Origin of the sequence: Algoriphagus sp. UBA3586 (assembly GCF_002376385.1) — a bacterium.
In the GTDB taxonomy this organism is placed as follows: domain Bacteria; phylum Bacteroidota; class Bacteroidia; order Cytophagales; family Cyclobacteriaceae; genus Algoriphagus; species Algoriphagus ornithinivorans.
Genome location: NZ_DFMT01000049.1, coordinates 1 through 57,671, shown reverse-complemented (window position 1 = coordinate 57,671; position 57,671 = coordinate 1). Strand labels below are relative to the sequence as shown.

Genomic DNA, 57,671 nt, shown 5'->3' with positions numbered 1-57,671 from the left:
TGTATTGGAAATCAAAAACTATAGGGATCAGCCTATCAAAAGCTCTTGATTATTTCTCTACAATTTTCTTTAAATCCGCGGGGGAATAATTAACGGATTTCAAAGTTTTTCTGTCCCCTTCTCTAAAGACCAAAAACAGATCTCCTTCTTTTTCATAAAAACAGTCGGTTCCTTTCAGCTTATAATGTGCCACTGTGGCCTTAGCTTCTTCTTCTGTGACACAAGCTTTGCTCATGTTTGATCTTTGTACCTCGTCGAAAAGCTCTTTGAATTTTTCCCCTAGTCCAAATTCAAGAACAGCTCCTGAAAGCACGTATTGCAGATCGCAAAGGGCATCCGCAATTTCTACCAAATCCTTGTCCGCAATGGCTTGTTCTAACTCTTTCAACTCCTCTGCAAGCAAAGAAACTCTCAATTTGCAGCGGGTTTCAGAAGGAATTGTAGGTTCTGGTAATACAGGGTGCTTAAAAGTTTGATGGAATAAAGCAACCGAAGTAAGGGATTTTGGATCTTGCATAGGTATTAATCTAGTTGGAATCCGAAATAAAGAAAAAAGACCGGAAAACCCGGCCTTTTAAAACTTTAAGATCTAATAATGTGCTTAGTTTCTCTTTTTTAATGTCACGGCACTGTCAATGTTGCTCATGATTCTGGAGTAAAGCAAGGTATTACCATCGACTCCGTTTGGACCGATTTCAATTTTGCCATCTGCATTTCCATCTACTGCCAAGGAAAAGTCAACACCTGCAAATAGCTTAGTCATGTCGAAATCCAAAACCATTTCGCTTTGGCCTTCTACTTCTACACCGCTGCTAGCTTCTGCCATTGCACGGATTGTTTTTTCGGTTTCAGACCATACAATAGCCTCTGTGTTGTTCACTTGACCTTTAATCCACATTGATTTGTTGAATTTTGGGTCTGAAGAGGCAACGGTGGTGTTTTTCTTCAGCTTAAATTCTGCTTCTGCATAGTTTCCTTCAGGAGTTTCACCTTCAGCAACCAAAGCTGCTCTACTATCACCATTGGCAATAATGGTCAGTGATTTCGTTTGTGCAGCGGAAGTCTGTAGGCTAGAGTTCACATTTGTTTTTAAAGTAATGTTACCCAGATTAATTCCTGCTTGAATGTCTGCTTTTGCAGCATACCTCAATTCCATGTCTGCAGTGGCCACAGTGAATTCTGTGGAAGAGAATCCATTGACGATTACTCTGGAATTGCTGCTACCGGAAGAACCTTCGCTGGCAGTCGCAAAAAGCCTTGCATTGGAATTCCCTTCAGAAGGCATTTGGTCTTCGTTTTCTGAACAAGAACTCAAAATAATTCCGGCTGAAAATGCAATCATTGCGGCGTTTACAAAATTTTTGATCATGGTAATTTTATTTTGGTTTACTTCTATTTGATCCAATTGAGATGCCAACCGGATATCCAGAAAAAAATACGAAGAGCAAAACGTAACTGGATTAGCTAAGAAATGGGCACAAAAAAACGTCGAACTGAATAGTCCGACGTCTTATATTTATTTAATTTTCTGAATTAAATGGCCGCATTATAGCGCTCAGCCACTGTTTTCCAGTTAATTATATTCCAAAAAGCGGAGACGTAATCTGCCCTTCTGTTTTGATAGTTCAGATAATAAGCATGCTCCCAGACATCCAGACCTAGTAAAGGAATTCCTTTAAAATCTGAAATGTCCATTAAAGGATTGTCTTGGTTAGGTGTAGAACCTACGGACAATTTGTTGTCCTCTCCCACCACCAACCATGCCCAACCTGAACCAAATCTAGTCTTAGCAGCAGCTTCAAATTGCTCAACAAATGCCTCGAAACTTCCAAAAGAAGAATTGATAGCCTCTGCCAAATCCCCTTCTGGTCTTTCGGCAGCATCCGGAGTCATGATTTGCCAGAATAGTTCATGATTGTAATGGCCGCCACCATTATTTCTCATTTTCGTGCTGTAATTGGAAATCTTAGCTAATACATCCTCCAAGGGTTTGTTGGTGTCTACATTTTCCTCTCCAACTGCCTCACCCAGGTTTTTTGCATATCCGGCTGCATGTTTGGTGAAATGGATTTCCATAGTCATCGCATCAATATGAGGCTCCAATGCTCCAAAATCGAATCTTAGCGGAGTTTGCGTAAAGCTGGTTGCTAAAATTGCCTGTGCATCACCTTTGGCCTCATTGGAGCAAGCACTTAAGATTCCCGAACCAACCAAACCTACAGCAAGGCCTGCTTTGGAACTGTTCGATAAAAACTTTCGTCGGGATATAGGGTTTTCTGTGAGTTTCATAAATAAATAACTGATTTCTAGTTTCAATGTTAAAAGATACCTGAAACTAACCATTCTTAAGCAGAATTGAAATTGCTAATCAGACATTAAGTCCGATTTTCTGACAAGTTGGTTATGTTTGCATCCAAAGTTTTGCTTGGTTAGGTTTTTGACTTTCTAAAAGTTAAGATGAATAAGATGGTTTTCTATAAATATCAGGGCACTGGAAATGATTTTGTGATGATCGATGATCGGGAGAATAAATTCGATGATCAAAATCTCGACTTGGTTTCCAGAATCTGTGACAGAAAGTTTGGAATAGGTGCTGATGGATTGATTTTAATCCGAAATCATAGAGACTATGATTTTGAAATGATCTATTTCAATGCCGACGGCTCCATGAGTATGTGTGGAAACGGTGCCCGTTGTGCAGTTGCCTTTGCTGGCTTTTTAGGCATCATTGAAGACAAAACGCATTTTTTGGCTATCGACGGCCCTCATGAGGCAGTTTTGAACCAAGATGTGGTGGAGTTGAAAATGGGCAATGTGAAAGGAATTACTGCTAAAAACGGAGATTGCTTTGTAAATACAGGTTCACCACATCATATAAGAGTGGTTGAAGATGTTCATAACTACCCTGTTTTTGAGGAAGGCAAAAAAATACGATATAGAGAAGATTATGCTCCTGGTGGAACCAATGTCAATTTTATAGAGGCTTTGGGCAAAGACGAGATTTTTGTCAGAACCTACGAGAGAGGAGTTGAAAATGAGACCCTATCCTGCGGGACAGGTGTGACAGCAGCGGCCATTGCTTTTGAGCAGGAAAAATCTGATGCTGAGGTGAAAATCAAAACCTTAGGAGGAAATCTTTCCGTACGATTTCACAGAAATGAAGATGGATGCCTGGATAACGTTTGGTTGATTGGACCAGCCAAACAGGTTTTTTCCGGAAAAATGGAACTTTCAAATTAAGAAAGGCACACAAAGGCCTCTCTAGTTTAATTATCAATTGTAATAAAAAGGGCTTAATTTTAAAGCCTGATTTCAGAATCACATACGACAAACATGTTAGATTTTATAGCAAAAGGATTAGCCAAAGTTTTTGGAACCAAATCCGACCGAGATATCAAAGAATTACTTCCGAAGGTTAAAGAAATAAATGACATTTTTTCTGGTCTTCAGAAACTGAGTGATGAGGAGCTTCGTGCCCAAACTGCTCAGATCAAAGAAACCATCAATAGCCATTTACAGGAACTGGATGATAAGATTGCTGGCTTCAGAGCAGAAATTGAAGCCCTGCCTATCGACGCTATCCACCAGAAGGATAATCTTTTTACCCAAATCGAACAGGTAGAAAAAGAGCGGGATGAATCTTTAGAAGAGGTTTTGGAAAAAGTCATGCCTCAAGCTTTTGCAATTGTCAAAGAGACGGCAAGAAGATTTAAAGAAAATGGGCAATTGACCGTGACGGCCACTCTTAAGGATAAGGAACTGGCGGCTACTAAGAAAAACGTGGAGATTGACGGTGATAAGGCCATTTGGCACAACAGCTGGCTTGCTGCAGGAAATGAGGTAGTTTGGGACATGGTGCACTATGACGTGCAGCTGATCGGAGGTATGGTTTTGCACAAAGGTAAAATCGCCGAGATGGCGACGGGTGAAGGAAAAACTTTGGTTTCAACATTACCAGCATACCTCAATGCTTTGGCCGGAAGAGGAGTTCATATTGTTACAGTAAATGATTACCTGGCAAAACGTGACTCGGAGTGGAATGCACCGCTTTTTGAATTCCATGGCCTTTCTGTAGACTGTATTGATAAATATCAGCCTAATTCAGCAGGCAGAAAGAAAGCTTATGGTTGCGATATCGTTTATGGTACCAACAACGAATTTGGCTTTGATTACTTGCGTGACAATATGGCTAGAGACTCTGATGATTTGGTGCAAGGAAAGCATCATTTTGCCATGGTCGATGAGGTTGACTCCGTGTTAATTGATGATGCACGTACTCCATTGATTATTTCAGGACCTGTTCCAAGAGGTGATGTACACGAGTTTGATCAAATGAAACCAAGGGTATCAACCCTGGTTGATGAGCAGAGAAAGTTGGTTCAGGGATTTTTGACAACTGCCAAGAAGTTGATTGCAGAAGGTAATGAAAAAGAAGGGGGACTAGCATTGTTCAGAGCATATCGAGGTATGCCGAAATATAAGCCTTTGATCAAATACCTTTCTGAGCCGGGAATTCGCGTGGTTTTACAGAAAACCGAAAATTATTATCTCCAGGATAATAAGCGAAATATGCCTGAGGCAGACGAACCGCTTTTGTTTACAATTGATGAAAAAAGCAATGTGGTCGATCTGACTGATCGTGGAATCGAAACCATGACTACCAAAAATGAAGACCCTAGCTTCTTCATCATGCCGGATATCGGAGTGGTGATTGCGGATCTTGAAAAGGATGAAAGCATTGATGAAAAAGAAAAGCTTGTAAGGAAAGAAGAGGCGATCAAGGACTACGGGGTAAAAGCTCAACGTATTCATACTGTCAATCAGCTTTTGAAGGCTTATTGTATGTTTGAGCGTGATACGGAGTACATCATAGTGGATGGCAAGGTGAAGATTGTAGACGAGCAAACCGGTCGTGTGATGGAAGGCAGAAGATATTCTGACGGCTTACACCAGGCGATTGAGGCGAAAGAAAATGTGAAAGTAGAAGACGCTACTCAGACCTACGCAACTATTACTCTTCAGAATTACTTCAGAATGTATCACAAGTTGGCCGGTATGACCGGTACGGCAGAGACTGAAGCTGGAGAATTCTGGGAAATCTATAAGTTGGATGTGGTGGTAATTCCAACCAACAAACCTATTCAAAGAGACGACCGAGAGGATAAAGTTTATAAAACGGTAAGAGAGAAATTCAATGCTGTTGTAGACGAGATCAATGAATTGGTTGCCCAAGGTAGACCAGTCTTGGTGGGTACCACTTCAGTTGAAATTTCTGAGGTGTTGAGCAGAATGCTTACTCTGAAAAAAATCCCACATCAGGTATTGAATGCCAAACAACATGCGAAAGAAGCTGATGTAGTTGCTGAAGCAGGAAAAGCAGGTACGGTTACTATCGCTACTAACATGGCGGGTCGTGGTACAGATATCAAGTTGAGTCCAGAATCAAAAAAGGCAGGCGGTTTGGCCATTATTGGTACTGAGCGTCATGAATCCAGACGTGTGGACCGACAGTTGAGAGGTCGTGCAGGTCGTCAAGGAGATGTGGGTTCATCCCAGTTCTTTGTTTCCCTGGAAGATTCCTTGATGAGACTTTTCGGATCTGACAGAATTGCAAAACTCATGGATAGAATGGGATTGGAAGAAGGAGAGGTAATTCAGCACTCTATGATTACCAAGTCCATTGAGAGAGCTCAGAGAAAAGTGGAGGAAAATAACTTCGGTACTCGTAAGCGTCTATTGGAATACGATGACGTGATGAATTCCCAGCGGGAAGTGGTGTACAAGAGAAGAAGAAATGCCCTCAAAGGAGAGCGTTTGGAACTCGATATTTTAAATATTCTTTACGATGTCTGTGAAAGCATTGTGGAGATGGGCAAGTCCACAGAAGACTTGGAAAATCTTCGCATGAATATTTTCACCTCTTTGGGTCTTGACTACCAAATCTCTGAAAATGACCTCAAGTCCAAAGATGCTTCTATTCTGACTCAGGAGCTGTATGAGGCTGCTTTTGAAAGTTACCAAAAGAAAAACCAACAGATCATTACTACTGCTCTTCCGATTTTAAGAAGGGTGCAAGAAGAAAGAGGTGCTACTGTGAAGGATATCATGGTTCCTATTTCTGACGGCATTAAGCAAATCGGAGTGGTCGTGAATTTGGAAAAAATGCTCAGCTCGGAAGGAAATGAGTTGATCAGATCTTTGGAGAAAAATGTCACTTTGGCCATCATCGATCAAAACTGGAAAGAACATCTACGGGATATGGATGATTTAAAGCAGTCCGTTCAGAATGCCGTATATGAACAAAAAGATCCATTGTTGATTTATAAGTTTGAGGCATTTGAGATGTTCAAGCGATTTATCGGCAAATTGAATGAAGATATGGTTTCATTCCTGACTAGAGCTGATTTGCCAAAGCAAGATCCTTCTCAAGTTCAGCAAGCACAGGCTCAAAGAGCACCTGAACCACAAGTTCAAGCTTCCAAAGCTGAGGTTTCAAGCTCCTTGAACCCTGGTGCAAATAGAGCCGCGGCGGCAGCTGCTTCTGCAGGAAGACAGGCCCCTCAAGCTGTGGCTCCAAGAAAGTCTGAAAAGACTTATGGAAGAAATGATCGCGTGACTGTTCAATACACGAACGGAACCCTCAAAGAGGATGTCAAGTATAAAAGTGTGGAACAGGATGTGCAGGAAGGAAAATGTGTAATCATCGATAATTAATCCTTATGAGAGTTGTCTGGTTATTAGTGCTTTTGATTGTTGCTGCTTCTTGCAAAACATCTAGCTCTGCAGTAGATAGCGCATCTTCTTATGAAAATTACTTTGAAGATTTGAGCTCATCGCTGCCTTCCTATCCTAACTTTGAGGAAAGGAAAGAAGCACAAAAAGCACCCGAACCAGCCACTTCTCCTCAGGCGATTGACAATCAACTTGAGCAAATCGCCAAGCAGCAGTATGACAAGAATAAATCCGAACCGTATTTCAATGGATATAAGGTGTTGGTTTATTCAGGCTTGGATAGAGATTTAGCATTTAAAACCCAGGAGAAAATTAGCATGCTTTTCCCTGATGTTAAGCCAGCCATTCAATATGAGCAGCCCCGGTACTTGGTGAAAGTTGGAAAATATGCCTACAAGGTGGAAGCATTGAAGACTTACCATCTGATCAAAACTGAATTCCCATCGGCACGGATTATTCAAGATCGAATCTTGAGGAAAGAATTTACTGTGCCAAGCCAAAGCAATGATGTTGAAGGACAAAATTAAATCGCTTGCCAAAGCGTATAAAGAAGAAGTAATTCAAAATAGACGTCATCTCCATTCCCATCCGGAATTATCCTATCAAGAGTACGAGACTGCAAAATTTGTTAAGTCTAAACTGGAAGAGATAGGAATCGAGAGCTTGGAGCAAAAAGCGACAACTGGATGGACTGCCTTGATCAAAGGAAAAAACCCGGATAAAAAAGTAATAGCGCTTCGTGCAGATATGGATGCCTTGCCTATTATTGAGGCTAACGAAGTTCCTTATAAGTCCCAAAATCCAGGGGTAATGCATGCTTGTGGGCATGATGCACATACAGCATCATTGTTAGGTGCTGCCAAAATCCTTAACGAGGTAAAGGACCAATTTGAAGGTACCATCAAGCTTATTTTTCAACCGGGAGAGGAAGTTGCCCCAGGCGGTGCATCTTACATGATCAAAGATGGAGCCTTAAATAATCCACGTCCCAATGGTATAATTGGTCAACATGTGATGCCTTTCATTCCAGCAGGAAAAGTTGGGTTTCGTCAAGGCATCTATATGGCCTCTGCAGATGAGCTTTATGTCACTGTGAAAGGTAAAGGAGGACATGGAGCTATGCCGGAAACGCTAATCGATCCGGTATTGATTGCTTCCCATATGATTGTTGCTTTGCAACAAGTGATCAGCAGAGCTGCAAGCCCTAAAATCCCTTCGGTACTTTCATTTGGTAGAGTGGAAGCTTTAGGAGCTACTAATGTGATTCCAAATGAGGTGAAAATTCAAGGCACTTTTCGAACCCTGAATGAAGAATGGAGAGCGAAGGCTCATCAAAAAATGCTTCAAATCGCAAAAGGAATCGTTGAAGGCATGGGTGGAGAAGTTGACTTCGAAATCAGAAAAGGCTACCCATTTTTGCAAAATGACCCAGAATTAACCGCTAGAGCAACAGATGCGGCCAAGGAATATCTGGGTGAAGAAAATGTCATAGATTTGGATATCTGGATGGCAGCTGAGGATTTTGCCTATTATTCTCAGGAAATTGACGGTTGCTTTTACCGCCTTGGAACCCGAAATGAAGACAAGGGAATAGTTTCGGGTGTTCACACGCCTACCTTTGATATAGAGGAAGATGCTTTGGAAATTGGTGCCGGATTGATGGCCTGGTTGGCTGTGGCAGAACTCCAAAAAGCTTAATACTGAGTTGACATTTTAATCATTTAGCAAAGCTAAGTTTGAATATAGAATTCAGTTTCTAAAGATTTCATTGAAGCAAAAAGACAAATACTCATAAAAGAATGAAAAGATTCAGAATAGCAGGTATTATCCTGCTTTTTTCCTTAGTATCTACCCAAAGCTTTGCCTGGGGTCAGTTGGGACATTATTTGATTGGCCTAATGGCCCAAAGGCAGATGAAAGAATCCACCGTGAAAAGGGTGGAAAAAATTATTTACCCAATGTCCATAGCTCGCAGTGGTACTTGGATGGATGAAATCAGGTCAGATAGCACTTTTAATTATGCCACTACCTGGCATTATTTAACCAGCAAAAACGGAGAATATGATCCTGCTCATCAGGAAAAAGGCGGAGATGCTTACGAGGCCATTCAGCGCTTGAAAAATGAATTGAAAGCAGGTGGATTAACTCCGCAGCAAGAAGCAGAAAAGTTAAAAATGTTAATTCATATGGTGGAAGATATCCATCAGCCACTTCATGTTGGAACTGGAGAAGATCGTGGAGGAAATGATGTGAAAATTGAATTTTTTGGAAACCCTACCAACCTACATGCACTTTGGGACAGTGGAATGATTGAAAGACAGGGAATGAGTTACTCTGAAATTGCCAATGAACTTTACAGAAGAATCACTCCTGAATTGCAAAGACATTATCAGTCTGCAAGCATGCAGGACTGGTTGAAGGAAGCGGTAAGCTTAAGACCTATGGTGTATGATTTGCCGGAAAATAAAAGAATCAGCTATAGCTATATGTATCAATATTATCACGTAGCTGAAGAAAGGATGGTCGCTGCAAGTGTGAGATTAGCGCAGATTTTAGAAGAGATATATGGCTGATCAAAAGTCTGATTAAAGCTTTTAGCCTTTGATCCTTAGGAGTCAAAGGCATTTTTTTTATATTGAAATACTATTTAATAGTTTTTATGCGAATAATTTTTCTATTTCTTCTATCCTTTATTTCTATTGACTCTTTCAGCCAAAATAAAGAACTGAAAAAAGAGTTAGGAAGGATTTATTCAAACCTGGATTCTGCTGATAATTATTTAAAGGAAGCCCAGCGTAAATTAAAGTCTAAAGCTGACTCTGGAATTTACTTTTATTTTGTAGCGGAGAAATTTAACCTTCAAGGAAAAAACATGGAGGCTAAGCGTGCTTTTTCAAAGAGTATAGAGTTTATAGACCCATCGCTGAATCCCGAATTAATTTCCCTAGCATATATCAGACTGACTAGAATAGATCAGGCAGCGGGCCAATTTGATCTAGCCTTGAATCATGCGCAGGATGGAATTGACTTTTCACTGGTTTCCGCTGATTCCAATAATTTGGCTTATCACCTTTTGGATATTGCAGTAATTCATCATGATATGGAGGATTATTCCAAGGGTGTTGAATATGGAAAAAGAGCCATTGAAATTTTAGATCAATATTCTAAAGCAAACCCAATTTACCGAGCATTCGCGCTGAATAGTATAGCGATCAACTTTGACGATTGGAGCAAACCAGATAGTGCCTTATTCTACCACTTCAAAATAATTGAGGATATGGAGAATTTGGACAGCATGCGTGTCATTTTCACTTTCAATAATATTGGTAACACTCTTATTAAACAGGAAAGGTACGATGAAGCCAAAAAGTGGATAGAAATTGCCTTGAAACTCAATCAGAAAGATGGGTATCCTGCCTACGGATTAGCTACCAATTACACCAATTTGGCCAACATCGCTTATAATTTAAGGGATTATAGTGGAGCTCGCTCCTTGATGGACAGTGCAGCTTACTATGTGGCTCTAAGTGGCTCGACTGAGAAGAAAAGAGACTACCTTTTTGAAGAATATAGATTTCATAAGGCGAAAGGAGACTTGCCCAAGGCCATGGGCTTTTTGGAACAATACAGTGCCCTAAAAGACACCATCTTTCAGGAAGAAAGGCTGATGGCAATGAGTGAGATGGAAGCTCGGTACGAAGTAGAGCAAAAAGAAAGGGCTTTAGCTGAATCAAGAGCTGCTTTGGCAGAAAATGAACTATTAGTCGAAAATAGGAATAATCAACTTTTGATGCTTTTGGTGTTTTTATTACTGTCTTTGGGGATAGGCTTTTTTATCTACTATAGGCAAAAGACAAAAAATCGTCACCTCAGACAGGAAGCAAAATTGCAAGCCATCTATGCAGAGCAGGAAACCCAAAAAAGACTGAAGACACAAAGGGATGAAATTGCTTTGGATCTACATGATAATATCGGTTCCCAGTTGACCTTTATCGTGTCTTCTTTAAATAACTTGAAATTTGTCGAATTGTCAAAAGAGAAAATGGCTCAAAAAATTGATCAGATTTCAGGGTTTACAGTGGAGACAGTCAATGAGTTGAGAGATACTATCTGGGCCATGAACAAGGACAGTATGACCATTGAAGACCTGAGAGGCCGTGTTTCAAATTTGATAGCCAAGGCCAAGGAGTCTTGTCCTGACACAGACTTTGAATTAATTATAGACGAAAATGTGGATGCGGGTCATCGATTAAATTCTTTGGAAGGCGTAAATTTTTATAGAATAATTCAGGAAGCATTGAATAATTCGATTAAGTATGCTCAAGCGAGCAAGGTGCAGATTCAAATTATTCAAGGCATGGATAAGGTCCGCCTTGTGGTCAAAGATAATGGGTCTGGAATCAGTGAGACCAACCCTTTCGGCAATGGACTTGGCACCATGAAGACAAGAGCAAGCAGAATCGGTAGATCTATGAAAGTAAATACTGCCCCTGATAAGGGCACAGAAATAATGATTGATTAATTCATCAATTATGGCCATTAGAATTGCAATAGCTGAGGATAATTCATTTTTGCTGAAGGCGATTTTGGAAAAATTATCCTTTTATCCGGATCTTGAGGTGAAGTTTCATGCTTCAGATGGAGAAGAGTTTTTAGAAAAATTGGAGAAAAACTCCAATATCCACCTTGTGTTGATGGACATTGAAATGCCTAAAAAAAATGGTATTGAAACGGTGGAGGTCCTCTCTCAAAAGTATCCCCAAATCAAGACTATAATGTTGACGGTTTTCGACAACGACGAAAACATTTTTAGGGCAATCCAGGCAGGTGCAAATGGATATTTTCTCAAAGAAGTGAATCCACCGGAACTCTATCAGGGAATAATCGACACCTTAGATGGAGGGGCAGCGATGACTCCATCCATTGCTCTGAAAACTTTGAAATTGTTGAGAAATCCTCCTCAGTTTGACGATAAAAATATAGAGGTCAAGCTGACAGCCCGGGAAACAGAAATCTTAGAGCAAACTGCTAAAGGGTTGAATTATAATCAGATTGGGGAAAATCTTTTTATTTCTCCGAAAACGGTTAGAAAACATCTGGAGAATATTTACAGCAAACTGCAGGTTCATAATAAAATGGAAGCAGTTCAAAAAGCGCTGAAAAACCGAATTATAGAAGGCTGATTAAAGCGTCCGAATTCTCCATTCTTTTGGATAGTAATTATTGCTTCGCCCGCCCAGGTTTTTGATCCAGCCTAAAGGCAGATCTTGATAACAAATCAGGACCCAGCCCAAGGGAATCTCATTTATCTCCAAATCTTTTTTCCTCAAAAAATCCAGCGCTTGAGCCAAATTGACATTGAGCAAATTGAAGCCATTTTTGGGTAATGTGGATAAAGCCCACTCGGCAGATGGGATCCAGTCGTTTTTCTGTTTTTTTCCTAATTCAACCCCGAAATACCGGATGCTTAAATGCTGGCTAATTTTTTCAAAATAGGCCTTCCAAGTAGATTCAATTCTAAAATAGGAGTCATTTAGCTGATAGTATTGTCCTGAAGGTTGAAAACCTAATTCCTCATCCAAAGCCTGAGATTCTTTTGGACTGACTTCTTTCAGAAAAGGATGCTTGAAATCCTTAATTTTTCCCGGAGAAAGAGAAAAAGCATCTCCTGGCCTCTTGAAAACTGTAATAAAAAAGCCCTCTCCTTCCACTAAATGCGGGAAAAAACGATAGCCGTAAAAAGTCCCTTCTTCGGTTTTTACTTGGCTTTCCCGAATATTCCATGTTTCATTGAGAGGAATTCTAACCGGTTCATAGGAAAATTCAGAAATCATAAACCGAATCATCTCCTCATTTTCCGCTTCATTAAAGGTGCAGGTACTATAAATCAAATAGCCATCAGCCGCAGTGAGTGCACCGGCTTTGTCCATGATTCTTTTTTGCCTAGATGAGCAAAGTTGCACATGATCCGGGGACCACTCTGTTCTAGCCTGTGGATCTTTTCGAAACATGCCTTCTCCGGAGCAAGGGGCATCCACCAAAACGAGATCAAAGAATCCCTCCAGAGGCTCAAAGTGCTCGGGATCATTATTGCTAACCACCGTATTTCCCAAACCCCATTTGATGATATTCTCTTTTAGAATTTGGGAACGGCTTTGTATTACTTCGTTGGCCACCAAAAGGCCTTCATGACCTAGGTAGGTGCTTAATAAGGTTGACTTTCCCCCCGGGGCTGCCGCCAAGTCCAGGTAGATTCCTTTCGGTATCTGTAGGCTTTGTAAAATATGTTCAATAAACATAGAAGATGCTTCCTGAACATAATAAGCCCCAGCATGAAAACTCGGGTCTAAAGTAAAGGAAGGGCGCTCTTCCAAAAAATATCCTTGCTTAGACCAGGGAACAGGCGAAGCTTGATATTGAAGCTTGAATTTTTTGAATGGGTTGAGGCGAATAGAACTTCTACTATCTTGATCAATAGCCTTTTCGAAAACGTCATATTCTTCGTTTCCGATTAACTCTCTCATTTGAGTTTGAAATGCAGCAGGAAGTTGAAGTTTATCCATATAATTCAGGCCTTAAAGATAGGCAAATGATTTTACTCTGATTTGGAATCAAGCTTTCCTCAATGCCCCAAAATATCTGTAAATTCAGGAAAAAACGGATATGCAAGTCTTAATCTCCATAATAATCAGCTTGATAGCAGTTGAGCACTTATTTTTCTTTTGGATGGAGTCTATTGCTTGGGAAAGTTTTGGCCGAAAGGTTTTCGGAGGATCTAAGGAGTTCTTCAAAACCAACAAGTCTCTTGCCGCAAATCAAGGTTTATATAATGGCTTTGTTGCTACTGGCCTTATTTGGTCCTTTTTTCTGGTAAATGAGCTGTCGATTTCTGTTCGAATATTCTTTCTGGGATTTATCGTAGTTGCAGGAATTTTCGGGGCATACACCGTTTCTAAAAAAATCTTTTGGTTTCAGGCCTTTCCTGCTTTCATTGCATTTATTCTGATTCTCAGCTTTTCATAAACCTATAGCCTAACTATGAAACTATATAAATTAGCATCAGCAACCCTTTTAGAAGTAGATCAATCGTATTTGCTCGGCCCAGAATTAGACTGGGATCATTTATTGGGTAGAGAAAATTTAAAATCTCTGTTGAGTAATGAGTCCAAAAACTGGGAAAGTATCTCCTCCTCCAAAGCAGAGGAGTTATTAAGTGAGGAAATCTTGGCTCCAATGGGGAACCAGGAAGTTTGGGCTGCAGGTGTCACCTATTACCGAAGCCGAACTGCAAGAATGGAAGAGTCTCAAGATTCAGGTGGGGCTGATTTTTATGATAAAGTGTATGCAGCCGATAGGCCAGAACTTTTTTTTAAAGCAACCGCATCTAGAGTTTCTAATCCCGGCTCTGCCGTGAATATCAGAAAGGACTCCTCTTGGGATGTTCCCGAACCAGAATTGACTTTACTTTTATCACCTTCCGGAAAAATCCAGGGCTTTACAATCGGAAATGATATGAGCAGTCGGAGTATAGAAGGTGAAAATCCACTGTATCTACCCCAAGCTAAAGTTTATCAAGGTTGTGCTTCCATAGGTCCATGTATTTGGATTGGAAATCAGTTGGAAAAGGAAACTGAAATTAAATTGGAAATAAAAAGAGGAGGAAAAACCCAGTTTGAAGGAAAAACCAATTTGACACAATTAAAACGGAAACCACAGGAATTGGCCGATTGGTTATTCAGAGCAAATACATTTCCTATTGGTTGCTTTTTGATGACAGGTACAGGAATTGTTCCTGATAATTTTACGCTGGAGGAAGGAGATCAGGTCTTGATAAGTATTGAACCTATGGGTGTGTTAGTCAATTCTGTGAAAAAGATCTAATGACTGTATCAGATTAGAGCTTAAAAGCGTAATGACTTCATAACTAGTGTTATCATGAATAAATTCTGCTGTTTTCTCCTTACTTCATTGTTGGCCCTTTCTTCTTGCACTGAAGCGATTAATCCTGACAAGTCTGATTGGGAAGAATGGGCGCTAACAGAATCTTTTTGCAACTTTTGCCTCAACCCTGGAGACGTAAAGACTTATGATCAGACGGATACTACCTATGTTTACCGATTTAAGAAAGACAGTTCTTTTGTTAAAAACATTGGTGATTATGTGCTTTCCGGTAAGTTTAAGATCGAAGAGAATAATGACAATTTATTTTTGTTGTTGAATTATGACGAAGAGTCCGTGCTTTTGAGCCGTGACAATCCTAGTAATAGGCAACTGATCCACACCTGTTTTTCAGGTCAAGAGTATTTTTCCTGGGATTCTGATGGAAGGTTATTGGGTTCATGGGGAGCATGTGATGGACCTACATTGATATTTGAAAAGACGAGCGATACTAAAAGCATATTTTTTTAACTTGCCGATATGAGTCAGTTTTTTCAGAAAAAATTACGTTTGCCCAATTATCCACAAGGCTATCATTTAATTACTGAAAAAATAGAGGCTGCCATTCCTGAAATTGAACAATTTCAAGTCGGTTTTTTGCAGGTTTTTATCCAGCATACTTCAGCTGCCCTGACTATCAATGAAAACGCTGATCCTACTGTCAGAAAAGACTTCCAAACCTTTGTAAATGAATTGATTCCGGAAACTTATCCACGGTTTATCCACACTTATGAAGGTCCGGATGATATGCCTGCTCACATTAAAGCCAGTTTTTTCGATTCCAGCCTTCAAATTCCGATTTCTGGTGGAAAACTATCCTTAGGAATTTGGCAGGGAATATATATATGTGAATTTAGGCGAAATGCAGGCCCCAGAAACTTGGTGCTAACTGCCTTTGGTACCCGCTGAAAAACGATAAGCATCACATCTTACCATTTGTAAAATTCTCAGAGTCAAAGCTTCAAACAATTCTAATTTTGTGGCATCGACTAAACCATGAGAATAAGCCAAACTATCATTTTGTTTGGGTCCTTGCTGCTATGCTCTGCTGCATATTCTCAGCAAGCTCCCAATGCCTTCGCTTTCAAAACCAGTGAACCCATTGTTTTGGATGGAATCCTAGATGAAGAAATCTGGGGTCCTGAGGGTTGGAACTCTAATTTTACCCAATATTTTCCTTCTGATACCAGTCAAGCTCAAGCGCAAAGCAGAGTGAAGATCGCATTTGATGATCAAAATATATACATAGCCGCGGTCATGGAAAATACAGGACCTCGCAAATATGTTTCTACCTCTTTGAGGAGGGACTATAGAGGAGAGCAAAACGATGGGATCAGCTTTGTATTTGATACGTTCAATGATAAAACCAATGCCTTCCAATTTGGCGTCAATCCTTACGGGGTTCAAAGAGAAGCTCTTTTGGCAAATGGTGGAGCTAGAGGTGACGATCTAAATTTGGCTTGGGATAACAAATGGTATGCGAAGGCAACAATTTTTGAGAATCATTGGCAAGTGGAGGCAATCATTCCTCTCTCCACGTTGAGATTTCAGGATGGTGCCCAAAATTGGAATGTCAACTTTTACCGAATTGACAGTCACTTGGGAGAAAGAAGTACATGGGCCCCTATTCCGAGAAACTTCTCTATTATATCCACAGCTTTTAGCAGAAAGCTGATTTTTGAAGAACCACTTCGCAAGAAATCTGCGAATGTTTCTATTATACCTTATGTAGCCGGAAGAACTTCTAAAAATTATCTGGAAGGAACGTCAGAAAATATGACTCCAGCGGTGGGCGGTGATGCGAAAATTGGGATCGGCCCTGCGTTGAATTTAGACCTTACTTTTAATCCGGATTTCTCTCAAGTGGAAGTGGACCAGCAGGTCACTAACTTAGATAGATTTGAAATATTTTTCCCGGAAAGAAGGCAGTTTTTCCTCGAAAATGGTGACTTGTTTGCCAGCTTCGGACATCCATTGGCAAGGCCTTTCTTTTCCAGAAGAATTGGAGTGGATAGAGATGAGAATACTGGACAAAATGTCCAGAATAAAATTATTTACGGAGCCAGATTGAGTGGTAAAATCACAGATGATTGGCGGGTAGGCTTGATGAATATGCAAACCGCCAATGATGAGCAGGCAGGAATTAATGGTAAAAATTTCAGCGTACTTGCATTGCAAAAAAAGGTGTTCAATCGCTCAAACATAGGCTTAATCGTAGTTGATAGAGAGTCTTTGGCTGCAGAAAATGAACAAGGTCTTTTTAATCCCGATGATTATAATCGTCTAGTGGGCTTGGAATACAATTTGGCATCAGCCGATAACAGATGGACAGGAAAGGCCTTTTATCATAGGACATTTGAAAAGGGAGTAAGTGATGAAACCGGAACTTTCAATGCCTACATCTTATATAATGACTTACATTGGAACTGGAGCTTTAGCTATTTGGATATAGGTGAAAATTATAATCCAGAAGTGGGGTTTACTCCGAGAACAGATTATAAGCGACTGAACCCAGATCTTTCTTACAGCTTCTTCCCGAAGAGTAAATATATCAATCGTCATGGACCTAAAATTGATTTTGAATATCTGTGGAATGATGGATTGGGGATGACTGATAGAGATATAGAGCTGAGTTATGAAATTAGATTTCAGTCTCTTGCGCAGCTGACTTTTTCCAACACCTATAGCTATGTCTATCTTTTCAGTCCATTTGATCCTACTCGAACAGGTGGAGAAAGACTTGCTGCAGGTACTGATTACAGTACCCAGAGATTTGGGATTGATTTTAGAAGTAACCCGAGATTGCCTTTTAATTTCTCTCTTCGAAGTGAGTTTGGAGAATATTTTACAGGAAATATTGCTTCCATTCGAAGTGAGATGGCCATCAGAATGGGCTATACAGCAAATATCTCCATGAATTTCTCTTACAATCAGATCCGACTGCCAGAACCTCAAAACGATGCGAATTTGCTTCTAGTGGGTCCAAGAATCGATCTGACATTTAGCAAAAACCTATTCTGGACAACCTTTATTCAGTACAACAACCAGATAGACAACCTGAATATCAATACCAGGTTGCAGTGGAGATATGCACCTGTTTCCGATTTCTTTGTGGTGTACACAGACAATTATTTTCCGGGTGATTTCATCCCTAAGCAAAGAAGTTTGGTGTTGAAGTTGAATTATTGGTTGAATATGTAAAGCATAAGGAAGCTTTTTTTCTAGAAAGCTTCCACCCTCACCTTTTCCCCAGTCATCAAAATTCTACGATATCCGTTTTGAGTATCGCTGCTGACTTCCTTGCCTAAGACTTTTACTTGTTCATAACTCTCAGGAATCTCAATTGAAAGCCCCCACTTTTTCTGGCTCTGATTGACCTCTATGATCAGATTCTTTCCTTTTTTCTCATAGGTTACAGTGATCTCATTTTCACCAACCTTTACTCGCTCAATTTTGGCTTCTTCCCAATCACTTGGCATCTGAGGACGGATGTGGATAACTTTATTTCCAGCATATGGCTTTATCCCAAAAAACTGGGTGACAATCGGAATCGCATAGCTATACAAGTTCCAAGCTTGGGTAAACATTCCATAGTCGGGAGAAACCTCGTAGATTGATCCGGGTAAGGCAAATCCAAAACTTCTTGTCATTCTTTTTAGATAATCTAAAGCCTGGTCTGGATTCCCATAATTGTTTTCTCCAATTGCAGACACCCCTGTTGGCAATGTCATCACCGCACCGGTATAGGAGAATACTTTGCTCCCCGTAAAAGAACCTTCTTCCAGCTCAGCACTTTCATCTCTATCTATGCCAGTCACAAAAACTCCAAAGGGATTGGTATATTTTCTTCCTGTTTTTAAGGCGATTTGGGCTTTTTCAGGATCGGCCACTCCGACCTCCATTGGAGTATTGACGACCCAATTATGATACAATACAAATCCCTGTTTTTGATCCTTTGGTAATGTGGATAACTTTGATTTAGTAGCTTTTAATTCTTCCACAGCCCAAGGCTTATTCAAAGTATCTGCCCGAATAATGGCTCCATCAATCAGGTGTATGGCCTCATCTGCAGTTCCTATAAAATCGGCATAGCTTCCAAACTCGGGCACCCAAAATTCGGCGTTGATTTTTTCAGCCAGCGCATCTGCAGTTTGTTGATAACTTTCAGAAAGGGCTTTTTTTCCTAAAATTTCAGCTATTTGAGCAGCATCTGCAAAAGCTTTGTAGCTGTAAGCCGCTACATCTATCATTTCAGATTCCAGCCCGTGGATTTCCATCATGCCATAGCCATCCGCTAGGAGATTTCCATCTGAATCATTTTCCTCCAAAAGCCATGTAAGCCCTTTTTCAACTGATGGAAAGTATTTTTCCAAAAACTCTCTATCGCCTGTCCATCGGTAAACCTCCCAAATAGTGGATGCCCACTGAGGCGTTTCATTAATATTTCCCGGATTGAATACCACTCCATTCGTGGAGGCTTCATGGATAATCCTTCCATTGCCATTGGTTTTTTCAGACAAATTGTGGATAAGTTCTAGAGTGGAATAAACCAATTCTTTTCTGCCCGTAGCAAGTAATCCCTGTATGGTGTATTCGCTGTCTACGCCAAAAAACCAAGGATAATCCTGCAATCCTGCACCAAAACCTCTGCCTATTTCAGGAACGTCACGCACGAGCCAGTCTGTGTTATATTTTACCCACTCGAAAGCTTCTTGTAATTCCTGATCTGGAACTTGAATCTGTGCTGTTGATTTCAAAAGTTGATATCGCTCTTTTTTACTAAACCAATCAGCAGCCAGGTTTTCCTGAATTTCTGCCAAGGTGGAAAAAGCTTGGAGTTGACTATTGGTGGAGCCGGCTATAAAAACAGGGAAAATTATAGCACCATCAGCAGGGATACTCAACTCTGTACTAAATGTGGAGGCGAGTCCTTTTCCTTTAGATTCAAATTCACAGCTATTGGCAACAGGACTGACTTGGAATTTAGGATCTGTCTTCCAGGAAACATACCAGTCATTTCCCAAGTCTTTGGCCCAGAAGGTTTGACTCATTTCATCAAAATTGACCTGATCTTCTTGATCGATCATCCCGCTTCTCTCGCCGAGCCAAACTGGCATCAAATCAACTTTTGCGCTCCAATTAAAAGAGATGGACTTTTCGGACTTATCCACATTTTTAATTCTATATAAAACCACCATTCCTTCCTTTCCATCTGGCACAAAATGAAGCCTCTCTACCTTCAGCCCTAATGTGGATAAGTCATATTCTATCAGGTTGGAAAATGGGTAATTCATAAAAGCTTCTGCATTTTCCAAACAGCTTTTTTGATCTCCAATTTGAATTTGGGCACTAAAGCCATCCATTAATTTGATGGGATGCATCCAGATTCCTCCCATTTCGCCTTCTACATGCCAGCCCATATCGGGAAAGCTACCGTCTTGATTTCCGATCAGATATACTCTGTCGCCAGCAGCTGTAAATGGAGATGCTAAATAGGCTTTCTTTCCTGCAAGCCCTTTTTGGGACTCTAAGTCCTCAAATATTAGAGAAAAGGGATCTTGAGTTTCCGAACAGGAGATTAGAGCCAGACAAAAAATGAGATAGGTAAAAGTCTTTTTCATTATAATTTTCATTTTAAAGAAGCTTTCCAATTTCTTTCCAAGTGATCAATTTAATGTTCTGTTCTTCCAATAATTTTTTAGCCTGCTCACTGGTGAAAAAGTCATAATCCTTTTGTCTCCAGGGTGCGTGAAATGAATCATGACCCGAAGTAACTGCATTCATCTCAGCATCGTCAAAGGCTAAGTGCAATAAGAGCACATGCACTCCAGCCGGTAAATTTTTCAATGCATCCGTGTAAAACTCTTCCATACCATTTGCATAAGCTTTTTCATCAGCCATGATAATCTGGTCAATGATGGGAAGTTTTTGGACTTCCAAGCCTTCAAATAGTGCAGGATTGGGTTCAATTAATCCCTTATAAATTTCCTGATTAATCATCGCCGGGATATTGTATTCCAAAGCCAGCTTTACATAAATCCTCATATATTCCGGCTGTCCATAAAACATGCAACCCATATGGGAATCGAGATGGGTGACATCTATTCCCATGGATTTGGCACTTTCTATTTGAGCTCTGACTTCCTTTTCTACTTGTTCAGGACTCGCGTTTTGAGCTACCTCTGCGCAACTTGGAAACATATGCCCGAGTGGATTGACGAGACCGGGAACATCTGTCTTCCCAGCTTCCGGTCCCCAATTATAATGAAGCCATTCATTGGTCAGCGTAATATGAATTCCTATGTCCGGGTTTTTGATGCTTTTGGCCAATTCAGCTACCTCTTTAGACCATGCTGCCGGAACCATCATGCTGGTGGAGCTTACCAGTCCATTTTGAATAGCTTGAAAAGTTGCCAGGTTTTGTGAATGGGAAACGCCTACATCATCACCATGAATGATCAATAATTTGTCTTCCGCAGCATAGCCCAGTTTTTCTTGCAGGCTTTGTGCAAAGTTTATTATTGGGATGAACAGGAATAGAAAACAAATGAAATGGGAGATTTTCATGATGAGTTTAAATTTTCTTGAATTTAAAGAAAATAGGGAAAAATGAATTTTAAAAATATCTCAAACACTTGCCTTAAAAAGCCTGTTCAACAATCATGAAGTATCAAAGAGCGATAGTTTGGTTTAGAAATGATCTGCGTCTGACAGACAATGAGACCTTGCATCAAGCTTTGGCTATGGCCAAAGAGGTGATCCCGGTGTATTGTTTTGACCCCAGACATTTCGAAGCTACTGAACTCGGTTTTTCAAAAACAGGTCCCTTCAGAGCCAAGTTTTTATTTGAATCTGTATTGGATTTGAGGAAAAATTTAAGAGAAACTGGGGCCGATTTGATTCTTCTAAGAGGGAAACCAGAAGTAGAGTTGATCACCCTAGCCAGTCGCGTTAAAGCGGACGCTATTTTTTATTCAGAGGAAGTAACTGATGAAGAAAAAAAGGTAGATGAAGCTTTGGATCAGGCTGCTTGGGGAAAAGGAATTGCTACAGAGTCCTATTGGATCAGCACCCTGTATCATATAGAGGATTTGCCCTTCCCTGTTTCCCAAGTGCCAGAAGTATTTACAGCATTTAGAAAAGCTGTGGAAAAGATGGCTTCAATCAGGCCTACTTTTCCCAAACCCGATAAAATTAATTTTCCAGCAGAAGATTTGTTGCCCATGTCTGGAGTATTGCCAGACCTGAAAACATATGGACTGGAGGAACCTGAGACCGAGCCCAGAGCGGTGATGGAGTTAAATGGTGGAGAGAGTGCCGGTTTAGGGCGAATCCAGTCCTATATATGGGAAAAAGATCTTCTGAAAACGTATAAAGAAACCAGAAATGGATTGATTGGAGGAGATTACAGTTCTAAGCTTTCGCCTTGGTTAGCTTTAGGTTGTATTTCTCCAAGAACCATTTTTGAAGAGGTAAAACGCTACGAAAAGGAGCGCAAAAAGAATCAAAGTACTTATTGGCTCATTTTTGAATTGATCTGGAGAGATTATTTCAGGTTCATCAGCAAAAAACATGGCAATCAAATATTTCAAATTGGAGGTATAAAAAAACAAGAGGACTCCTGGAGAAGAGATAGTGCTCTATTCGAGCGCTGGTGTGAGGGGTTGACAGGAGTCCCTTTTGTAGACGCCAATATGCGTGAGTTGAAATATTCGGGATTCATGTCCAATCGTGGGAGACAGAATGTCGCCAGTTTTTTGGTCAATGATTTTGGGATAGACTGGACTTGGGGAGCCAGTTATTTTGAAAGTATGTTGATAGATTATGACGTTTGCTCCAATTGGGGAAACTGGATGTATGTGGGTGGTGTAGGAAATGATCCCAGAGAAAACCGCTATTTCAATATCCTTCGACAAGGAAAAAATTATGATCGAAACGGGGATTATGTTCGGCTATGGATTCCAGAGCTAAAATCCATTAAAGGCTTTGACATTCACCACCCTTGGGAATTGACAACCAAGGAATTGAGAGACTTAGGAATTTCATTGGGAGGGAGTTATCCACACCCTTTAGTCAAAATGCAGAGTTACTCCTAGCTGAAAAATTGTGGATAAGTCAATCTTTTTTTTGATGCTTACTCTTAATTTTTTCTCGATAAGCAGGGTTAAGTCTCCAAAAAACCAAATAACAAAAGGCCATCCACCCAACCCAATAAAAACAAACTATTGGAATTGTCATGGGATCATTAACAAACCCCCAATCAATTCCAAATTTCAGCCTGTAATTTCCTAAGCTCACTATAGTTTGAACGACTGCTACTATTAGGGCATAAATTGCGTAATGCCTGAAAAATAACTTTCCTTCTATCAGTTTAAATTTCATCTTAATTATTGAGATAATTCAATTTCAACTCAGACCAATCTGGTTTGATTCCTTTTTTTCTTTTCAACTCCTTCTGATAAAGGTATTCCCCCAGTTCTGTAAAAAATGGAAGCCCAATCTCCTCATACTCGTATTGATCATCATTCAGCGTTTCATCTTTATTGACATAAATAATGGCTGAGACGATGAATTCTACATTGTTTTCAAAATCTGCGAAATAACTTCCATCAATCAGATGTCCATAAGCCCATCCAGTTTTATTGAAAATCCTGAATTGTTCGGGAATGGGTTTTTTGTCTGTTCCAAACTTGAAAAACTTGGAATAGCTATCATAATATTCCTCCCCTTGATAGCTGGGGAAGTCCGACTCTCTGGGAAGCATACTCATGTATTTCAGAATGAATTTTCTATGCTCCTCATTGAGTTGAAATCGCTCCTGTTCCAAAAAGGCCTGTGGAAAAACTATCCGCTGAATGACTCCATGTAGATCGCTGAGCGCAAATTTATTTTTGAACGTAAATTCCATTCCAGTATTGATCAGAGAATCTCCGGAGTAATAAGCTCTTCCGATTACTGGTTTTTCAGGATTTGAATAGATAGCCTTGCTTTCCCTTTCCGGTAACTCGAGAATGATATTTCCGCTTTTATCCACAAATTTGATTGGGTTGAAATAACGATTTTCAATTTCATTCGCCGGGAAGCTCAATCGATGGTTGATGATTGTATGATTGAGTCCCTTTTCCGCTAATTTTTGATTGATGTAATCTTGGCCTAATAGCTCATAAAGTCTATTGTAGGCATCATTGTCGGAAACCAATAAGATCTTTTTTATGTAATGAGCTATGCTTGGAAGAGAGTCCTTGGAAGACTTATCCACATAAGCAGGCACTTGAGAAGGTCGCACTGAATCGACAAGCATGATGCTGTTCATATCCAAGTTATCCACATTCTGCTCTTCTAGCCACTCCAAAGCCAATATGGCTACCGGCAATTTTACGGTGGAGGCAGGATAGAAATACCGTTCATCATCCAAATTGAATTCATGCGTATCAAACATGGGAACTCCATGTTCATTTCTGTCAATTTTGGAATAAAGTATTTGAACTTGGAATTTATCGGCAGAGTCTAATACTCTTTTTAAAATTGGATAATCAGAAAGATCTCCCTGAAAAGGTTGATCGTTTTGGTTATCGCAGGAACTTAGAAAAATTGAAAGGATAATTAGATAAAATAGTTTTTTCATTCCTTTTGAAGTTGATAAAGAGTATTGACAAGATAAAAAAGATCATCGAATTCATGAAAAGCTGAAATGACGATGCGATTGATATGTGGACTGCTTTGGGTGGGATAAGGAAAGGAGGATATGATGATTCCTGCATTTTCAAGTTTGGAAACCCAATCAACTTTATCAATAATGAAAGCCGGAAAATCTCTTGAGCCTTTTATGCCTTTGAATCCTGAAATTTCCTGAGCAAAAATCCCACAGTAATCCTGCAGTTGGCTTTTGGATTTTTCATAAATGGATTGAGTTTCCATGAAGGTATGAAGGTGCGCGGGAGAACCGGGAGATGCTCCCCCATAAAGAGGTGTTGACTTGATCGCATCTATTATCTCTTCATTTCCCAAAATAATTCCAGCGGGTAAAGCTAGTGCCTTTCCTAAGGAACCAGAGACTACAAGCTTGATGGCCGGATTTTGCCATTGAGTATAAGTTCCAAAAACTCCCCTGCCCAAAACACCAAAAGCATGGCTGTCATCGATGAGTAGACTAATTGAGTTTTTTTCTGCTAAATCCTTTACCCAGGAATAATCGTGGATTTCGCCCAATAAAGGATCCACTGCATTTCCAATCAATAAAATGTTTTTACCAAATAATTGGCTGGCTTGTTCTTGACAAGCTTTTTTCCATTGATTAAAATTTAATTGGGTGCCGCTAGAATATCCATTGGGAATTACAGCTGCATGGGTATTGGGAGCAACCCAGATTTCTTCGGCCGATTCCGCCAAATATTGGGTTGCTGCAATTCCTGCCAAATAACCGGAACTGAGAACAGCTGATTTTGGGGCTTTGGCTTCTTGAGCAAAAAACTCCTCGAATTCATCAAAGATTTTAAGCCGGATATTATTTACTCTGCTTTGCCCGTGATTGGCCCCTAAGTCAAAGAGGTTTTTAGCCAAAACTTCCAGAAACTCCACATTCTGCCCAATTCCCAAATAGGAGGTTCCACTGAAATAAAGGAAGGACTTTCCTTCTATTTCAATGACTCGATCGATTCCCTTTCGGATATATTGAGGCTTCAAATCTCTTATTTGGCAAAAATTTGTGATTCGTCCTGAAAGGATTTGAATTCTAGGGCATTGCCGCAAGGATCCAGGAAAAACATGGTCGCCTGCTCTCCCACTTCACCTTTGAATCTGATATATGGCTCGATAACAAACTCAATTCCGTGATTTTTCAGTTTGTCTGCTAATGCATGCCATTCATCCCAAGGCAAAATTGCTCCAAAGTGTCTCACGGGTACATTTTTTCCGTCTACCTCATTGGTCTTTGCATTTGCCAACTCATCCGGCTTGATGTGAGCCGAAAGTTGATGACCAAAGAAGTTGAAATCAATCCATTTATCGGTACTTCTACCGATATCACATCCCAGTAAATCGCCGTAGAATTTTCTGGTTTCTTCTATATCTCGAATAGGGAAAGCCAGGTGAAAGGGTTTAAATTGGCTCATAATGTGTACTTTCGTTCATTAATTTTTATACCCTAAAGATATGGCAAAAAAGAAGAAAGTTTCACTGGTTTTGAGCAGCGGTGGAGCTAGAGGATTAGCGCATGTGGGGGTGATTGAAGAGTTGGAAAAAAGAAATTATGAAATAGCTGAAATAGCAGGCTGCTCTGCCGGCGCTTTGGTGGGGGGCATGTATGCAGCAGGCAAGATGGAGGATTTTAAAAATTGGATCTGCAATCTGGACCGGATTGATGTTTTTTCTTTGATGGATTTTACCTTTTCCAGTCGTGGATTTATCAAAGGAGAAAAAGTTTTTTCGGCTCTGAAAAATGTGGTGGAGGATTGTCAGATTGAAGATTTGAGTCTTCCCTTTTCATGCAATGCTGTCGAGGTACATTCAGGAAAGGAAATCATTTTTAATAGTGGAAGTTTGTATACAGCCATAAGAGCTTCCGGAAGTATTCCTTCAGTTTTTGTTCCTGCCGTAGTCGAAAAGCAGATTTTGATAGATGGAGGAGTTTTAAATCCTATTCCCCTTTCACTGATTAAAAAGCGGGAAGACACCATTTTGATGATTGTAGATGTGAATGGATTGGATCAGGATTATGTTGCCCCTCCTAAAAAAGATGCTGAAGGCAACCGTTTTATCACCTTGCCAGCTTGGTTGAGAGAGTATAAGGATAAGATGAGTCAGTTTTTCCCGGAGGAAAAGCCTGAAGACAAAGAAATCAGCTACTCTACGCTCAATTTGGTCAAACGTTCTTTCGACTTGCTTCAGGATAGGTTTTGTGAACTCCTTTTGGAAAAACATGATGTGGATATTCAGGTGAAAGTGGCCAGAAAGCAAGCCGGAACCCTGGAGTTTCATCGCTCCGCTGAATTGATTGAAATTGGAAGAGAAAAGGCCCAAAAGGCTTTAGATGATTGGGAGCATGGAAATCAATGAGCTAAATCGTTTATTGGGGAATGTGGATATCTACCTACTGGATCAGATATTGAAAGGTAGATTTACCAAGGAAATGAAAATTTTGGATGCCGGTTGTGGAGAGGGCAGAAATACAGCCTACTTCGTCAATCAGGGATATCAGATTTTCGGAATTGACCCTGATGAGTTTGCGATTCAGTATTGTCGCTTTCAGTCAAAAAGTTTAAAGAATGAGTATGATGCCCATCGATTTCAAATTGGGAGACTGGAAGAAATTCCTTTTCACGGTGAGGCGTTTGATGTAGTGATTTGTTCAGCTGTTTTACATTTTGCCAAAAATGTGGATAACTTCAGGCAAATGATTTCCGAAATTTATCGGGTTCTAAAGCCCGGTGGGATTTTCTGGTTTAGAATGTGTACTGGCTTTGGTGGAATTCTAGATTCCGCCAAGGAAATAGGAAATGGGGTTTACGAATTGCCAGACGGATCAGTGCGATTTGTTTTGCAGGCTAAGGACCTGGAACAAGTACTTAACTTAGGCTTTGAATATATGGAGGCCCCCAAAACAGTTTTGGTCTTAAATCAGCGGGAAATGGGGGTTTTTACCATGAGAAAAATATAATTGTAAACAATTAAAATGACGCTTCAATACGTTCTTGAACTTGTAGGAACTTTTGTTTTTGCCATTTCCGGTGCTTTGGCAATTAGGGAGAGAGAGCATGATCTTTTTGGAGCGGGGTTTACAGGTTTCATCACTGCTATCGGTGGAGGAACATTGAGAGATATTTTATTGGATTCCTATCCTCTAGTCTGGATTGGGGATATTCATTTTTTATATGCGATTATGCTGGGAGTATTGGCAGCATTTATTTTTCCTGATTTCCTGAGTAGACTCCGAAAAACCTTTTTTCTTTTTGATACCTTGGGGATTGGCTTTTTTACTGTTTTGGGAGTTGAAAAAGCCTTGAGTTTGGGAGTCCGACCTGAAATCGCAGCCATCATGGGGATGTTTACTGCGGTGATGGGTGGAGTGATCCGAGATACTTTAACCAATGAAACTCCGGTTCTTTTTAGGAAAGAAATTTACGCTTCAGCTTGTCTAGCAGGTGCCGTTTTATATGTTGGCTTGAATTATTGGGGATTAGAGAGAGATTACAATTTGCTGATTTCCATGTCCTTGGTGATCAGTATTCGCTTGATAGCGATGAAGTATAAATTGAGCTTGCCTAGGCTGGATTGAGCGTTGATGTGTAAGTGTGTAATTGATTAATCGAGTAATTGAAGAAAATCGCTGGTTGAGGTTGGCGACACTTCATTATTCATCATTGGGTGTTCGATATTTTTTGATCTCATCCATCCAAGTATTGGTCGTCACTGCGAGTGGAGCTTGCGGAGCGAAGCAGTCTCATCATCTCTCCCGAAGGCACAGCAGTTTTTTATTCTCCCGCAAAGTAGCAGAGAGGCAAAGAGTTTTAAGGCTATGTTTTCTATGATTCCTCTGTGGTTTAAAATTTTCTCGCAGCGACTCAGATACGCAGCGGTTTGGGTCTCCCGCAAAGTAGCAGAGAGGCAAAGAGTTTTTAAGGCTATGTTTTCTATCATTTCTATGCGGTAAAAAAATTAGCTCGCAGCGGCACAGCGGTTTAGATCTCCCGCAAAGGAGCAGAGAAGCAAAGAGCTTTTAAAGCTATGTTTTCTATCATTCCTATGCGGTTTAAGAATTAGCTCGCAGCGGCACAGCGACGCAGCGGTTTAGATCTCCCGCAAAGGAGCAGAGAAGCAAAGAGTTTTTAAAGCTATGTTTTCTATCATTTCTATGTGGTTTAAAAAGTGCTCGCAGCGGCGCAGTTACGCAGTGAAATATTCCTCCCGCAAAGCTTTAAAGAGGCAAAGTTTTGACCGTCACTGCGAACGGAGTTTGAAGAGCGTGACACTCTTAATCTATTTTTGGAAACAGCTTTTTACTTCACTCTAAAGAAAGTCTTTCCTATGTGCCTATGTGGTTAACTTCTATTATTAAACCACATAGAAACATAGCCCACATAGCTTATATCGGACATAGTTTTCCCGCAGATTTTCAAAGATTCTAGTCAAAGGCTTGAACCGATCTCAGTATCTCCGCAGATAAACTCTTTTGCAACTTGGCTACTAAGCGGGAGGTTTTATTCTGAAATACTTGGCTTAATTCTCACAAAAGCCACTTCATCATCTACATTTAAGAAACTATAGAGCATGCCATCTCTGACAAAAGTTTTATAAGCAATCTGATAATCCTGCGGCAGCAGAACTTCTGATACTTGATCAAATTCCTTATTGAAAGCTGTCAACACAGTTTTATAAACAATGGAATCTCCAACCATTTTATCCATTTCCGAAGATAATCTCCAATAGAGGCTATTCTTTTTGTCAAACATCAGAGGGCCGTATTTCACATACTTTTTAGTTTCCTTGGCAAGTCGCTCATACTCCTCTTGACTTTCCACTCGCTTTGGGAAATTAATTTTTGCCTCTTGACTTGTGAATTGACTTTCGTAGGTTTTGGATGTCAAAGAGTCGGTTTTCCAGTTGTAAAACTTCAATTCATTTTTGGATCTGGTAGAGAGAATCAACGTGTCATTTTTTACCTGAAGAAGATAAGAATCTAAAATAGCCCCCATGGGATAGTCTGGATATTCCGGCAAATAAAGGCTGGTTCTAAATTTTTCCATCTTTGGAATAAATTCCAGAGGCCGATATTGAAATGTTTTATTTTCCAAGTCAAAAATCACCATGCCAAGAGGAGCGCTTTCCAGTTTCTTGTCTGCATAAAGGGCAATGAGTGTTTTACCATCCTCTGATAGTGACTCATTGAGATCAACTCTCAATTCTTCTGGAAGCTTTTCCCCTGAAAAATCATGGTTATCATAATTCAAATTCCCAAGTTTAGTGCCCTCCAAGTCAAAATGATACAGGTCGTAATTATCTGAAAGAAATATGCTTCCATCTTCCATGGCATATACCTTGCTGATGAAGGGATGACGGATAGAATTGGGGCCATCCAAAGAGAATGGAATAATCCTTTCTAGCTGAAGCTTTTCCAGATTGATGATTTCCAAACCGGGCTCTTTGGCCCCGGTTTGGAAGTTGTACAAGTATTTTTCATCCTTTGATAGGTCCGAACTGGTCAGACTCCAGTTTACATGGATAAACTGATCACCAGCATCGACAAAAACAGTATCGAGGCTGTAGCTAACTTCTAGCTTTCTAGCTTTTTCATTTTCAGAACTTTTCTGACTACATGAAAAAGTCACAAAAAGGATCCCTGCAAAAAGTAATCTTCTCATTTTATTTCTGGTTTAAATCTTACAAAAGCCAGTTCATCTTCAATGTTGATAAAGCGATGATAAACACCATCTTTAATAAAGCTAAAGCCTTGAAAATCAAATTCTCCGATGGATGCTTCTCTGACTTGTTTAAAATCCTCACTAAATATTGTCAAGACTTTATTTTTTCCTATTTGATCAGGATCTGAGCTGAATCTCCAAAAAAGATTTCTAGACTCATCAAACAAGATTTTACCAAATGAAACCTGATTCATTTTTTGTTTGGAGAGCTCATAAAACTGCTTTTCGGAAATAGCAGTTGTCTCAAAGTTTAGCGATTTAGCATCACTTGTGATATTTGAATGAAACTCGAGTTTTTTCGCGTTTCCGGAAGGAATATCAATTTGGTAGACAAAATTATAGGTTGCTGAGCTAAAATAAAGATTAGCTCCTCGTTGCACCAAATATAGATTTTCTTGTGTAGCCATTGTTCCTGCTCCCCTTTCCATTTCGTGAGATATAGAAAATTTGGCAATATCCTTTAGTTCCGGTATCTCAACCATTTTTAGGGACATATCCTCAAGCTTAACGATTGAGATGCCCTCACGTGCCTTCACAAAATCTTGAGGACCATAAAAGGAAAAATAATAAACACCATCTGCTGATAACAGTCCGTTTTGATTGATAGTATAGTCAATATTTAGTTTTTCACCCGAGAGCACATCGGGTTCAAATCTGAAAAAATCAACTTTTTTCAAATCCTGACTAATTTTTACAATCTCATCAAAATGGTAGATGTAGGTATTCAATTGATAATCAACCTGGAGATTAGGAATGTAGGTATCATTTCCTATACCAGTAGGACCTTCCTTTTCCAGAGGGATTAAATCTACTAACTTCATTTCGATAAGATCAAAAACTTCAATCTCAAAACTATTTGTGTTGAAATTGTAAAGTTGCCCTTTGGAAGGCGTCAGGTCCGCCGCTCTTAAGCCCTGCTGGAGATAAACGAGCTGGTCACCTGAATCCACCATGACCGTGTCGATTTCATAGGAGATTTCTAGATTTTGATTGGAGCTTGAGTCTTCAGGATCTCCTCCGCAGGAAATCAGGAAAAGGATCAAAAAGTAGATAGGTAGGTTTTTCATAATAGTTAGGTTAAAATTTAAAATCCATCACTACAAAGCCCAACTCATCCTCCACATTGACATAGGACCAGAGCTTGCCGTCTTTGAAGAAAGGGCTTTTAATCTTCAAGTCTTTTACTTTTAGCTTTGCCTCTCCCAAAACATTGAAGTTTTGATCATATGCGAAAAGGTAGTATTCGAATCGCATAGGGTCTTGATAGGTCTCTCCTCGAAAGGTTCGTTCTCCTAGACGGAAATAAATTTGACGACTTTCATCCCAAAGTATTTCCTGAAAATTAACGTTTGAGAAAATTTCATTTTGAATATTACGCACCTCCTCTGGGCTAGACACGTTTTGAGGAATCTCTATTTTTATCTCATTGGGGACAGTCTGATGCTGTATATCCACAAACTCCAATTTCTCTGTTTCTATATTCAATCGATAAAAACCGCTCATAGCAGCAGAAGAAATTATGATGGCTTTGGGTAATCTGCTGAGAAAACTTCTAACAGAATAATAAGCGATTATACTACCCTTGTCTTCCTCAAAAGTAAAGGTGCCCGTATATTTTTCCACAATTTTCATTTTTGGAAGCGGTAGGCTTTTTGCGGATTTTGAATCTGGATTTATGATCAAAAGCAAATGGTCTCCAGCGTCGGGAAACCCAGGGTGAGAGTATATTTTTCTCTTCTCGAAATTGAAGCTGCTTCTAAAAAATAAGGATTGAAAGCTCTGGGAAAGAGCGGAATCTATTCCACTGGGGGAAAAACGTAAGTTTTCCTGTTTTATACCACTCTGATCAAAAATTCCTACGGTGGAATTACTTGTCAAATAAACCTTACCTCGAGGACCTACCTCCAAGCCTGATAGGTAATCCCCTACACCATTGGGACCTTCAGCCTCAAAATCAGTCTTTTTTATAAGCTGTAACTGATTGAGGTTTACTTCCACGAGTTTAAACGGTTTGTATTCAAAAAAATAAATCCTAGATAAATCCTGAGATAATCCATATGGAAAAACCCCACTGCCAAGGTTAAGAAAATCCTCTCCTGAATCTACAATGACCGTGTCTATGGAAAAACTTAAGTTTTCGAAAATATTGTCAGGTAGGGTTTCCAGCTTTTGATTACAGGAGAAAAACCATGCAAAGCCAACAATCAGAAAAATATTTTTCATCTTCCTTATAGTTAAAAATCAAAAGTGAACACCGCAAACCCCAACTCATCATCCACATTGACATAGGACCAGAGCTTGCCGTCTTTGAAGAATCCGGAAAGCGGCAATTCAGAAAACCCTTCAAGCTTCTTTTCCCCTTTGAGGGTAAGATTTCGATCATAGGCAAATAGGAAGTATTCGAAATTCTTGGGTGAGTCGATATTGGCTAGTGGAAGACCTTTACTAGCAAAGCGATAGTAGCGCTGTGTCTGCTCATCCCAGTAAAAGTCCCAATAGTCAATCTGTGTATGAAGCTTATTTAATTCAGCTTGGAATTCTTTATCACTAAATACCTCTTTTTTTATTTCAACATTTTTTCCCAAAGGAGCTAATTCATGCGGAAACGCTTTAAAAAACAGGCTGTCAAGATTTGGGTCATATACATATATGGAATTGCCAACCGTTGATGAAATGAGCACTAGATCATTTAGCTGCTGGAGAAATACCATTTCTCCTTTTCCTCCTCCTCCGTCTGCACTACCTTTCAGTTCTACAAAAAAATTAAAGGTCTTTTCTAGCTCAGGAATTTTTAAAATTCTACCTGTCTCACCCATAGATTCCAGCACTGCAAAATATAATTCCCTGCTCTTGAAACTGCGCGGTAAGGAGTAGAGCTTTTTCCTTTTGAAATCAATGATTTGTTGATTGGAAATACTAAACGATTCAAGGCGGGTTCCTTCAACCATTTCCTCAGAATTAATTTCAATTTGGGCAAGTTTCCTTCCTTCTTTAGAAAAAAACCAACTGTTTCCGAATAAATCCTTTACATAAAACTGCTTATTTGGAAGCCATTTGAACGTGTAAACAAATCGTCCTATTCCATCTGGACCTTCCTGCTCAAAAGGAAAATTGTTGACTAATTTTAAAGATTTCAGATCGATTTCATGAAGTATGAGCCTATGCCGATCAAAGAAATACAGAGAATCATTATTTTGAGATAGGGAGAAATAGTTCTGCTTTCCAAAAATTGATAAGTCTTTCAAATTAAAAAGCTCCTTACCAGAATCTACAATGATGGTATCTACCTGAAAAGTTAAATTTTCCAATACATTAGAAGGTTGGTTTGATTGCGTCTCATTCTCAGAGGTAAGTTTTTTTCCGCAGGCTGCAAAAATTGAAATTGTGAGAAATAAGAACAGCTTTTTCATCCTTTTAAAAATCAAAATCCATCACCGCAAAGCCCAGTTCATCATTTACATTGACATAGGACCAGAGCTTGCCGTCTTTGAAGAATTTGAATCCAAAAATATTATCCGGAAAAATTGCCTCGTGCTGTTGATTGAGGTCCTTATCGTATATTGTTACTACCGCTTTAAATACTGAAGAATCACCAATTTTCCGGTCTAACTCCCTTGAAAATCTCCAAAATTTTTCATTAAAGTCATCGTAGTAAAACCTGCTAAAAGTAACCTTCTCGTTTTCCTTTTGAAATGCAGCTCTCATTTCTTCCACACTTTCAAATGATGTAATTTCTGGGACTTTTTTAAAGTCTGAAGTCAGGCTAGAATGAAAAATTTTACGGGAAACGGAATCTGTTATTTGATCTAAAATATACACTTCATTAAAGTTGGGAGAGGAAATCAAAACTCTATCACCCGCCTGGTCTATATAAGTAGATTCGATTGTTCGAGTTTGTAATTGTCCATCTTGGTAGAAGCTTCTCACATAGGGTTGAATTCGGCTATATATTTCTAAGGGGATGGTCTTGAGTTGCAGATTTTGCAAGTTCAAAACAGCTAATCCTTTTTTTGCCAATTCTTCGTCATCTGGCCCGTATTCGACGTAGCCCTTTTTGCCATCGTCAGAAAGAGTCAAGTTGAAGCCTAGAGACTCATCCACAGCCAAGTTTTCAAAATTCTCCTTTCGAAACTTAATGGCCTTCATTGTTTCTAGTGAAGAATCGAATACCCGAACATCTGAGAAGGTCAGAAAGTGAAATTTCCCATCCTGCGAGATATGCAGAGACCTTGGATTACCAATTCCCGTTGGCCCTTCTTTTTCTAACTGGATTCGATTGGAAAGTTTGAGGGATTCTAAGTCAATCACTTCCAGTTGGAAATTGGTAGGATTTAAATTGTAGAGCAGTTTTTTATCCGAAGAAATAGCCGCGACATTTAGACCATACTTGAGAAAAATAAAATCCTCGCCGGAATCAACCATTACCGTATCCACAGTGTAGGCAAATTGGAATTCTTTTTCTTCGGTGTTATTTCCCTTTTGACTACAGGAAAAGGAAAAAATAGCGATCACTAGTAAACTTAAATATCTCATTTGTTAAAACTTAAAATCCATCACCGCAAAGCCCAATTCATCCTCTACATTGACAAAAGACCAGAGCTTGCCGTCTTTGAAAAAATACCCTCTTATGAAATCTGTAAGCCCATTGAGTTTGCTTTCACCAACCAACTCGTAGTCTTTATTATAGGCTAATAAATAATAGGTGTATTCATTAGGATCATTTCGAGTCTCACCCATTTTGACCTGCGAGGCTAGTCTGAAAAAAAGATTCTTTTTAGAGTCCCACATCAATTTTTGATAAATGATCTGTGAATTGATTTTTGCCATTTCCTGCCTAAATGCTTTTTCTGTTGTCAGGTTTTGCGTGACTTCTCCACTAAGTCGATTGGGAATCATTTGATGTGTGACTTTTATCAAGCGCAGACTGTCTGCGTCCGGGTCATATTCATAAAAATCTCCCATGGCTGAAGTGGATATCAAGAGTTTGTTTTGATGATTGAAGAGATAAACGGGTTGACCTGAAGACATATAGTTTCCGTTTTCATTTGCCAAAAGAGTGTATTTCCGAACTATTTCCATTTCTGGAAGAGCTACTGTTCTGGCAGTTTGATTTTTTACATCAATGATTACCAATTCAGGATTATTAATTTCTTCACCTGTTGGCCAAGAGTAAAAAAGGTTTCTTTTAAAATCGTAAATGGAATTTCCATATAAGGCAAAAAAGTTTTCGGCAAGCTGGGAGTCTATTCCCTTTGGAGTCACTTTGAGATTTTTTTGCTTCTTTCCCGATTTGTCATAAATGCCGATTTGAGGAACACCCAAAACATAAACTTCCTCATTGGGACCTATTGACACTTGGGCCACAAAGTTGCCGACTCCATCAGGTCCTTCGGTTTCGAATTCAGTTTTTTGGGTTAATGTCATCGCTTCCAAATCCACCTCGACCAAAGCAGGTGGACTGTTTTCAAAAAAGAAAAAACCATTGTCGGTCAAGTCGAAGGTTCGGATTCCAAAGCCAAGGTTTAAAAGTTCATCTCCCGAGTCCACCAATATTGTATCAACTGTGAAGGTGAGATTTTCAAGGATATTGCTTTGCTCAATTTTTTCGCTGGATTTCTCCTGACAAGAAAAAATAATGGAGGCAAAAAGAAGGAATAAAAGCTGTTTTTTCATGAGTAGATCACAGATTGTTAATTTTTATATCCCTTTCGGATGGATTTCGTCGCCCATTATTTTTGGGAACAGAAACAAAATCAAACACCGCAAAACCCAACTCATCATTCATATTGACATAGGACCAGAGCTTGCCGTCTTTGAAGAAGGCACTTAAAGGAACTCGATCTAATTCCGGGATTTCAGTTTCTCCGATCAGTTTAAGATTTTTATCAAAGGCGAATAAAAATACCTGAGCCTTGAGGGGAGCCTCTTTATCTTCCCGGGCTTGATAGATTCTTCCAAAACGATAGTATCTCTCAGATTTGTCATCATAAATCAGCTTTTCAAATCCAATCTGAGTTCTGGCTTTTTCCATCTCTGACTGGAATTCTTCTTGTGAAGACACCGTATTACTGATTGGCCTTTCTTTTTGATTGGGCACGATGGAAAAGCTATATTCCAAAAGTTGAAGGGAATCTAATTCTGGATAGAAGCGATAGATTTTGTTGGTAGGTCCGGCTGTTAAAAAATAGTGATTGTCAATTTTTTGGAGGTCAATATCTTCCATATAAATCGACATGGCATCGTTGGATTGGAGCACGATCCGATATTGCCCAGCAATCTCCAAGGCCGGTAAATCAAATAATTTTCCCGTTTTAAAATCCCTGTCTATTTTTATCAGCTTTCTAGTTCCTTCCAAAAAATCCCCCGGCAACGCATACATTTCACTCTTATCGCTTGAGAGCGTAAGGTGGTTGGTTAGGGAATATTTAAATTCTTCTTTGATCCCCTCAATCTCCAATTCCTCCGCCTTGGGAGTCAAATCCATAATTTTTTCTCCCTGGGCATTAAATAGGCCGGAGGTCCGGAAGCTTCCAAAGAAAAACTCCTCGCCCGGATACACATCAAATGACGAAAGATATTCTCCGATCCCATTTGGACCCTCCTTTTCAAACTGGAGAATGGACTCCAATTTCAATTCGTCCAGATTGACTTTGTTGACCAAAGTGCTGGTATTGTCAGAGACGTAGAGGTACTTTTTATTCTCTGAAAGAGCAGACCTTCTGATTCCCTGAGACAGATTGATGATCTCCTCTCCCGGATCGATGATCACAGTATCCACAGAAAAGGAAAAGTCAGCTAGAATATTGGTTGAGTCGTTATCGGCAGATTCTTTCTCACCACTACAGGAAAAAGCGAAAACGGCAAAAAGTGCGAGGACAAAAGTCTTTCCTAATTTGTACATATCAATAGGTTAATGTCATTCTCACAAATCCAGGATCTTCATCTACTGGTCGATAACTGTAGAGCTTGCCCTCAAAGAAAAAGGCTCGTCCAAAGGGATAGGGCAAATCAACTATTTGTTCACCTAGTAATTGCAATTCCTCATCATAGGCAAATAAATAGACATCTTTCTTTTTTGGCTCGCCGGTTTCCAGTTTCCCATTGCTCTTTGATGCAAATCGGAAATACAGCTTTCTACCTGGATCCCAATATAATCCTGAAAATGTCGGCTGCTGATTGATTTCATCGCCTACTTCTCTTACTCTTTCCTGAGAGTCTACTTTTGAGGGAAAAGAGCCTGTCTTTTTTGCTGGAACTAGCTGATGATTGAAAGTTTTAAGTATCAAAGAATCCGTGGCAAAGTCATATAGATATAAGTCGGAAGTACTGCCGGAATATATGACAAGCTGATTGTTAACCTTTTGAATGGATATGAAATCTCCATAAGTAGTGCTTGAGTTTTCACTGCGGAATGACACTTGAAAATTTTTCGTGATTTCCAAAGCATGGAGAGGGATGAGTTCTCCAGTTTTTTGTTCCAAATTCATTTTGGCTATAAATGAACTGAAAAGTTCAGAAGGTTTATTAGGAGTAGAAAAGGCCAGTTTCTTATCTGGGCTGATAGTGAGATTGAAATAAAGTGCATTCAAATCCTCGTCCAAGCCTTGGAATTCCCCAGGCTGTATCTCCATTGTCTGGATTTTTTCTGCTTGCGCATTATAGATTCCCTGAATTCCATAGTGTGCCAACATGAATTCATTCTTTGGTAGGACATCGAAGTAATTGATAAAATTGGGAGCGCGGTTTGGCCCATCTTTTTCAAAGTAAATTCTGCGGACCAATTGGAGCTTTTGAAGGTTTATTTCATGCACCTCAGGTTCTTGGTTTAAGGCAAAGTAGACCGTTTGACCATCTTCACTTAGCCCAAACTGATAATACATCCCAGGATTGAAAATTTCCTCACCCACATCAACTACCACCGTATCTAGATTGATCTGGAGGTCTGCAAGGATATTATCGGATTTTTGGGACCCTTCTTCGGTATTTTCTCCGCAAGAAAAGAGTAGGATCAGGAAAATGACTAATGGAAATCTATTCATGGATTAGAAATTAAATTGAAATCTGACAAAGCCGGCCTCATCTCCCAAAGGCCAGTAGCTATAAAAAGCTCCTTTATAGAAATAGCCATGGTAAGGGGTTACCGTTAGTTCGGGTAAAAAAGCCTCACCGATTAAGTTGAACTCCTCATCATAGGCAAACAGGTAGCAGTCTGACTTTCGCTCATTTCCATCGGGAGAGACTCTGTAATTTTTGGTGCCAAATCGGAAATAAAGTTTTCTGATTTCATCCCAATAGAAATTATCAAAAGAAATCTGCTGCCGAATTTGATTCGCTACCTCCATCTGTTTTTCTCTGGAATCTACCTCATTGGGAAATGAACCGCTTTTTTGGTTTTCTACCAGTTGATGCTCAAAGGAGATCAATTCCAAAGAATCTTTCTTGTAGTCATATCTGTAGACTTGAGCTGTTGAGTTGCAGGTAACCAGCAGTTGCTGATTAATCAATTGTAATCCTACCATGTCGCCATAAAATGAGGCTCCATTTCCCTGGCGGAAAATCACTTGAAAACCTGTGACTAAATCAAAGGCTGGAAGTTTCAAAACCTTACCTTTCTCATTCACCATGTCAAATACCGCAAGGCCCAAGATGGGCTTTCCAAACTCTGCTGGTAAAGAGAAAAAGAAATTTTGTTCTGGGCTGGATTTCAAATAATTAGTGACCATAAAAGGACTCTCAGATTGGAAATCAATCATTTTTTGAAAATCCTGTTCAAATGATTTTAATTTTTTGCCTTCCAGATCAAAAACACTTGGAATCACCCCATCATAAATCATCAGTTGATCTTCAGGAAGGGCTTGAAATGAGGAAATCCACCCTTTGATGCCGTCAGGACCCTCACGCTGAAAGGGATGCCTCGCGAGCAACTTCATTTCTTTCAGCGAAATCTCAAATACCTCAAAGTCTGGTTCGTAGAAAGCGAAGACACGCTCACCGTCTAGGCTTAGGTCTTCGGAATATATTCCATCGGGAGCAAAAATTTCCTCCCCGGAATCGACAGTCAGGCTATCAATTTTGAGCTCCAATTTTTCCAAAATATTGGGAGTCTCTTTTTCGGAACTGTTCTGGCTGCATGAAAAAAAGCTCAGCAGCAAGAGCGCGGTAAAAATTTGTTTCATATAAAAATAATTAAAGATTTAAAACTAATCTTTATTTGCTAAAAACCTAGTGCACAAACGGAAAAAGCGTTGAAAAAAATATCTAATTGGCTACAATCATCACAGTGAGGATAAATCCTTTATTCAAAAAAGAAGGAAGACCGAAGACAGAAGACGGAAGGATCAAATTTCTGGTCCTTTAGGTTGAACCAGAGCCTTGCTTTCTATTAAAAAGGCTGATATACATAATATTAAAATAAACAAAAACCTCAATTCAGATACCAGATAGAAATATTGAGAAGAGTGGCGAAGCAAACCCAGAGAAAATAGGGAATCATTAACCTGGATGCCCAATGAGATATTTTCTTAAACTGGAGAATGCAAATAAAGACCAATACTCCCAAAGGTATGATGACCAACAAGCCTAATGCAGGAGACTCTGCTCCAAAAAATGCCGGGGACCAAATCGCGTTTAAAGCAAGCTGAATAAAATAAAGGCTCAATAAAAACCTCTTTTGAGGGTGATTGCTTTTCCAGATCAAATAGCAAACCCAACCCATCATCAGATACAAAGTCGTCCAAACGGGACCGAACAACCAAGGTGGAGGATTGAAAAAAGGCTTTTCCAAGGTTCCGTACCAGCTATCCACGCTACTGATGGTAAAATAAGCCCCGGTCAGCCCAGCGGCTTGAGGCAAAATGATGCTGATGATGAGTTTGAGCCAGTTGGGCATTTTTAAATGATTTCCAAAAGGGTTCGGAATGCCAGTGCTTTATCTTGGTAGCGTTCTTGCGTTTTGGCTCTCAAGGCAGGAGCATGCTTGGTTTCGTATTCCTGCATTTTGGCAAGGCTCTCGGTAAAATATTGCACTGCATAATTGGTGCTGCCATCATCCGCTCTTTGGATCAATCTCAATAATTTATGTTCAGTGAAAATACCAGTGGCCATTACTTCCGGAATATGGGTGTTTTTTAGCCATTGAATAAAGTCTTCTTCTATCTCGGGAGCAACATTGATGGTGACGTTGTATAGTATCATTTCGTAGTTTTGTAGGGATTTTCCTTTTTTTAATAACAAATTTGGAACATCAAAGTTAGGAATCCCAAACTTAAAACCTCAATTCTGCTCACCCAAGCACCGCTCATGCATAAAGTAGTCACTGAAAATAGCTCCGGGACCAATATAAAAGTAATCATTGCCATAGCGGTAATCATCATCCTTCACGGTGTTGGTTTGGTGGGGCTCAGCTTGCCTGAGTATAGAGATTGGTTTTTGAGTATGACTCCAGCTCAGCTTTTGACTTCTTTGGTGATCATTCTTCTATTTCACAGGGGCTGGTCTGATTCTTTTCCGATTTTTGCCACAGCTGTATTTTGGATAGGTTTTGGGGCAGAATTGATAGGAATTCACACTGGCTATTTATTTGGAGACTATGTATACGGTCCGACCTTGGGTCCTAAGCTTTGGGAGGTTCCTATTATAATAGGTGTCAATTGGTTTATTCTAGCATATCTCACCGGAGTTGCATTCCAGAAAATTCCCAATGATTATTACGCTGCATTTTTAGGCGCCACAGCGATGACCGCGATAGACTATATTTTAGAGCCGGTGGCAGTTTCATTGGATTTTTGGTACTGGAAATTTGACATCATTCCTGTAGGCAATTATTTGGGATGGTTTTTTATAGCCTACCTGATCCACCTGATTTTTAGAAAAGCAAAGTTTGAAAAGCAGAATCCTATTGCACTGCCTTTGCTTTTGACATTAATTTTATTCTTTACCATACTCAATTTTACCGTTGTGGAATGATTTATGACATGAATCATAAAATATTATTCCATAAAGCTGAAACAAAAGGTCAAATTGCAGCTTATAACAAAACAGTCACTTAATTAGTTGTTTTCGTGATGATTAAAGCTATAGGATTTATCGCACTGGGATTTATCGTAATGGAATTTTCCGGTTGGTTGATTCACAAGTACCTGATGCATGGTCCTCTTTGGATGATACATAAGACCCATCATCAGCCCTCTAAGTCTTTCTTTGAGTTGAACGATTTGTTTTCGTTGCTCTTTGGAAGTATTGCAGTAGTATTGATTTTCCTGGGATTGGAAAATCTTGATTATCGGTTTTGGATGGGAATCGGAATCAGTTTGTACGGAGTACTCTATTTCTTTTTGCATGATGTTTTGGTTCATCGCAGACTGAAATGGTTTGACCGACCCAAAAATGCTTTCCTAAAAGGAATCTTCAAGGCGCATAAAGCGCATCATAAAACCAATCAAAAGGAAGATGCTGTTTCCTTTGGATTGTTCGTAGTACCCAGAGAATATTTTAAACAGGAAGAAAAGTGAGCACTTATTCGATCAAAGATCTAGAGCAACTTTCAGGTATCAAAGCCCATACATTACGTATTTGGGAGCAGCGTTACAATTTGCTGAGCCCGAAAAGGACCGATACCAATATCCGTTATTATGATGATGCGGACCTGAAACTGATTTTGAATGTCGCTTTGTTGAATGACAATGGCTTCAAGATCAGTAAGATTGCATCTATGGAAGAAGGAGAAATTCGAACTGAAGTGATGAAACTGACGGAAAGATCTCTAACCCATGACGATCAAATCCACACATTAACTATCTGTATGATAGAAATGGATGAGGAGCGATTCGATAAGATTCTTTCTTCCAATATCCTTAAACTGGGCTTTGAGCAAACCATGCTCAACATCATCTATCCATTTATGTCTAAGATTGGAGTGCTATGGCAAACCGGAGCGATCAATCCCGCGCAGGAGCATTTCATTTCCAATCTGGTCAGACAGAAACTCATTGTAGCCATAGACGGTCAAGTGATTAATGGTGGAGGAAAGAAATTTTTACTCTTCCTACCAGAAGGAGAACTTCATGAAATCTCCTTGCTTTTCGCAGCTTACCTCATCAAAAGCATGGGACATAAGGTTATATACTTAGGACAAAGTACCCCTAATGATGATCTCCTTTCAGTTTATAAATTGCATAGACCTGATTATCTTTTAACTGTAATTACTACATCTCCGAGCTCAGAGTATGCACAAGACTATGTGGATGCTTTGTCAGAGCGTTTTCAGGAAGCAAAAATCTTGATCACAGGGTATCAAGTAATCGGTCAGGATTTAAAACTCCCAGCCAATGTGCAGCAACTTAATTACATCAGGGACATCAAAGTTATGCTGGAAGAGCTCGCAGAAGTGACTCAAGAGAAATAGTCTAAAGAATTTAACAATAAATTAAACAAAAGGCATTCTACCAAGAATGCCTTTTTTTGTCCATTTATATCCAAATTCGGCCACAAATCCCAAGAAAGAGCGGTCAGGAAATATTTTGTTTAATCTAACTGAAAAAAAATTCAACAAAAGCTTTGTATTTTGTTTAAGTATTCCTAAGTTTGATTAAACAAAAAGACAAAGCTACCATGACAACTCTAGAATTCAGTTACTCACTACACAAGCTTTCCAGCACACTGAAACCATTTGCACTGAAGTTAACCAGGGACATGGATGATGCAAATGATTTGTTACAAGACACTATGGTAAAGGCATTTACCAATAGAGATAAGTTTACAGAAGGTACCAACCTGAAAGCATGGTTGTATACCATTATGAAAAACACCTTCATTACCAACTATCAGCGAATGGTCAGAAGAGGCACATTCGTAGACACCACAGACAATCTTCATTACATCAATTCCAGCGATTCTCAGATTGAGAATGGCGTGTATGGAAACTTTGCGATGGAAGATATTTACACCGCAATCGACAAACTGGACGACGTATACAAGACTCCTTTTATGATGCACTACAGAGGATTCAAGTATCATGAAATTGCGGATAAGTTGCAGATTCCAATTGGAACTGTAAAGAATAGAATACATATTGCCAGAAAGCTGTTGAAAGATGATCTAGCAGTTTATAAGAATAAAAATTGATCCTATGAGTAAAAAGCATGTGGTGGTAATCGGTTCTGGCTTTGCAGGACTATCAGTAGCCACCCATCTGGCAGGAGAGAGTTGTTCAGTTACCCTTTTAGAAAAAAACGAAACCCCAGGAGGTCGAGCGAGAAAGTTTGAGCACCAGGGGTTTGTTTTTGATATGGGTCCCAGTTGGTATTGGATGCCGGATGTATTCGAGGATTATTTTGCCCGATTTGGGAAAAAGCCATCCGACTATTATGACCTGATTCGTTTGGATCCTTCTTATGCTGTCATTTATGGAGAGAAGGAAGTTCTGGATATTCCTGCCAATATGGATGAATTCAAAGCAATGTTGGATAGAATCGAACCAGGCGCAGGCAAGCAACTGGATTTATTTTTAGAGCAAGCAAAATACAAATACGAAGTAGGCATTCACGATTTGGTCAAAAGGCCAAGCAGGTCCTTATTGGAATTTGCCTCTCCGGGATTGCTAGTGGATATGGTGAAAATGGATATTTTCCAATCCATGTCTAAGCATGTTCGCAAGTTTTTTAAATCCGAACAGATTATTCGTTTGATGGAATTTCCTGTTCTCTTTTTAGGAGAAACAGCTAAAAATATTCCTGCTCTTTATTCCCTTATGAACTATGCAGATATCGCTTTGGGTACTTGGTATCCCAAAAAGGGAATGCATGAGATTATTCGAGGGATGGTTTCCCTGGCTGAAGAAAAAGGCGTTGAAATCCGTTATGGATCCGAAGTAGAAGAAATTGAGGTGGAAAAAGGCTTGGCAAAACGCGTTCGTCTAATTTCTGGAGAAAAAATTGAAGCGGATATTGTGATTGCCGGTGCAGATTATCATCACGTGGATAAGCATTTGCTCAATCCTAATTACAGCAATTATTCTGAGGAATACTGGGACAAAAGAGTTATGGCCCCTTCCAGTTTGTTATTTTACTTGGGAATTGATAAAAAACTGAAGAATCTGCGTCATCACAACCTGTTTTTCGATGAACCACTTGGTCCTCATGCAGACGCGATTTACAAAAATCCACGATGGCCGGAAAAGCCGCTTTTCTATGCTTCCGTCCCATCTATCACAGATCCTACAGTAGCTCCTAAAGGAAAAGAAAATATGTTTTTATTAATTCCTTTGGCGCCTGATTTGGAGGATTCTGAGGAAATGAGAGAAAAATATTACCACATCATCATGGACCGTCTGGAGAAAATCACGGGTCAGGATGTGCGCCCGCATGTGACTTATAAAAGATCTTATGCCCATTCGGATTTCAAGTCGGACTATCATGCCTTCAAAGGCAATGCTTATGGCTTAGCTAATACGCTTTTGCAAACTGCAATTTTGAAACCTTCTTTGAAAAACAAAAAAGTAAAGAATCTATATTATACTGGTCAGCTTACTGTGCCTGGACCGGGTGTTCCGCCATCCCTGATTTCTGGGCAGGTAGTGGCAAAAGAAGTGATCAAAGAAAACAATCTGTAAATAAATAGGTATATTATAGCAATGGATGCTAAAGCACTTTTTGACCAAACCACACTGGAATGTAGTCGACTGATCACTCAACGATACAGTACCAGCTTCACGCTGGGGATCAAAACTTTGGACAAAAAGTTTCATCTTCCTATTTATGCCATCTATGGTTTTGTTCGCTATGCCGATGAAATTGTGGATACTTTTCATGATCAGGATAAGGCGACTTTATTGGAGAGGTTTAAAAAAGATACCTATGAAGCCATTGATGCAAAAATCTCCCTCAATCCGGTTTTGCATGCATTTCAACTCATAGTTAATCAATATAAAATTGACCTGGACTTGATTGAGGCCTTCCTTCATAGCATGGAAATGGACTTGGATTTCAAAAAATATAATGATTCCAAATACAATGAATACATCTATGGCTCGGCAGAAGTTGTAGGCCTGATGTGTTTGAAAGTTTTCTGTGAGGGTAATCAGGAAATGTATGACCGACTGAAAGAGCCAGCATGTAAGCTGGGAGCCGCTTTCCAAAAGGTTAATTTCCTTCGGGATATCAAAAGTGATTTTGAAGAAAGAGGCAGGGTTTATTTTCCGGGTGTTGATTACAAGCTTTTCAATAGAGATATAAAAACTCAGATAGAGGAAGATATTCAGAAAGATTTTGATGACTCTCTAATTGGGATTGAACAATTGCCGGATGGTGCAAAATTAGGGGTGAAAGTGGCGTATCTCTATTACCAAAAGTTATTTGATAAAATCAAAGGTTTGCCTGCCGAAACTATTACACAGCAGAGAATCCGAATCCCTAATTCCAAGAAGATTTCTTTATTGGTAGGGACCTATTTTGGCACCAAACTGGGCATTAGTTAATGGAGCATTATTTGTATCTGGCGATCAATCTTTTTACCATTTCCTTTCCTTTGGTAAGGTCTTTTGAGCCTAAAATCAGGTACGCAACTAAATGGTACGCCCTTTTCCCAGCGATATTTTTCACTGGAGCGTTCTTTTTGATATGGGATCACTGGTTTACCGTAATGGGAGTATGGGAATTTAACCCCGATTATTTGGTAGGGATTTACTTCTTTCAATTGCCTTTGGAAGAGTGGCTGTTTTTCTTGACAGTTCCTTTTGCCTGTATATTTATCTATGAGGTACTGATTTATTTTTTCCCGAAGGATATTTTCCTGCCATTTGGAAAGCCTTTTGTCTATATCATGGTCCCATTTTTATTGGGTTTTGCAGTTTGGCACTTGGACAAATGGTACACTTCGGTCAATTTTTTCGTAGGAGCAATCGCTTTATTGGTTCATTTTCTAGTCTTTAATGATAAATATTTAGGGCGCTTCTTATTTGCCTATTTTGTTCATCTGATACCGTTTTTCCTGTGTAATGGAGTTCTGACCGGTGGATTGACAGAGGAGCCGGTGGTGATTTATAACAATGCCGAAAATTTAGGGATCCGAATTTGGACAGTTCCAATTGAGGATAGTATCTACTCGATGACGCTCTTGTTGATGAATGTGAGTATATTCGAAAGTATCAGAAGCCGAAAAACAATTCATTCCCTGAAAAGTTTATAGGCTATGAGTTCAGGCAGGTCAAAATTAATAAGTCTTAAGACGATAAATTTTCTGAAAAAACAGCTCGAGGACTAGTAAAACATAATCCAATTCAGATGAAAAATCTCCATGTAGAAATTGACAATCATTCTGGCTTTTGCTTCGGGGTGGTCTATGCTATCGAAATGGCAGAGGAGATTTTGGATGAGCAAGGCTATCTCTACTGCTTGGGAGATATCGTTCATAATGACGAAGAGGTCAATAGGCTTACCAGAAAAGGGTTGAAAATCATTGATCACTCGGAGTTGCATCAATTGAAGGATGAAAAAGTCCTCATTCGTGCGCATGGTGAGCCGCCTTCCACTTATGAATTGGCCATCAAAAATAATCTGACGCTTATAGATGCATCTTGTCCGGTTGTATTGAAGTTGCAAAACAGGATTAAAAATTCTTTCGACAAAGAAGAGACTATTTATATCTATGGAAAGCATGGTCATGCTGAAGTGATTGGATTGCTAGGTCAAACCAATAATAAGGCGGTAGTCTTTCAGGATATTTCCGAACTGGATATTCCTAGCCTTCCGAAAAACCTGACCCTTTACAGCCAGACTACCAAAAGCACGGATAAATTCTACGAGATCAATGAAATCTTAAGGCAAAATGGAATCACTGTTAACACCAATGACACTATTTGCCGTCAGGTTTCCAATAGGGATAAGGAGCTTCGTGACTTTGCTGATAAGTTTAACAAAATAGTTTTCGTCAGTGGCACCAAATCTTCCAATGGTAAGGTGCTATATAACGTTTGTAAAGAGAAAAACCCCAATACATTTTTTGTATCCAATCCAGATCAAATTGAGGAGAGCTGGTTTGAGCCCAATGAAACGGTAGGAATTTGTGGAGCCACATCCACTCCTATGTGGCTGATGGAGCAGGTAAGAGAAAGAATTCTTACCTTTTGAGTCGAAAAAAGGTCTAATTACATGCAGCTGAATCAGTATCGAATCACCCAAAAGGTAGATCCTAAAGGTCTATTGATCGCTTGGAGCATTATTTTGCTTTGGGCTATCTCTTTGGTTTTTTGGATACAGTTTGAAATATCTTGGACAAATCCACTCACCTATTTGGGTATTTTGATACAAATGCACCTTTATACAGGGCTTTTTATTACAGCTCATGATGCCATGCATGGGGTGGTCTCTTCGCACAAGCAAATCAACCATGCCACAGGATGGATCGCAGCTATTCTGTTTTCCTATAATTTTTATTGGAAGCTTTTTCCCAAACACCATCAGCATCATAGGCATGTGGCTACAGATGAAGACCCTGATTATCATGCCTCCGGTAATTTTCTGATTTGGTATCTCTCTTTCATTCGCCAATATGTGAGTATTTGGCAGATATTGTTGATGGCGGTTAGTTTTAATGTTTTAAAGCTATGGCTCCCTACCGAAAATCTGATTGTCTTCTGGATGCTTCCCGCGATTCTGTCCACTTTGCAACTGTTTTATTTCGGCACATACCTGCCTCATAGAGGTGAAAGCGACAATGCCCATCACTCCCGGTCTCAGGCTAAAAATCATGTTTGGGCATTTTTGAGCTGTTACTTCTTTGGCTACCACTTTGAGCATCATGACTCGCCAGGTACTCCATGGTGGAGGCTTTGGAGAGAAAAAGAAAAACAAACTGCTTAAAACCCTTGATTTAGGTCAAATTTTCGGGTATTTCTGAAACTTTCACTTCAGGAATTGATTTTTAAAGTATTCCAACCTGATTATGAAAAAGTATCTCGCGGCACTGATTTGTTTGCTGCTAAGCCTGCCTGTTTTTTCTCAAGGAGTTTTAAAAGGTAAAATCATCAATCCCGTCAATAATCAGCCTGTGGCTTTTGCCAATGTTTTGATCTTGAATACAGAATTGGGAGCCATCAGTGATGAGAATGGAAACTATCAAATCGGTAATATTCCTCCGGGTCTATATAATGTAAGAGCCAGTTTTGTAGGCTTTAAAACTTCCACCAAATACGAGGTTCAAATTACGCAGGCAAAGCCGGTACAAATGGATTTTGAATTACTTGAAGATGCTTCTGAGCTGAATGAAGTAATAGTAAACTCGGAGTTTTCAAGGTCTGAAGAAACTCCGCTATCAGTTCGCAAGCTCAATTCCAATGAAATAGAAAGGTATCCCGGGGGCAACAGAGATATTAGCCGGGTTATCCAGGCTTTGCCGGGAGTGGCCAGTACACCGAGTTTTAGAAATGATATTTTGATTCGGGGTGGCGCACCCAACGAGAATAGATTTTTCATTGATGAAATCGAAGTACCTGTGATTAATCACTTTTCGACTCAGGGTTCTTCAGGAGGTCCGGTTGGGATACTCAACGTCAACCTGATCAAGAATGTGGATTTGATAGCAGGAGGATTTCCTGCTAATAGAATGAATGCTTTAAGCTCTTTCTTTGAAGTTCAATTGAAAGAAGGAAGAAGAGACCAAATGTTTACTCAGCTGACTGTGGGAGCCTCCGAACTGACACTCTCCAATGAAGGACCTTTGGGAGAAAAGACCACCTATTTGCTATCGGCGAGAAGATCTTATTTACAGGGCTTATTTCGACTGTTGGGCTTGCCATTTTTACCCACTTTTAATGACTTCCAAGTCAAGACTACCACCAAACTGAACGAGAAAACAGAATTAACCTTTCTGGCTGTAGGAGCGATTGACAAATTTGTTCTCAATGAAAATATCCCAGAAAATGAAACTCAGGAGGAAAGAGAAAATCGATTGTATTTACTGGGCGTACTTCCAATTCAGGAGCAGTGGAACTATGCCACCGGATTGAAATTAAAGCGTTTTCGGGAAAACGGATTCTGGACTTTTGTGTTGAGCAGGAATATGCTGAACAACCGTTCCTTTAAGTACGCCAATAATGATACGAGCTCAGAGGCCAATCTTTTATTTGATTATTTAAGCCAGGAATCCGAAAATAAATTTCGGGCTGAAAACAGCATCTTTGGAGCGGGCTATACTCTGAAGTATGGAGTGAATTACGAATATGCCCGCTATTTCATTGATAATTTTGATAGGGCAACTCTGTCTGGATCAGGGCAGGTGATCGACATTAATTCCACCTCCAACTTCAGCTCTTATGGAGCCTTCATTTCCGGAAGCAAGTATTTCAATGGTGAGCGCTTGTTACTTACAGGTGGGCTAAGAATGGATGGCTCTGATTTTGGAAGTACAGCCACAAACCCTCTCAACCAAATTAGTCCACGGGTATCTGTTTCTTACCAATTAAAGCCAAATTTATTTGCCACTGCGAATGCGGGCATTTATTATCAAAAACCACCCTACACTGTTTTAGGCTTTCGAAACAATGAAGGCGTCTTGGTTAACCAGGAAAATGATTTGCAGTTCATTAGGAGCAGTCAATTGATCGGTGGGATTGAATTTTTGGTTCCTGAAAAAAATAGGCGCTTTACGGCTGAGGCATTTTATAAAAAGTATGATAATTATCCCTCCTCTATTCGAAATGGTATAGCCTTAGGCAATTTGGGAGCTGACTTCGGAGTAATAGGAAACGAACCTGTCAATTCAAATGCTGAAGGGAGAGCTTATGGAATTGAGTTTTTGGCGCAGCAGCGACTTTTCAAGGATTTCTATGGAATAGCTGCTTTGACATTAGTTAGAAGTGAATTCACCAATCCTAATACAGAAGGCTTTGTTCCATCTTCTTGGGATAATAGGTTTATCGTGAGCTTAACGGCAGGAAAGCGATTCAAGAATAATTGGGAGTTAGGCGCAAGATGGAGATTCTTGGGAGGTACTCCTTATACTCCATTTGATGTACAGGAATCGGCTTTGATTTCAAATTGGGATGTGAGAAACTCAGGGGTCTTGGACTATAGCCGAATTAATGGAGAACGATTGCCAGCATTTCATCAATTGGATTTGAGGCTGGATAAGAAGTATTTTTTCAAAAACTGGAATCTCAACTGGTACGTGGATATCCAAAATGCCTATAATTTTCAGGCCTTACAGGCTCCTATTCTGGTGCCTGAACGAGATAGTTCTGGCCAAAAAGTAGTAAATCCCAATGACCCTAGCCGCTATCAATTGCGTTTGATAGAAAATACTGCGGGTAATGTGTTGCCGACAATCGGGATCATTGTGGAGTTTTAGTGCAATTCTTCCAATAATTTGACGATTCTGTTCGCTTTCTCATCTTCTGAATTTGCGCTGTAAATAAAGCTAATCCACTCTTCTTTTTCTTCTACAGGCAATAGATCGAAAAGCTTAAGCTTTCCTGGGTCATCGCGTAGGCAATCCAAGAGTTCAGGAGGAGCACTATCTGGTAAAGCCTGTCTGTATAGTTTCAAGTGGACAGAGTCACCAGCTTCTTTTTTGATTTTTTTTCGAATTTGCTTCGCCAGTGGTAAAAAAAGCCTGCCATCTCCTACAGGCATCAGGTGTTTGTTCTCAAATTGATATTCGTCGATGCTTCCAGAGACTTTCAGCATACCAAAAGGGTTTTTGGCAGTGATATTTTCCTTTGGGAAAGGAATATAGGTCCATCCTGCTTTTCCTGAGAAACGCTCCAAATAGAAATCACCTTCCAGAATCAGTTCCATCTTCGTATCTGTTTAAACAGAAAAAAGGCAATAATCTCAGTCAGTCGGCATAAAAAAAGCCGGGCGATGACCCAGCTATAAGTTACGTAATAATTAGATTAATTTAATCTCCAACGAATATTTAATCCAAAGCCACCGGCATCAAATGTGGTGTTTTCTATCAAAATAAAATAGGGTCTCCAATCAAGGCCCACAATTAGTGGAATATCGGGGAATTCATATTCTGCACCGATTTCACCTGCAGCTCCAAGCTTAAAAGGGTCACCCAAAAATAAGGAGGGGCCAAATCCCAAATAGTAATTAAACTCTGAATCAGAGATAGGGCGATAGATTGGGTTCCAAAGCAAATCAATCCCTGCTCCTCCGCCTCCGAAGCTTAAGTCACCATGGACTCTACTAAACTCGCCCAAAGCAAAAACCGCGTCTAATGCTACGTTATTCCCATTTACATTACCGAAACGTAGACCCACTTCCTGAGCTTGGCTTTCAAGAGCCGCAAAAAAGCCCAGAAAAAGAACGAGTGAACTGATTTTTAAAAACTTCATCATGATAGTATTTGGTTTAATTTTAGAATAGGCCAAAGCCAATCCTCTTAAGCACCAAAATTAGGCCAATATTTCCTGCTTTTGTCCCAAAATTAGGGACTGCTCTTAGTTTTTTTGCACGAATACGGGTGCTAATTGAGTTTTGAAAGCAGGATCGGATATGTCTTGGAATTCTTTTGTCTCCCAATTCATGAGAATCAGTTTATATCCTTTGGAGGCACTATCTGGCTCGGACTGCTCAAAAGTCAAGAGTTTCCCATCAGGACTCCAGGAGTGATAAACTTCGCGGTTTTCAGAGGGAAAAAGTTTCCAGCTCTCTCCCCCTTCTGGTCTAACTCCGAAAATTGAAGTGGTATTTCCTCTTGAACTGGCATAACTGATGAAATTTTCAGTGGGATGCCACTTGAGTGCTCCAGCTTTATAACCATATTTTTCAGCTGCAGGGTCGTTTGCGGGAAATTTGGTTAGTTGTTTTTCCCCACTACCATTTCTATTTATTAGAAAAACCTCAGGAAAAATTCCCTTTTCTTGGACTTTTGGACTTTTTACATAAGCTACCTGTTTACCGTCGGGAGAAAAAACCGGGTCTTGGAATTTGAAGGCAGTATCATGTATGAATGGTGTATAATTTCCGGTTTTGAGATCAATCAGGTAGAGTTGATAGCGGTTTTCCGTTCTCCCTGATACGATCATGGTTTGGGTTGTTGGGTCCAAATCCATCCAACTGTCCTCTAACCTGAGATTTGAAAATTTTTGAATATTTTTTCCTTCACTATCCATTTGATAGAGAAAAAAGTGTCGATAAGCAGTGTCTCTATCACTGATAAAATAGATAGTAGGTCCATGGGCAAAATAGGTCCATGCTACATCAGGATGATTGATAATATTGGTAGAATGATGGGTACTATCCTCGGGGTCCATGATCCGTATTTCCCAATTATCTTCGACAACTGAGTCAGGTTCGTAAGTATTAAAGGCGATTAGGTAGCCAGGTTCTGGGGTGAGGGTCTCAGGGCTATTTTTGCAGGAAAACAGAAATAAGCCTAAAAGGGCGAAGTAAAGTGCTGATTTCATGATGCGTAGGGTTTATGGAATTTACCCAAAATTTCTACGCAATCACAATTTGATTCCCGATTCTAAGTACTTCCCGAACCAACAGGTCCATGTCTTCCATTTGGGTTCTCTGGTTTACATTGGCAACCCGCAGGGTGTATTTCCCATTGAGAATGGTACTGCTTGGCGATGCAATGCCTTCCTCCTGAAGCCTCAGTAATATTTCCCGGTTTAGATCTTTTAATTGCTCTTCAGAAAGTCCTGGCTTGATCATTCGAAAACAAGTAATACTCATTGAGACTGGCGCCATCAATTCCAATTCTGGATTTTGATTGACCAAATCTGCCAAATATTCTGCCTGACGATTATTTTGAGCTATCATGGCAGCATATTTTTCTTTGCCGTGCTCTTTGAGAGACATCCAAATCTTCAGTGCTTTAAAGCCTCTAGAAAGTTCAAAACCATAATTATTGATGGAGTCTAAGCCGCCGGAAAGGCCTCGGGATTCCTGCAATAAATAGTTGGGAGTGATTGCAAAAGCCTCTCGATGCTTCTTTGCATCCCGAATCAAAGTACAGCCTACTTCATAGGGAACATATAACCATTTGTGAAGATCGAAGGCAACTGAATCTGCTTCTTCTATGGCTTTTAATCGAGAAGCATATACGGGATCTAGTTTTGCCAAGGCTCCATAGGCTCCATCTACGTGAAACCAAAGGCCATAAGTTTTTGAAATCTTCAACAGCTCATCTAGCGGATCAATAGCGCCTGTATTGACAGTGCCTGAGGTTCCTACTATGGCAAAAGGTAGAAGCCCCGCCTTTTTATCTGAAATGATTTGTTGCTCCAACTCCTGCACATTCATCTCATATCGCTTATTTACAGAAATTTTTCGAACTGAATCTGTTCCCAAACCAATGATTTCTGCTGCCTTTTGAATACAGGAATGTGTCTCTACAGAGCAATAAATAATTAACTGAGCTGAAGCAGCCTTAAGCCCTTTTTGACGTATTTTTTCAGAGCCGAAAGAGTTTCTTGCCACTGTGAGAGCGGTGATGTTAGCCATGGACCCACCACTGACCAAGATTCCGGAGGCTTCCTGTGGATAATTCATCAATTCTTTACACCAGTTGACCACTTGCCTGTCCACATACATAGCAGAATGCTCTCCAATGGTGGTATTAGGATTCATTCCTGAGGCCAACAAATCAGCTAAAACTCCCATGGGAGTTCCTGTTCCCTGAATCCATGCAAAAAATCGAGGATGCACATTTCCTTTATTGTAGGGAAATATAAACTCTTTGAATTCCTTATAAACTTCCTCTGGACTTTGCCCTTTTTCAGGAATTGGCTTTTCAAATTGGTCCTTCACCTCTTCGGGAATGGGCTTCCATATTTTTTGATCCCGAATTGATTGCCAATAATCAAATAGATCATCGATCATTTGATGGCCAAGCTGTCTCATTTTATCCCAGTTTTCTGGGTCTAAGGTCAGGTTTTTATTTTCAGGCATTTGAGGGAATTTAAAAGGGGTAATTTTCACTTATTCTCAGAAATAGTAAAACTAGATTAAGATTTCTGATGGGCAAAGAATAAGGATTTCTCTTTCAGCCTTTCAATATCATGTTGATTCGAAATTGCCTTTTCAGCTCTTTCAAAGGCTGTTTTAGAATGAAGAATAGCCAATTCCTGGGCTTCTTGATTTCCAATATTCCATAGAGTAGAAAAGGATTTTTGAAGCCAGATCATGACCTCTACAGTTCCTGCCCCATCTCTGGCAATTGGGCGAAAAGCATCCTCAAACATATCAGAAAGAGAAAGTGGAGGAACTTCTATCCTATCATAAATCACTGACTTTGACTCTTGATCTTCTTTAGAAAACCATTCACAAAATAAACGAGTGTGACTTTTGATGATGGCAATGGCGGTTCCCGGATCATTGATTCCCGGAGAAAGAGCTCTGCTTCCAATTTCACTTAAAGCGATCAACCCAAAACGAGGATCATCCAAAAATGATCTTTCTGACCCGATTTCAAAGCAGTTAATCAATTTTTCTGATTCTACTTCTTCCTTATGTTTTTGTTGAAAATAAGCCAAAGGTTGATCAGGAGTACAGAAAGATCCCGGTAGGCAATTAATGATTACATCGACATCGAATTCTTTAGTAAACTCATTTACCTGATCCATATGTATATGGGTAATATGGCCGATGAATTTTGAAAAAACTGGAGTTCCTTTTTTACTTGACTTTAATGGCTTCGCACCGAGGTATGGTCTCTGCTTTCTTTCTAGAAAGGAGTCTTTGGTTGCTTTTTCTACTTTCTGTATGGTTTGGCCCATTCTGCCTAATTTAGAAATACTGTCTACCCATCTTAAAAAGGTTAAAATAACGATGGCGAAAACAATTAGGGTTAGAATAAAAAGTGTAAAATTTCCTGCTTTCCCGAAGTAGTCATTTTTGAATGCTACAGTGGCAATGATGCTATAAATAAATGAGCCAATGAATATAGAAAGGGCATTTTGCGAAACGTCGTCGGAAACAATTAAGGGGAAGGATCTAGGTGTCGCACTACTGCTGGCTGCAGAAAAGGCGGATAGCATGGACCCCACCGCAAAAATGGCTATAACCAGCATGCTTGCAGAAATTGTATTTAACAGAACTTCGATGGAGTCCTCTTCAATTTCAGGGACCATATCATCCAAAAAACTGTTGTCTGCTATATGAGCCAAAAAAGCAGATCCAACTGAAATAATGCAAAAAAGTAGAGGTTTAAACCATAGTCTTTCTTGAAGCAAACTGTAGTAATACCGGATATTTTTTTTCATAGATGTGTCAAAGAGACTAAGTTAGTGAACTTATAAAAGATTTGAATTTATCGGTTTTGGGCGGGTTCTGTTGAATTTTAAAAAATAATATTCGAATTGGTTCTTATGTTGAAAGTAGAAAAATAGACGAATTGTTAAAAAGAAATAGAAATAGACTGCCCTTAAACCATTAAATGTCACTTGAACCATCCAATATCCTTGAAGAAATAAAAGTTTATTGGACTTTTAAACACCCTTTTCTGAGTTGAACATATAAAAATTTTAGAGGCAGTCTCTTTATTAGAAATTTATTTGATTAATAAATAGTAAACATTTTCAATAATTTTTTTTCGGAAGCATTGGGGACCTCAGATATGAGTACATAATCGCCCGGAGTTAGAGCAGCTGTAAAATATCCCATTGTCAAAGGTGGCATATCGTTTACTCCTCCTAAGAAAACAATTCCTTCTGGCGCCGGATCAATCAATCCTTTAGGGTCCATCCAATTCATCCATTTTTCAAGGCTATCCAGATTGGCATTTTCATTGAGTTTTACAAGATTTACATCATGGCCTACCACATTTTCATAAACTTTTTGGTCCTGAAAATATACTCCGAATGTCTGTGTGCCTGCAGTAATAGAATCATTTAAGACAATTCCATTTTCGCTTGAGATATTAATTGGAATAAAGTTTTCTGGAGGTATAATTCCTGAAGTATCCTGAGATACTACTAAGGGTTCTAGCATTCCCATGGTGGTATGAAACTCGCCATTTTCCATTTTAACATAGCATTCGATCAAGTAATATCCTGGTTCAAGTTTTATAGTAGTTTCAGCAGTGTTTTCTGGTGAAACTAAGCCTGATCCTCCAACAAATTCCACCGCACCATACCATTCTGGAAGTTTTCCAAACTCTGCCAAAGCTTCATCCATTTTTCCTTCATTCAATAGCCTCATGCCATTAGCAAATGGAGGAAGAACCTCCAATTTAGCATCTGCAATAGTCTTTCCTTCAGGATATTTTTCTACTAGAAAGAAATGTGTTTGATCAGATTTATTGATATAGTGAAATTTGTTCCATCCTTGAGAAATAGTGTCGGGAAGTTGAAAATCCATGTTTTCAGTTATTATTTCTACTATGGGATTCTCTTCAATTACTTCCGTTTTTTCTTCTTTTTGATTATTACAAGAAAGCAGACTTATTAACAAAAGAAGTGTAACTCCTATAGACAAGGTTTTATCTGAATCATTGAATTGATTTTGCATGGTTTTGAAAGTTTAGTTAAAGAATTACAAGGTGTGAACGATAAATTTTCGTTGCTGAAAAAGGACGCCTTGTACCTAGAATTAAGCTACTTATAATACAAAAAATTGACTTGGATTTCAAGTCCCTTACTTTTGGACTCAATAAAAACACTTAAAGATAATGGAAATGGGGTTTTGAAATAGATGTAAAAATCGAATAAAAACTGAAGAAGCCTAAGATCGTTTTTCGAGAAAAAACTAGCATTTCAAAAAAAATAATACGTAAATCAAAGTAAAAGGAGTCTTTATTTTTTAACCATTTTCAGATGTCCATTCAAAGATTGAAGCCTTTCTTGAGTTGCTTCGTAACCATTTATCTTTTGCTGTAATAGAGCTTCGTATCCTATAACTATATTTTCAAATACAGGCTCTTGTAAATTTTCTGAATTAATTGGACTCAAATCATTCAATCGGTAATTCTGAAGCAGAAAGGGCGTTAGATACTTATCAACATAATCCTCTAATACCTTTTCAAGCCTAGAGGTGGTCTTGAAGGAGTCATAAGTGATAATTAAGTTTTTTCGTAACTCCATATCAGTGATTAGGTCAAATTCCCCTGATGCGGAAATATTATCCATGGTTGTAGTAATTGGAGTAAAGTTTGCCATAGATATCATGCTTCCTATTAAAATTTTGATGTCTTGGTCATTGTAATTTTTGGAAAGCAATGGGCCTTTGATGTTTTCTATTTCCTGCATGACCAATTTTGAATGCTCCAACGCTTCCTTAAGATTATTCTCATTGATAATCGATTCTTCATTGAAACTTATAAGGTAACTTTTTTCCTCTGTAGCCGCTTTTCTTGATTCGTTCCAAGTATTTAATTTAAAGGCTATTGTTATCCCAATAACTACAATCAAGAAATCTAAGAATTTGGATTTCCAATCGATTTGCATTTTTCTAGATCGGTTTTCCAATTTTAAGTACCCCCAAACACTTTCAAAAAATTTCATTTAGAAGATAACTTAGGTGATAAAATTATATTTTCCTTAAGGAGCTGATATGAGTTTACTTTGAAACCTAATTTACAATTTTGTTTCAAAATATTCCTGAATTGCTTGGCTTCTGTTCCTAACCGCTTAAATAA

At 39.5% G+C, this 57,671-nt stretch carries 54 protein-coding genes (1 of these 54 running past the window's edge); 27 read left to right on the top strand and 27 right to left on the bottom strand.

Annotated elements, in window-relative coordinates; all coding sequences use genetic code 11:
* On the top strand, positions 1-49 hold the final stretch of the coding sequence (locus tag B2906_RS17720; protein ID WP_286942078.1) for a mechanosensitive ion channel family protein. 806 nt of this gene lie to the left of the window's left edge; the window shows 49 of its 855 coding nt (coding positions 807-855); the start codon falls outside the window, past its left edge; it ends in the stop codon at positions 47-49.
* Here B2906_RS17720 and B2906_RS17715 read toward each other — a convergent pair whose 3' ends face one another.
* The 3 genes from B2906_RS17715 to B2906_RS17705 all read right to left on the bottom strand — a co-directional run bounded on the left by B2906_RS17715 (position 50) and on the right by B2906_RS17705 (position 2,289).
* Positions 50-517 (bottom strand): nucleoside triphosphate pyrophosphohydrolase family protein, encoded by a 468-nt coding sequence (locus B2906_RS17715; protein ID WP_219957349.1) that lies wholly within the window; start codon positions 515-517, stop codon positions 50-52.
* Positions 518-601: 84 nt separating this feature from the next.
* A complete protein-coding gene (locus B2906_RS17710) occupies positions 602-1,369 on the bottom strand; it encodes a hypothetical protein (RefSeq protein ID WP_286942074.1) in 768 nt (255 codons plus the stop codon).
* Between the two features lie 164 nt (positions 1,370-1,533).
* Entirely contained in the window at positions 1,534-2,289 is a 756-nt protein-coding gene (locus B2906_RS17705; RefSeq protein WP_219957347.1) for a superoxide dismutase, read from the bottom strand.
* Positions 2,290-2,466: 177 nt separating this feature from the next.
* On the opposite strand from B2906_RS17705, the gene dapF reads away from it, so the two are divergent.
* The 7 genes from dapF to B2906_RS17670 all read left to right on the top strand — a co-directional run bounded on the left by dapF (position 2,467) and on the right by B2906_RS17670 (position 11,915).
* Complete coding sequence (gene dapF, locus B2906_RS17700; RefSeq protein ID WP_339816330.1) at positions 2,467-3,240, top strand: diaminopimelate epimerase; 774 nt, start codon at positions 2,467-2,469, stop codon at positions 3,238-3,240.
* A 93-nt stretch (positions 3,241-3,333) separates the two neighbouring features.
* Positions 3,334-6,714 (top strand): preprotein translocase subunit SecA, encoded by a 3,381-nt coding sequence (secA, locus tag B2906_RS17695; protein WP_286942070.1) that lies wholly within the window; start codon positions 3,334-3,336, stop codon positions 6,712-6,714.
* A gap of 5 nt (positions 6,715-6,719) precedes the next feature.
* Entirely contained in the window at positions 6,720-7,259 is a 540-nt protein-coding gene (locus B2906_RS17690; protein ID WP_286942067.1) for a hypothetical protein, read from the top strand.
* Entirely contained in the window at positions 7,240-8,430 is a 1,191-nt protein-coding gene (locus tag B2906_RS17685; RefSeq protein ID WP_091653415.1) for a M20 metallopeptidase family protein, read from the top strand. Before B2906_RS17690 ends, B2906_RS17685 begins: the two co-directional genes overlap by 20 nt.
* Before the next feature lie 101 nt (positions 8,431-8,531).
* Complete coding sequence (locus B2906_RS17680; RefSeq protein WP_091653417.1) at positions 8,532-9,305, top strand: S1/P1 nuclease; 774 nt, start codon at positions 8,532-8,534, stop codon at positions 9,303-9,305.
* An 86-nt stretch (positions 9,306-9,391) separates the two neighbouring features.
* Positions 9,392-11,254, top strand: coding sequence for a tetratricopeptide repeat-containing sensor histidine kinase (locus B2906_RS17675; protein ID WP_219957343.1), 1,863 nt, complete (start codon positions 9,392-9,394; stop codon positions 11,252-11,254).
* A 10-nt stretch (positions 11,255-11,264) separates the two neighbouring features.
* The gene (locus tag B2906_RS17670; RefSeq protein ID WP_219957342.1) at positions 11,265-11,915 is read left to right on the top strand and encodes a response regulator; all 651 of its coding nucleotides are present in this window, start codon (positions 11,265-11,267) and stop codon (positions 11,913-11,915) included.
* Here the strand turns inward: B2906_RS17670 and B2906_RS17665 are convergent, their stop codons facing one another.
* Positions 11,916-13,295: a methyltransferase RsmF C-terminal domain-like protein gene (locus tag B2906_RS17665; protein ID WP_219957341.1), complete on the bottom strand. Its 1,380-nt coding sequence runs from the start codon at positions 13,293-13,295 to the stop codon at positions 11,916-11,918.
* A 100-nt stretch (positions 13,296-13,395) separates the two neighbouring features.
* Here B2906_RS17665 and B2906_RS17660 point away from each other — a divergent pair, with 100 nt between their 5' ends.
* The 5 genes from B2906_RS17660 to B2906_RS17640 all read left to right on the top strand — a co-directional run bounded on the left by B2906_RS17660 (position 13,396) and on the right by B2906_RS17640 (position 17,871).
* Positions 13,396-13,755, top strand: a complete 360-nt coding sequence (locus B2906_RS17660) for a DUF1304 domain-containing protein (RefSeq protein ID WP_219957340.1) — start codon at positions 13,396-13,398, stop codon at positions 13,753-13,755.
* A 15-nt stretch (positions 13,756-13,770) separates the two neighbouring features.
* A complete protein-coding gene (locus B2906_RS17655; RefSeq protein ID WP_219957339.1) occupies positions 13,771-14,613 on the top strand; it encodes a fumarylacetoacetate hydrolase family protein in 843 nt (280 codons plus the stop codon).
* A gap of 54 nt (positions 14,614-14,667) precedes the next feature.
* Positions 14,668-15,141 carry a hypothetical protein gene (locus tag B2906_RS17650; protein ID WP_219957338.1) on the top strand — a complete coding sequence of 158 codons (474 nt, stop codon included), beginning with the start codon at positions 14,668-14,670 and terminating at the stop codon, positions 15,139-15,141.
* A 9-nt stretch (positions 15,142-15,150) separates the two neighbouring features.
* Complete coding sequence (locus B2906_RS17645) at positions 15,151-15,579, top strand: secondary thiamine-phosphate synthase enzyme YjbQ (protein WP_219957337.1); 429 nt, start codon at positions 15,151-15,153, stop codon at positions 15,577-15,579.
* Positions 15,580-15,666: 87 nt separating this feature from the next.
* Positions 15,667-17,871, top strand: a complete 2,205-nt coding sequence (locus B2906_RS17640) for a DUF5916 domain-containing protein (RefSeq protein ID WP_219957336.1) — start codon at positions 15,667-15,669, stop codon at positions 17,869-17,871.
* 20 nt (positions 17,872-17,891) lie between these two features.
* On the opposite strand, the gene B2906_RS17635 is transcribed toward B2906_RS17640, so the two are convergent.
* Both B2906_RS17635 and B2906_RS17630 read right to left on the bottom strand, forming a co-directional pair.
* Positions 17,892-20,291: a glycogen debranching protein gene (locus B2906_RS17635; protein WP_219957335.1), complete on the bottom strand. Its 2,400-nt coding sequence runs from the start codon at positions 20,289-20,291 to the stop codon at positions 17,892-17,894.
* A gap of 13 nt (positions 20,292-20,304) precedes the next feature.
* Positions 20,305-21,237: a polysaccharide deacetylase family protein gene (locus tag B2906_RS17630; RefSeq protein ID WP_219957334.1), complete on the bottom strand. Its 933-nt coding sequence runs from the start codon at positions 21,235-21,237 to the stop codon at positions 20,305-20,307.
* Between the two features lie 95 nt (positions 21,238-21,332).
* On the opposite strand from B2906_RS17630, the gene B2906_RS17625 reads away from it, so the two are divergent.
* On the top strand, positions 21,333-22,766 hold the full coding sequence (locus B2906_RS17625; RefSeq protein ID WP_219957333.1) for a DASH family cryptochrome: 1,434 nt from the start codon (positions 21,333-21,335) through the stop codon (positions 22,764-22,766).
* Between the two features lie 287 nt (positions 22,767-23,053).
* Here the strand turns inward: B2906_RS17625 and B2906_RS17620 are convergent, their stop codons facing one another.
* From B2906_RS17620 to B2906_RS17610, 3 genes are read right to left on the bottom strand one after another with little or no spacing between them, the layout of a single operon-like run.
* On the bottom strand, positions 23,054-24,295 hold the full coding sequence (locus tag B2906_RS17620) for a serine hydrolase (protein ID WP_219957332.1): 1,242 nt from the start codon (positions 24,293-24,295) through the stop codon (positions 23,054-23,056).
* The gene (locus tag B2906_RS17615; RefSeq protein WP_219957331.1) at positions 24,292-25,353 is read right to left on the bottom strand and encodes an aminotransferase class I/II-fold pyridoxal phosphate-dependent enzyme; all 1,062 of its coding nucleotides are present in this window, start codon (positions 25,351-25,353) and stop codon (positions 24,292-24,294) included. Before B2906_RS17615 ends, B2906_RS17620 begins: the two co-directional genes overlap by 4 nt.
* Positions 25,354-25,358: 5 nt before the next feature.
* Positions 25,359-25,781, bottom strand: a complete 423-nt coding sequence (locus tag B2906_RS17610) for a VOC family protein (protein ID WP_091653438.1) — start codon at positions 25,779-25,781, stop codon at positions 25,359-25,361.
* 40 nt (positions 25,782-25,821) lie between these two features.
* Between B2906_RS17610 and B2906_RS17605 the strand changes: the two genes are divergently transcribed.
* From B2906_RS17605 to B2906_RS17595, 3 genes are read left to right on the top strand one after another with little or no spacing between them, the layout of a single operon-like run.
* Positions 25,822-26,724 (top strand): patatin-like phospholipase family protein, encoded by a 903-nt coding sequence (locus tag B2906_RS17605; protein ID WP_219957330.1) that lies wholly within the window; start codon positions 25,822-25,824, stop codon positions 26,722-26,724.
* On the top strand, positions 26,699-27,325 hold the full coding sequence (locus B2906_RS17600) for a class I SAM-dependent methyltransferase (RefSeq protein ID WP_339816325.1): 627 nt from the start codon (positions 26,699-26,701) through the stop codon (positions 27,323-27,325). Before B2906_RS17605 ends, B2906_RS17600 begins: the two co-directional genes overlap by 26 nt.
* Positions 27,326-27,340: 15 nt before the next feature.
* The gene (locus tag B2906_RS17595) at positions 27,341-27,943 is read left to right on the top strand and encodes a trimeric intracellular cation channel family protein (protein WP_091653443.1); all 603 of its coding nucleotides are present in this window, start codon (positions 27,341-27,343) and stop codon (positions 27,941-27,943) included.
* Between the two features lie 922 nt (positions 27,944-28,865).
* Here the strand turns inward: B2906_RS17595 and B2906_RS17590 are convergent.
* From B2906_RS17590 to B2906_RS17540, 11 genes are all read right to left on the bottom strand, one after another.
* Positions 28,866-30,026 (bottom strand): DUF4221 family protein, encoded by a 1,161-nt coding sequence (locus B2906_RS17590; RefSeq protein WP_219957329.1) that lies wholly within the window; start codon positions 30,024-30,026, stop codon positions 28,866-28,868.
* Positions 30,023-31,153, bottom strand: a complete 1,131-nt coding sequence (locus tag B2906_RS17585) for a DUF4221 family protein (RefSeq protein WP_286942054.1) — start codon at positions 31,151-31,153, stop codon at positions 30,023-30,025. Before B2906_RS17585 ends, B2906_RS17590 begins: the two co-directional genes overlap by 4 nt.
* Positions 31,154-31,163: 10 nt before the next feature.
* A complete protein-coding gene (locus B2906_RS17580; RefSeq protein ID WP_219957326.1) occupies positions 31,164-32,309 on the bottom strand; it encodes a DUF4221 family protein in 1,146 nt (381 codons plus the stop codon).
* An 11-nt stretch (positions 32,310-32,320) separates the two neighbouring features.
* Entirely contained in the window at positions 32,321-33,496 is a 1,176-nt protein-coding gene (locus tag B2906_RS17575) for a DUF4221 family protein (protein ID WP_219957325.1), read from the bottom strand.
* A 4-nt stretch (positions 33,497-33,500) separates the two neighbouring features.
* On the bottom strand, positions 33,501-34,619 hold the full coding sequence (locus B2906_RS17570; RefSeq protein ID WP_219957324.1) for a DUF4221 family protein: 1,119 nt from the start codon (positions 34,617-34,619) through the stop codon (positions 33,501-33,503).
* Between the two features lie 3 nt (positions 34,620-34,622).
* Positions 34,623-35,759, bottom strand: a complete 1,137-nt coding sequence (locus B2906_RS17565; protein ID WP_219957323.1) for a DUF4221 family protein — start codon at positions 35,757-35,759, stop codon at positions 34,623-34,625.
* A 7-nt stretch (positions 35,760-35,766) separates the two neighbouring features.
* A complete protein-coding gene (locus B2906_RS17560) occupies positions 35,767-36,987 on the bottom strand; it encodes a DUF4221 family protein (protein WP_219957322.1) in 1,221 nt (406 codons plus the stop codon).
* A gap of 1 nt (position 36,988) precedes the next feature.
* Positions 36,989-38,125, bottom strand: coding sequence for a DUF4221 family protein (locus B2906_RS17555; RefSeq protein WP_219957321.1), 1,137 nt, complete (start codon positions 38,123-38,125; stop codon positions 36,989-36,991).
* Between the two features lie 3 nt (positions 38,126-38,128).
* A complete protein-coding gene (locus tag B2906_RS17550) occupies positions 38,129-39,262 on the bottom strand; it encodes a DUF4221 family protein (protein WP_219957320.1) in 1,134 nt (377 codons plus the stop codon).
* Between the two features lie 248 nt (positions 39,263-39,510).
* A complete protein-coding gene (locus B2906_RS17545; RefSeq protein WP_219957319.1) occupies positions 39,511-39,975 on the bottom strand; it encodes a TspO/MBR family protein in 465 nt (154 codons plus the stop codon).
* Between the two features lie 2 nt (positions 39,976-39,977).
* The gene (locus B2906_RS17540) at positions 39,978-40,280 is read right to left on the bottom strand and encodes a DUF4286 family protein (RefSeq protein WP_219957318.1); all 303 of its coding nucleotides are present in this window, start codon (positions 40,278-40,280) and stop codon (positions 39,978-39,980) included.
* A gap of 105 nt (positions 40,281-40,385) precedes the next feature.
* Here B2906_RS17540 and B2906_RS17535 point away from each other — a divergent pair, with 105 nt between their 5' ends.
* From B2906_RS17535 to B2906_RS17490, 10 genes are all read left to right on the top strand, one after another.
* Positions 40,386-41,051 carry a carotenoid biosynthesis protein gene (locus B2906_RS17535; RefSeq protein ID WP_219957317.1) on the top strand — a complete coding sequence of 222 codons (666 nt, stop codon included), beginning with the start codon at positions 40,386-40,388 and terminating at the stop codon, positions 41,049-41,051.
* A 98-nt stretch (positions 41,052-41,149) separates the two neighbouring features.
* Entirely contained in the window at positions 41,150-41,596 is a 447-nt protein-coding gene (locus B2906_RS17530) for a sterol desaturase family protein (protein WP_219957316.1), read from the top strand.
* Positions 41,593-42,489 carry a MerR family transcriptional regulator gene (locus B2906_RS17525; protein WP_219957315.1) on the top strand — a complete coding sequence of 299 codons (897 nt, stop codon included), beginning with the start codon at positions 41,593-41,595 and terminating at the stop codon, positions 42,487-42,489. Before B2906_RS17530 ends, B2906_RS17525 begins: the two co-directional genes overlap by 4 nt.
* Positions 42,490-42,695: 206 nt before the next feature.
* Positions 42,696-43,208, top strand: a complete 513-nt coding sequence (locus tag B2906_RS17520; protein ID WP_091653757.1) for an RNA polymerase sigma factor — start codon at positions 42,696-42,698, stop codon at positions 43,206-43,208.
* Positions 43,209-43,212: 4 nt separating this feature from the next.
* Positions 43,213-44,694 (top strand): phytoene desaturase family protein, encoded by a 1,482-nt coding sequence (locus B2906_RS17515; protein ID WP_219957314.1) that lies wholly within the window; start codon positions 43,213-43,215, stop codon positions 44,692-44,694.
* Positions 44,695-44,715: 21 nt separating this feature from the next.
* Complete coding sequence (locus tag B2906_RS17510; RefSeq protein WP_219957313.1) at positions 44,716-45,558, top strand: phytoene/squalene synthase family protein; 843 nt, start codon at positions 44,716-44,718, stop codon at positions 45,556-45,558.
* Positions 45,558-46,268: a lycopene cyclase domain-containing protein gene (locus B2906_RS17505; RefSeq protein WP_219957312.1), complete on the top strand. Its 711-nt coding sequence runs from the start codon at positions 45,558-45,560 to the stop codon at positions 46,266-46,268. The genes B2906_RS17510 and B2906_RS17505 overlap by 1 nt, the downstream gene beginning before the upstream one ends.
* 95 nt (positions 46,269-46,363) lie before the next feature.
* Positions 46,364-47,209 carry a 4-hydroxy-3-methylbut-2-enyl diphosphate reductase gene (locus tag B2906_RS17500; RefSeq protein ID WP_219957311.1) on the top strand — a complete coding sequence of 282 codons (846 nt, stop codon included), beginning with the start codon at positions 46,364-46,366 and terminating at the stop codon, positions 47,207-47,209.
* 21 nt (positions 47,210-47,230) lie between these two features.
* Positions 47,231-47,941 (top strand): fatty acid desaturase, encoded by a 711-nt coding sequence (locus B2906_RS17495; protein ID WP_219957310.1) that lies wholly within the window; start codon positions 47,231-47,233, stop codon positions 47,939-47,941.
* Positions 47,942-48,023: 82 nt separating this feature from the next.
* Positions 48,024-50,426, top strand: a complete 2,403-nt coding sequence (locus tag B2906_RS17490) for a TonB-dependent receptor (RefSeq protein ID WP_219957309.1) — start codon at positions 48,024-48,026, stop codon at positions 50,424-50,426.
* On the opposite strand, the gene B2906_RS17485 is transcribed toward B2906_RS17490, so the two are convergent.
* The 7 genes from B2906_RS17485 to B2906_RS17455 form a co-directional block, all read right to left on the bottom strand.
* Positions 50,423-50,875 carry a YdeI/OmpD-associated family protein gene (locus B2906_RS17485; RefSeq protein WP_219957308.1) on the bottom strand — a complete coding sequence of 151 codons (453 nt, stop codon included), beginning with the start codon at positions 50,873-50,875 and terminating at the stop codon, positions 50,423-50,425. The two genes, B2906_RS17490 and B2906_RS17485, sit on opposite strands and share 4 nt — an antisense overlap.
* A gap of 98 nt (positions 50,876-50,973) precedes the next feature.
* Positions 50,974-51,423: an outer membrane insertion C- signal gene (locus B2906_RS17480; RefSeq protein ID WP_255590412.1), complete on the bottom strand. Its 450-nt coding sequence runs from the start codon at positions 51,421-51,423 to the stop codon at positions 50,974-50,976.
* A 102-nt stretch (positions 51,424-51,525) separates the two neighbouring features.
* Positions 51,526-52,494: a TolB family protein gene (locus B2906_RS17475; RefSeq protein WP_219957307.1), complete on the bottom strand. Its 969-nt coding sequence runs from the start codon at positions 52,492-52,494 to the stop codon at positions 51,526-51,528.
* Between the two features lie 34 nt (positions 52,495-52,528).
* The gene (locus tag B2906_RS17470) at positions 52,529-53,986 is read right to left on the bottom strand and encodes a pyridoxal phosphate-dependent decarboxylase family protein (protein WP_219957306.1); all 1,458 of its coding nucleotides are present in this window, start codon (positions 53,984-53,986) and stop codon (positions 52,529-52,531) included.
* Between the two features lie 56 nt (positions 53,987-54,042).
* Positions 54,043-55,299, bottom strand: coding sequence for a DUF2254 domain-containing protein (locus tag B2906_RS17465; protein WP_219957305.1), 1,257 nt, complete (start codon positions 55,297-55,299; stop codon positions 54,043-54,045).
* Between the two features lie 295 nt (positions 55,300-55,594).
* Entirely contained in the window at positions 55,595-56,545 is a 951-nt protein-coding gene (locus B2906_RS17460) for a hypothetical protein (RefSeq protein WP_219957304.1), read from the bottom strand.
* A 284-nt stretch (positions 56,546-56,829) separates the two neighbouring features.
* Positions 56,830-57,480 carry a hypothetical protein gene (locus tag B2906_RS17455; RefSeq protein WP_286942036.1) on the bottom strand — a complete coding sequence of 217 codons (651 nt, stop codon included), beginning with the start codon at positions 57,478-57,480 and terminating at the stop codon, positions 56,830-56,832.
* Positions 57,481-57,671: the final 191 nt, after the last annotated feature.

Excerpts from the sequence above, each read along its gene's own strand:
- B2906_RS17575 (WP_219957325.1), bottom strand. The coding sequence starts at position 33,496 with ATGAAAAAGCTGTTCTTATTTCTCACAATTTCAATTTTTGCAGCCTGC.
- B2906_RS17605 (WP_219957330.1), top strand. The coding sequence starts at position 25,822 with ATGGCAAAAAAGAAGAAAGTTTCACTGGTTTTGAGCAGCGGTGGAGCT.
- B2906_RS17640 (WP_219957336.1), top strand. The coding sequence starts at position 15,667 with ATGAGAATAAGCCAAACTATCATTTTGTTTGGGTCCTTGCTGCTATGC.
- B2906_RS17660 (WP_219957340.1), top strand. The coding sequence starts at position 13,396 with ATGCAAGTCTTAATCTCCATAATAATCAGCTTGATAGCAGTTGAGCAC.
- B2906_RS17595 (WP_091653443.1), top strand. The coding sequence starts at position 27,341 with ATGACGCTTCAATACGTTCTTGAACTTGTAGGAACTTTTGTTTTTGCC.
- B2906_RS17530 (WP_219957316.1), top strand. The coding sequence starts at position 41,150 with ATGATTAAAGCTATAGGATTTATCGCACTGGGATTTATCGTAATGGAA.
- B2906_RS17485 (WP_219957308.1), bottom strand. The coding sequence starts at position 50,875 with ATGGAACTGATTCTGGAAGGTGATTTCTATTTGGAGCGTTTCTCAGGA.
- B2906_RS17535 (WP_219957317.1), top strand. The coding sequence starts at position 40,386 with ATGCATAAAGTAGTCACTGAAAATAGCTCCGGGACCAATATAAAAGTA.
- B2906_RS17480 (WP_255590412.1), bottom strand. The coding sequence starts at position 51,423 with ATGATGAAGTTTTTAAAAATCAGTTCACTCGTTCTTTTTCTGGGCTTT.
- secA (WP_286942070.1), top strand. The coding sequence starts at position 3,334 with ATGTTAGATTTTATAGCAAAAGGATTAGCCAAAGTTTTTGGAACCAAA.
- B2906_RS17630 (WP_219957334.1), bottom strand. The coding sequence starts at position 21,237 with ATGAAAATCTCCCATTTCATTTGTTTTCTATTCCTGTTCATCCCAATA.
- B2906_RS17680 (WP_091653417.1), top strand. The coding sequence starts at position 8,532 with ATGAAAAGATTCAGAATAGCAGGTATTATCCTGCTTTTTTCCTTAGTA.
- B2906_RS17520 (WP_091653757.1), top strand. The coding sequence starts at position 42,696 with ATGACAACTCTAGAATTCAGTTACTCACTACACAAGCTTTCCAGCACA.
- B2906_RS17500 (WP_219957311.1), top strand. The coding sequence starts at position 46,364 with ATGAAAAATCTCCATGTAGAAATTGACAATCATTCTGGCTTTTGCTTC.
- B2906_RS17685 (WP_091653415.1), top strand. The coding sequence starts at position 7,240 with ATGTTGAAGGACAAAATTAAATCGCTTGCCAAAGCGTATAAAGAAGAA.
- B2906_RS17465 (WP_219957305.1), bottom strand. The coding sequence starts at position 55,299 with ATGAAAAAAAATATCCGGTATTACTACAGTTTGCTTCAAGAAAGACTA.
- B2906_RS17655 (WP_219957339.1), top strand. The coding sequence starts at position 13,771 with ATGAAACTATATAAATTAGCATCAGCAACCCTTTTAGAAGTAGATCAA.
- B2906_RS17590 (WP_219957329.1), bottom strand. The coding sequence starts at position 30,026 with ATGAGAAGATTACTTTTTGCAGGGATCCTTTTTGTGACTTTTTCATGT.
- B2906_RS17545 (WP_219957319.1), bottom strand. The coding sequence starts at position 39,975 with ATGCCCAACTGGCTCAAACTCATCATCAGCATCATTTTGCCTCAAGCC.
- B2906_RS17540 (WP_219957318.1), bottom strand. The coding sequence starts at position 40,280 with ATGATACTATACAACGTCACCATCAATGTTGCTCCCGAGATAGAAGAA.
- B2906_RS17665 (WP_219957341.1), bottom strand. The coding sequence starts at position 13,295 with ATGGATAAACTTCAACTTCCTGCTGCATTTCAAACTCAAATGAGAGAG.
- B2906_RS17705 (WP_219957347.1), bottom strand. The coding sequence starts at position 2,289 with ATGAAACTCACAGAAAACCCTATATCCCGACGAAAGTTTTTATCGAAC.
- B2906_RS17610 (WP_091653438.1), bottom strand. The coding sequence starts at position 25,781 with ATGAGCCAATTTAAACCCTTTCACCTGGCTTTCCCTATTCGAGATATA.
- B2906_RS17650 (WP_219957338.1), top strand. The coding sequence starts at position 14,668 with ATGAATAAATTCTGCTGTTTTCTCCTTACTTCATTGTTGGCCCTTTCT.
- B2906_RS17690 (WP_286942067.1), top strand. The coding sequence starts at position 6,720 with ATGAGAGTTGTCTGGTTATTAGTGCTTTTGATTGTTGCTGCTTCTTGC.
- B2906_RS17470 (WP_219957306.1), bottom strand. The coding sequence starts at position 53,986 with ATGCCTGAAAATAAAAACCTGACCTTAGACCCAGAAAACTGGGATAAA.
- B2906_RS17625 (WP_219957333.1), top strand. The coding sequence starts at position 21,333 with ATGAAGTATCAAAGAGCGATAGTTTGGTTTAGAAATGATCTGCGTCTG.
- B2906_RS17505 (WP_219957312.1), top strand. The coding sequence starts at position 45,558 with ATGGAGCATTATTTGTATCTGGCGATCAATCTTTTTACCATTTCCTTT.
- B2906_RS17510 (WP_219957313.1), top strand. The coding sequence starts at position 44,716 with ATGGATGCTAAAGCACTTTTTGACCAAACCACACTGGAATGTAGTCGA.
- B2906_RS17565 (WP_219957323.1), bottom strand. The coding sequence starts at position 35,759 with ATGAAAAAACAGCTTTTATTCCTTCTTTTTGCCTCCATTATTTTTTCT.
- B2906_RS17455 (WP_286942036.1), bottom strand. The coding sequence starts at position 57,480 with ATGCAAATCGATTGGAAATCCAAATTCTTAGATTTCTTGATTGTAGTT.
- B2906_RS17670 (WP_219957342.1), top strand. The coding sequence starts at position 11,265 with ATGGCCATTAGAATTGCAATAGCTGAGGATAATTCATTTTTGCTGAAG.
- dapF (WP_339816330.1), top strand. The coding sequence starts at position 2,467 with ATGGTTTTCTATAAATATCAGGGCACTGGAAATGATTTTGTGATGATC.
- B2906_RS17555 (WP_219957321.1), bottom strand. The coding sequence starts at position 38,125 with ATGAATAGATTTCCATTAGTCATTTTCCTGATCCTACTCTTTTCTTGC.
- B2906_RS17710 (WP_286942074.1), bottom strand. The coding sequence starts at position 1,369 with ATGATCAAAAATTTTGTAAACGCCGCAATGATTGCATTTTCAGCCGGA.
- B2906_RS17570 (WP_219957324.1), bottom strand. The coding sequence starts at position 34,619 with ATGAGATATTTAAGTTTACTAGTGATCGCTATTTTTTCCTTTTCCTGT.
- B2906_RS17560 (WP_219957322.1), bottom strand. The coding sequence starts at position 36,987 with ATGTACAAATTAGGAAAGACTTTTGTCCTCGCACTTTTTGCCGTTTTC.
- B2906_RS17620 (WP_219957332.1), bottom strand. The coding sequence starts at position 24,295 with ATGAAAAAACTATTTTATCTAATTATCCTTTCAATTTTTCTAAGTTCC.
- B2906_RS17490 (WP_219957309.1), top strand. The coding sequence starts at position 48,024 with ATGAAAAAGTATCTCGCGGCACTGATTTGTTTGCTGCTAAGCCTGCCT.
- B2906_RS17600 (WP_339816325.1), top strand. The coding sequence starts at position 26,699 with ATGATTGGGAGCATGGAAATCAATGAGCTAAATCGTTTATTGGGGAAT.
- B2906_RS17675 (WP_219957343.1), top strand. The coding sequence starts at position 9,392 with ATGCGAATAATTTTTCTATTTCTTCTATCCTTTATTTCTATTGACTCT.
- B2906_RS17715 (WP_219957349.1), bottom strand. The coding sequence starts at position 517 with ATGCAAGATCCAAAATCCCTTACTTCGGTTGCTTTATTCCATCAAACT.
- B2906_RS17475 (WP_219957307.1), bottom strand. The coding sequence starts at position 52,494 with ATGAAATCAGCACTTTACTTCGCCCTTTTAGGCTTATTTCTGTTTTCC.
- B2906_RS17515 (WP_219957314.1), top strand. The coding sequence starts at position 43,213 with ATGAGTAAAAAGCATGTGGTGGTAATCGGTTCTGGCTTTGCAGGACTA.
- B2906_RS17460 (WP_219957304.1), bottom strand. The coding sequence starts at position 56,545 with ATGCAAAATCAATTCAATGATTCAGATAAAACCTTGTCTATAGGAGTT.
- B2906_RS17495 (WP_219957310.1), top strand. The coding sequence starts at position 47,231 with ATGCAGCTGAATCAGTATCGAATCACCCAAAAGGTAGATCCTAAAGGT.
- B2906_RS17645 (WP_219957337.1), top strand. The coding sequence starts at position 15,151 with ATGAGTCAGTTTTTTCAGAAAAAATTACGTTTGCCCAATTATCCACAA.
- B2906_RS17585 (WP_286942054.1), bottom strand. The coding sequence starts at position 31,153 with ATGAAAAACCTACCTATCTACTTTTTGATCCTTTTCCTGATTTCCTGC.
- B2906_RS17550 (WP_219957320.1), bottom strand. The coding sequence starts at position 39,262 with ATGAAACAAATTTTTACCGCGCTCTTGCTGCTGAGCTTTTTTTCATGC.
- B2906_RS17635 (WP_219957335.1), bottom strand. The coding sequence starts at position 20,291 with ATGAAAAAGACTTTTACCTATCTCATTTTTTGTCTGGCTCTAATCTCC.
- B2906_RS17580 (WP_219957326.1), bottom strand. The coding sequence starts at position 32,309 with ATGAAAAATATTTTTCTGATTGTTGGCTTTGCATGGTTTTTCTCCTGT.